This is a genomic window from Nesterenkonia sp. (assembly GCF_029265375.1).
In the GTDB taxonomy this organism is placed as follows: domain Bacteria; phylum Actinomycetota; class Actinomycetes; order Actinomycetales; family Micrococcaceae; genus Nesterenkonia.
Map to the genome: position 1 here is coordinate 1 of NZ_JAJUJJ010000013.1, position 57,671 is coordinate 57,671.

Here is a 57,671-nt window from a genome sequence, read left to right on the forward strand (position 1 = left end):
GCCGTCGCAGCTCTCCCGGCGGCCCCGGCGCGACGGGTACGCTCATGCTCATGTCCGTTGCTCTGCACGTAGTGCTCGACCAGCCGGAGATCCCCGGCAACACCGGCAATATCATCCGCCTGGCGGCCGTCGCCGGCTTCCGGCTGCACATCGCCGGCCCCACGCTCTTCGAGTTCTCGGACACCAGGCTGAAGCGGGCCGGCCTGGACTACCACGATCTGGCCGTGATGACCGAGCATGCACACCTGGAGGACGCCTACACCGCTCTGGGCCTTCCCGACGGCGATGCCGGTGGACCTGCGACCCCCACACAGCACACATCCGGCGCACCACAGGGCGATGCTGGGTCCGCGATCCCCACACAGCACGCAGCCGGCGCCCCCGACCGCAATGCCGGCGAGCCTGCGATCCCCACACAGGCACCCCGCGCCTCGTCCGGTTCCGTCGCCGAGGCGAACGGCACCCGGCGCTCCTCCAGCACGCCCCGAGTCTTCGCGTTCACCGGCGATGGGGAGATCCATCACACCGAGGTCGACTATCGCCCCGGTGATGTGCTGCTCTTCGGCCGGGAGTCCACCGGACTGGACGAGCACGTCAAGCAGGACCCGCGGGTCACCGCGCGCGTCCGGATTCCCATGCTGCCGGGACGGCGCAGCCTGAACCTGGCCAATTCGGTCTCCGTGGCGGTCTACGAGGCGTGGCGGCAGGCCGGCTTCCGCGGCGGAGTCTGATCCCGCACAGATCCCAGCCGCCGCACGGGTGTTGGTCACCTCCGCGTCCAGCCGGCCTGGCTAGACTCGCCAGCAGAGCCAGCAGGCATCCACACCAGCCCGAGTAACGGGGCGGGAAGCGAGTGAACAGTGAGCGACCAGTCAGGCCGTGACTCCGACCACCCCCTGACGCCTGCCCAGAAAGAGCCGCCGGAGCAGCTGCCCGCGGAGGGACCCGACCGCGAGCGCCCCACGCCGGAGGCGCCCGATCCTGCCGAGCAGCACGAACACGCTCTGCGCGCCGCCGAACCCCACGCGACCCAGGCACCGGGAAACGACGACGAGTTCGACCGCTCCGGAGTCCACCCGCACGACGGCGACGACGAGTTCTCCGACTCCCCGGCCCAACTCCACAACGACGACGGCGACGACGACGAGTCGCAGGCCCTGGGGACTGCCGGAGGCTCTGAGCCCGACCAGGACGCCCTCCCCCAGCTGGGAGACCCTGATGAGGCGGGAGAACCGGTCGCCGCCCAGGATTCGGACGGGGTGGAGGACCCCGAGGCCTCCGACGAGCCAGAGGATCCCAGCCTGGCTGAGCTGCTGGCCGGAACCGCCCGGGGCGAGACGGCGTCGTTCTCCGCATTCTTCGAGTCCACCGCCGATGTGGTCTACGGCATGGCGCTGCTGATGCACGCTGAGGCCGAGGGCGCGCATGCCTCCACTGTGGCGGTGTACCAGCATCTGTGGGATCAGGCCGACGTCCGAGCCCGGGACCTGCGGCTGCAGACCCAGGCTTCGGAGACGCTGACGGACGAGTACGCCGGGTTCTACGGTGCGGACCAGCTCAGTGACCAGCCGGCCTCTGACGAGGACCCGGAGACCTACCGCCCCAATGAGTATGAGCTGGTGCTGGAGTGGCTGGTGCCGCTGGCCCACCGGATCTTCGTGGAGCGCTTCCGCGAAGGGGCCGCGGCCCCGATTCCGCTCTCACCGGTGCCGCAGAGCGAAGGCGGGGGTGTTGCCGGGCTGCCCGAGGAGGTCCTCGACGATATGCTCGCGCTCTCCGATTCCCAGGCCCAGGCCCTGGCACTGACCTATCTGGCCGGCCTGACCCACCAGCAGGTGGCGCAGACGGTGGAGGCGGCCATCCCCAGCGTGAAGTCCCGGCTGCGGGACGCGATGACCAGGCTGCACAATCAGCGCACTGAACGGGCTGCCGAGACTGACCCGATCCTGCGGGCGGCTGTGACCCGGCGGGATGTGGAACGCTCCGGCGGGGTCAACCGCAACTTCAGCAATGAGATCTCCGCCGATCTGGACAAGGGTCTGCTGGTGGAGCTGGCGGAGCTCTATGCGCTGGACGCGGTCGATGACCGCGAACGGGCCCTGCTGGATGAGAAGGCGCTGACCGCCGATGCCCAGGAGGCCCAGCAGTGGGAGACCCGCGTGCTGGCAGCACGGCGGACGCTGGCGGAGGTCTTCGCCTCCGACCCGGTGGCCCCGCCGAGCAGTCTGCTGGAGGGGGTGCTGCACAGCGTCGGCGACCAAGAGGTGGGAGTCGGCCTGGTGGAGGACATCTCCAACCACACCGGGGAGGAGGTTCGCCGCACCCCTGTGCTGAAGCGGTGGATGTTCATCGCCGGGTTCCTGGCGATCCTGCTCATCGGCGGGATTGTGATCTGGCAGGTCTCCGCCCCGCAGGACGTTCAGGGGCTGGCCGCTTCCGATCCGGAGGCCGCTGTGGTGGAGGACTATGAGATGGCTCAGGGAGGTCAGCTCAACGCGGTCTTCTCCGAGGCCGAGGATGTCGGCCACATCGAGTTCTCCGACGTCCCGGAGCTTGAGGGAGACGCCACCTACCAGCTGTGGCTGATGCCCGCTGATGCGGCCGAGCCTTCCTCACTGGGCAATTTCACCGCTGAGGAGCTGGAGGCCGACGGCGTGGACATCCACACCTTTGCGGCCTACCGCTCCCTGCTGATCACTGTGGAGGATCGCCGCGGCGAGGAACGGCCGCAGGGCGAGACAGTGGCGGAGATCCCGCTGCGCTGAGCCGGCAGCTCAGAATCCGGAGATAGTCTCCGGGCTGTTGACCACCACATGGTGGAAGTCTTCGGCGAATCCGCCCTCTGCGTGGATCTGCCGCATCTGCTCGGTGACGAACCCGACCATCTTCTCCGCATCGCGGTGCTGGCTGAAGTGCCGCCCCAGGGCTTCGATCTTCCGCTGCTGATATCCGGTGACGTCCACCCGGGTCTGCGCCAGGTGGCGGGGGGCTCCCATCAGCAGCAGATGCCGGATCTTGAACGGCTCCAGGCCCTCGGCAGCCAGCTCCGGATAGGCGAAAGGGTTCTCCACCGCCGGGTAGCAGGCCCTCACCACAGCCTCCCCGCACGCCAGGTGGTCAGGGTGAGATTTCTGCAGCCGGTCCCAGGCGCGCTCCGGATGGAAGCTGAGCACCGCGTCGGGCCGGACCCGCCGCATCTGGCGAACGATGCTGCCGATCAGCTCGTAGCTGGGCTCAACGAACCCGTCGCGCTCGTCCAGCAGGGTGACCTCGGAGATGCCCACCACGGCAGCGGCCTCCTCCTGCTCACGACGGCGCAGCTCAGCGGTCTGCTCAGCAGTGCGCCCGGGATCGAAGCCGCCGGCGTCCCCGGCGGTGAGCAGGCACAGCGTCACCTCGACGCCGCGCTCGCTCAAGGCGGCGATAGTGGCCGAGGCGCCGAAGTCGATGTCATCGGGATGAGCGGCGAAGGCCAGCACAGTGGACAGCCCCAGACGGTGCTGCAGCTCATCAGGGCTGACCAGCCCGATCAGCTCGGTGGAGGGCTGCGGTGCAGTCGACATCGTAGTGCCCTACATCGACGCCAGGGTCACGTCAATCTCCTGACGCTCCCCGTCGCGCACCACGGTCATGGTGACGGTCTCCCCGGCCGCGTACTCCCGCACCACAGCGGTGAGGTCGATGCTGTCCTCAATCTGGCGGCCTTCGACCTCCTCGATGACGTCACCGGCCTGCAGCCCGGCTTCCTCCGCGGGGGATCCGGGGGCCACACTGGCGACCAGTCCGCCGGCGGAGAAGGGCCCCATACCCTCGACCGGCTGCGGATTCGAGGAGTTGAACTGCTCCAGGATCTGCGCGTTGACCTGCGGATCCTGGCTGGCCTGGGTGACCTGGACGCCGAGCAGGCCGTGGGAGGCTTCGCCGTTCTCGATGAGTTCGGAGGCCACCCGCTGGGCGTAGTCGATCGGGATGGAGAAGCCCACCCCGATGCTGCCGGCGGTGCCTTCGCCCATCATCCCGCCTCCGGTGGAGGCGATAGCCACATTGACGCCGATGACCCGCCCCTGGGAGTCCACCAGGGCGCCTCCGGAATTGCCCTGGTTGATGGCGGCGTCGGTCTGGATGACGTTGAGGTAGATGCTGCCCTGCGTAGGGGTTTCCTCCTGATCGGGGAAGAAGAACTCGAACCCTTCCTCGTCCTCGGGCTGCTCCTGCTCGCCCTCTGTGTCTTCGAACATGTCCGTGTCCGGCTCGATGTCCTCGGGCTCCACTGCCGCTGAGGCCACCTGGATAGTGCGGTCCAGGGTGGAGACGATGCCGGTGGTCACGGTTCCGGCAAGACTCAGCGGAGCGCCGATGGCGATGGTCTGGTCCCCTACATTCAGGTCGCCGGAGGACCCGAGCTCGGCGGGGGTCAGGTTCTCCGTCTCCGCCAGCTGGATCACCGCCAGGTCACTGAGCGGATCCGTGCCGACGATCTCTGCGGTGGTGACCCGCCCGTCGCTGAGCTGCACCTGAATCTCCGGTTCGGCCTCCGCCCCGCCGAGGGTGACCACGTGCGTGTTAGTAAGCACATGGCCCTGCTCGTCCAGGATGATCCCGGAGCCGGAGCCGGCGCCGCCCTGACCTGCGACCGAGAGCGTCACCACCGACGGCGCGGCCTTGTCCGCAGCGGCGGTGATGGCGGTGGCATCCTCCGGAGTGTTGATCTCCACCCCGGGTCCGGTCTGGCCAAGCTCGGGGCTGGAGTCATCCAGCAGTGCGTGGCCGCCCAGGGCCGCACCGCCGCCGAGCAGTCCGGCCAGGAGCACGCCGACGGCGAAAGCGCCGCAGCCAACTCCTCTGCGGTCCTTCTTCGGCTGCTCTGCCGGCTGGGTCCACGGGTTCGGCTGCGCCGGCTGGCCCGCGGGCTGCCCGGCTCCCCACCCGGGGGTTGCGGGCCCCGGCTGCGGCTGGGCGCCCTGCCCGGTCTGGGAGTTCGCCTGCTGGGACGGGGCGGGGTGGCTGTGCGGAGGCTGAGCGCCGGGGGCCTGCCCCTCGCCGCCGGGGTGGTGGCCTGCGGCGGACTGGCCGGGCTGGGTGTAGTTGGGCGGGGTGTAGCCGGGCTGGGTGTAGGGCGGCTGCTCGTGCTGAGGCATGGGCCTGGTGTGATCCGGGTTCACTGGGAGCCGGTGGGTGGGGCTCTCTCCGCCGGGCGGCTGCTCCTGCGGCGCTTCCTGCGGGGAGGAGCCGTGCGGGGGTGCCTGCTCCGGGCTTTCCGGGCGGTCCTGGTTCTCCGGCCGGTCAGTCTCTTCTGGATCGTGTGCCATGCGCTGTTGGTGCTCCTACTCTGCAGTCAGATGGTCCTGACAGTCCGGTCGTAGACCCTGCCATAGGCGCCTTATAGACTCCTTGACATGGTGCCAGAGACTCTTCTCACGCTCCCGACGGCGACCGGCGCGATGATCGTGGGGCCGCTGATCATCGGCGCAGCGATCCTCGCTCTGATCGGTGTGGGAGCAGTCTATCTCTCCTCCGGGAGCAAACAGTCACGCCGGCTCATCGCCGGTTCGCAGGGCCAGCAGCGGCCGCAGGAGCAGCCGGACCCGCTGGACTCGGCGTCCACCCAGGAGCTGCAGCTGCAGGCCGGGGAGATGCTGGTGGCCGCTGACAACGCCGTGCAGTCCAGCGAGCAGGAGCTGCTGTTCGCCTCGGCCTCCTACGGAGAGGCGAAGGTGGAGCCTTTCCAGAAGGATCTGGCCGAGGCGAAGGAGCATCTGCGCGAGTCCTTCCGGCTGCAGCAGCAGGTGGACGCCACCGAACCCGGTGGTGAGGCTGAGGCCCGTGAGCTGTACAAGCGGATCATCCGCTCCTGCCAGAAGGTCAGCGACACTCTCCAGGCGCATAAGGAGGAGTTTGACGGGCTGCGCGACCTGGAGCGGAACCCGGCACCGGCCCTGGAGCAGCTGCAGCAGCAGGTGTCGCGGCTGCAGCCGCGCCGCTCAGAGGCGGCAGAGGCGCTGGAGCAGCTGCGCAGCAAGTACGACGACGCCGCACTGGATCAGTACCGCGACAATCTGGACCAGACGGATCAGGCCTTGCAGGCTTCCGAGCAGGCGATTCAGCAGGCGGATGAGGCGATCCGCGGCGGGGACACCGCCGCAGCGGTGCTGGCCATCCACTCCGGCGAGCAGGCCGCCGCCGACGCCCGGCAGCTCATCGACTCCATGGAGCAGACCGAGCAGCGGATGGAAACCGCCCGGCGGAATCTGGACATCGGCATCGCCCAGACCGAGCAGGACATCGCCCAGGCCCGCGCCACCCTCGAAGCCGGGCAGGCCCCGGAGCTTGCCGGACCGGTAGCCGCAGCCGAGACTGCAGTGCGCCGGGCCAAGCAGGAGCTGGACTCGGGCAGACGGATCGACCCGCTGGAGCTGCTGCAGTCTCTGGAGCTTGCCCACCGCGAGCTGGACGAGCCGCTCAACGCTGTGCGCGACCGTCAGGCGCAGGACCGCCGGGCGCGGGAGATGCTGCAGCATGAGCTGCTCACCGCCCGCACCCAGGTCCAGTCCTCGGTGGACTATCTGCGCTCGCGCCGCTACCGGGTCTCCTCCACCGCCCGGACTCGAATGGCGGAGGCAGAGCGCTGCCTGACCGAGGCTGAGGCGACCGGCGAGAGCCAGCCCTCCCGTGCCGTGGAATTGGCGCAGCAGGCTAAGACACTGGCCGTCCAGGCCGCGCAGATCGCCCAGCGGGAGGCCGCCACGCAGAACATGCAGACCATGGGCGGCGGTGCCGCCGGCCGCGGCACCCTAGGCGGCGGATACGGGACCGGCGGGGGCTTCGGCGGCTTCGGCGGCTTGGGCTACGGCGGGCACGGTCACCGTCGCGGCGGCTTCGGCTATCGGCGCGGCTACGGACGCCGCAGCGGCATGGGTGCTGCCCTGAGCATCGGCCTGCGGATGGCTTCCCGGGCTGCTCGCTCCTCGGGCCGCCGTCGTCGATGGTGAGCCCCGGTCAGAGGAAATTCTTCCCCAGGGGCTGATGAAGCCCCGCCGGTGAGGGTTAGTATCGGTAGCGTGATCCACACAGCAGGCCAGATGCCCCTTAAGGAAAGGTGATCACAGTGACGAAGCAGTCCATTTTCGGCCGGATGTCTCAACTGGTCCGCGCCAACGTCAACGCGATGCTGGACCGGGCCGAAGATCCGGAGAAGATGCTGGACCAGATGGTGCGAGACTTCACCAACAACATCCGTGAGGCCGAGGAGGCGGTGGCCCAGACCATCGGCAATCTGCGGATGATGGAGGACGACTACAAGGAAGACCTGGATACTGCGCGCTCCTGGGGGCAGAAGGCGCTGGCGGCCTCCCGCAAGGCCGATGAGTTCCGGGCCGAGGGCAATCAGGAGAACGCCGCCAAATTCGACAACCTGGCCAAAGTGGCGATTCAGCGCCAGATCGACGCCGAGAACTCCGCCAAGGGTGCCGAGCCGACCATCCAGTCCCAGCGTGAGATTGTGGAGCGGCTGCGCACCGGCCTGGAGCAGATGAAGACGAAGCGTCAGCAGCTGATCTCCAAGCGCGATGAGCTGGTGGCCCGCTCCAAGGCGGCCCACGCCCAGTCTCAGGTCCACGACGCCGTCAAGGCCATCGACATTATGGATCCCACCTCCGAGGTGGGCCGCTTCGAGGAGAAGATCCGCCGCGAGGAGGCCCGGGTGCGGGGCCAGAACGAGCTGGCGGCCTCCAGCCTGGATGCTCAGTTCGAGCAGCTCGAAGACCTCGGCGAGCAGGCAGAGATCGAGGCGCGCCTGGCCGCCCTGAAGGGCGGGGCCGCCTCCCCGGCGGAGATCGGCAGCGGCAGCGCCTCCGGCACCGGCGTGACCGAAGAGGATTTCGCCGCATTGGACGCCGAGCGCGACAAGGCCTGACCGCGCGCGTATTCCCAGGGCGAACCCGGCGCCCCCGATGGCGTCAAACCGGGTGAACTCTGGTGTAATGGGGAGTGAATGCACCGATTCACTCCCCATCTGCACGTCTGTAGGAGATTCTCGTGACCGCTGAGACCAGCAACGGCAACGGCGCCCAGACCGGCGCCACCACTGTGAACACCGGCCTGGCCCACATGCTCAAGGGCGGGGTCATCATGGACGTGGTCACCCCTGAGCAGGCGAAGATCGCCGAGGAGGCCGGTGCGGTGGCAGTCATGGCCCTGGAGCGGGTGCCGGCCGACATCCGCGCCACCGGAGGGGTGGCCCGCATGTCGGACCCGGACCTGATCAGCGGCATCATCGACGCCGTCTCCATCCCGGTGATGGCCAAGGCCCGCATCGGTCATTTTGTGGAGGCCCAGGTCCTGGAGCACCTGAAGGTGGACTACATCGACGAGTCCGAGGTGCTCTCCCCCGCTGACTACACCCACCACATCGACAAGTCCAAGTTCAAGGTGCCCTTCGTCTGCGGCGCCACCAACCTGGGCGAGGCGCTGCGCCGGATCACCGAGGGCGCCTCGATGATCCGCTCCAAGGGCGAGGCCGGCACCGGGGACGTCTCCGAGGCGATGAAGCACCTGCGGACCATCAACGCCGAGATCGCGAAGCTGACCTCCATGAGCGAGGACGAGCTGTATGTGGCCGCGAAGGAGCTGCAGGCTCCGTTCCAGCTGGTCAAGCAGGTCGCCTCCGACGGGCGGCTGCCGGTGGTGCTGTTCGTCGCCGGCGGGGTGGCCACCCCGGCCGACGCCGCCATGATGATGCAGATGGGCGCCGACGGCGTCTTCGTCGGCTCTGGCATCTTCAAGTCCGGCAACCCGGAGGCGCGGGCGGCGGCAATTGTGAAGGCCACCACCTACTACGACGACCCAGCCGTGATCGCCGACGTTTCCAAGGGACTGGGCGAGGCGATGGTCGGGCTGAACGTCTCCGACCTGCCGGCTCCGCACCGCCTGGCCGAGCGCGGGTGGTGAGCGGCACTCCCCAGATCGGTGTGCTCGCCCTGCAGGGCGCCGTCGCCGAACATGCCCGGGCTCTGCAGGCCGCCGGCGCTGAGGTGCGCACAGTGCGCCGCCCAGAGGAGCTGGAGGGATTGCAGGGCCTGGTGGTGCCAGGTGGTGAGTCCACTGCGATCGCGCGGCTGGCAGCACCAGTGGGCCTGATGCCGGCCATCGCGCAGCGGCATGGCGAGGGCATGGCGCTCTTCGGCACCTGTGCCGGTCTGATCCTGATGGCCAGCCGGGTCTCCGACGCCGAGGCACTGGAGGGATTCGACCGCATCGGCGGCCTGGACGTGGTGGTGCGCCGCAACGCCTACGGCAGCCAGCTGGATTCCTTCACCGACCAGCTGGATGTGCAGGGGCTCAACGATCCGCTGCCGGCCGTGTTCATCCGGGCGCCCATTGTGGAGCAGATCCTCCACCCCGAGGTCGAGGTCCTCGCCGAAGCTCAGGGGAGCCCGGTGGCGGTGCGGCAGGGCAGGATGCTGGCCGCGAGCTTTCATCCGGAGCTCACCGGAGACCACCGGCTGCACCAGCTGTTCACTGAGATGGCTGGCCAGTAGCGGCGTCGGCGACCGGAGGTCGGCTCAGCCGAATGCTTCCTCCACATCGCAGTTCTCCTCCACCCAGTCGCCCCAGCGCTGGCCCTGCTCCTCCATTTCGGCGAATTGCTGCTCCAGGTCTGCGACCTGGGACTCCAGCTCGGCGGCCTCATCCTCGTCCATCTCCATCAGGGATTCCACGTCCATCAGGGCCGCCATGTCTACATCCTGCAGCCCGGTGAGGGCCTCCTGGACTGCCGCGTGCTCCTCGGCGATTTCCTCCGGCACATCCGATGCGGAGTCCTCCAGCATGCTGACCACACCGTCCATGGCCTCACCGAACATCGCTGCGGGGTCGCTGTCATCCAGAGCCGCGAGCTGCTCGGAGTGACTCTCCAGAGTGTCGCAGTATGCCTGGGCGTCATTGCCGCCGCAGGCAGTCAGGCCCAGCAGTGCAGCGGCGGAGGCGGCAGCCGCAAAGGACTTGGGGGCGGGAAGCTTCGGGGTGGACATGGGGATCCTCTCGTCCTGTCATCGGATTCCGCCCCGACATCATTTCCGCGGCAGGGCTTGCTGCTGACTCTATGAACACCGGCTGAATGTTTCAAGTGCACGGATGCGCCTGAGGGAGGCCTTTGGCATGATGTCTGTGGTCGGGCAGAGGATGCCCATCATGTTCAGGACAGATCCAGGAGACCCATGAACCAGGGACCGCAGGACGACGCCGCCCGCGCCGCCGACCCGAGCACTCCCCAGACCGAGCTGCACCGGCTGGCCGGCAGCCGCCCGGAGCTGCGCGCCCAGATCGCCAGGAACCCGAATGCCTACCCGGAGCTGCTTCAGTGGCTCGGCTCGCTCGGCGACCCCGAGGTGGACGCCGCTCTGCGCGAGCGCCGAGCCGGCCCGCCAGCCCCTCCCCCAGCCGAGGAGCAGGCTACCCGGCCGCTTCCGGCGGCGGGTCCGGCTCCGTCTGCGGGAACTCCGCAGCAGCCGACTGAGGTCTTCGGCGCGGTCCAGCACCCCCAGGCCGGCCGCCATGAGGAGGAGGCCTCTGACGTCGACGAGCGGGTCTACGGCTCCGCCGCCGCGGCAGGAGCCGGGGCCTATCCGTACTGGGAGCAGCAGCCCGCTGAGCCCGCCCCTTACGGATACGCCCCGGCCGGTTACGATCAGGCGTACCCGGCTGCGGCCTACGCCGAGGAGCACCCCCGGCGCCGCGGTGGTGCCGGTGTTCTGGTGTTTCTGCTGGCCCTGATCACTGCCGGCGCTCTGGCTGCCAGCTTCTTCCTGCTCTTCGGCAACCCATTCACCCCGGATGAGGAGACCACCCAGGCCCAGCAGCCTGCGCCCCAGGAGCAGCCGGCCGAGGAGGAGCAGCCCACTGAGGATGCTCAGCCCACCGGGGAGCCCAGCCCGGAGGAGTCCCCCTCGCCCACCGACGAGCCGGATGAGGAGGAATCGCCCTCCCCCACGGAGGATGAGTCGCCCTCTCCCACCGAGGATGAGGACGAGGAGGAAGAGGACGAGAATCTGGCCCGGCCTGCCCCCGGCAATGCACTGAGTCTGGGAAGCTTCTCGGCACCCAGCGGCAATATTCACTGCCAGTTGGGCGAGGACGCCGCCCTCTGCAGCATCGACGAGCACCACTTCTCCACGCCCACGGAGTGCGAGAACGGTGCCACTGTGCGCATCCCCCGGGAGGGCACGGCACAATTCGCGTGCTCGGAGTCGGTCGGCTCATCGGGCGATGTGCTCAACTACGGGCAGGTTTCGGCCAATGATGACTTCGCCTGTGTGGCCACCCGGGCAAACTTCGAATGCTGGTCCCAGCAGAGCGGAAACGGTTTCCGGGTGGCCCGGGAGTACTTCGACCCCTACCGCAACTGACCGCTTCCTGCTGACTGTCGGTGGTCGGACGTATAGGCGGCCACCACATCAGGGAGCGTCTGGCCGTCGACGAACTCGCGCAGCTGGGCAGTGATCTCATCCAGAGCCGCGCCCAGCTCGACGGCGGCTGCGCGCACTCCAGGATCCGGTTGCTCGGCGGCCGCACGGTGCAGATCCAGGGCGACGTGCAGCTGTTCGGCCAGGGAGAGCGGCCGGGCATCCTCATGGAAGAAGTAGGTCTCCACATAGTGCTTCAGATCAATGCCGATCGTGCCCAGTTCAGCGGCTAGGCCCGCCACCGCCTGACTCATCGACCATGCGGGCAGCTCTGCCGCCCGGTCCGCGTAGCCGGCGGCGCGCAGGCCGTGCAGCCGAAGCGCGGCAGCCCTGCGGCGTGACAGCGGCGGGTGGATCTGCATGAACCAGGTCAGCGCCGCGGTCAGCAGGGCGAAGCCGGTCAGGCCCTGCAGCGGAGAGAGCACGCGCAGCACCGGATCCACGGCGACGACGTCCCCGAAGCCCAATGTGGCCAGGGTGACCAAGGAGATATAGGCCGCTTCCGCCCAGGCCTGGTAGCGGTTCGGATCCACTCCAGGGTCGTGGCTGAAGCCTTCGGGAACATGCGGCAGCCAGATCATCGCCCAGCCGGCGCCCTGCAGCAGGATCCACATCAGGATCGTCGCCACCATAGCGATGGGCCCCACCGAACCGCCGAATCTGTGGCCTGTGCGTCATGAGAGCCTCCACAGCAGTCCGTGTGCGGGCGGGTGGAGCAGCTGGTGGAACATATCGCGCAGCCCCCACAGGATCAGCAGCGCGCCTACCACGGTGACGAAGACTCCCACAGGCGTTCTCCCTCCTCAGCGGCGTCGCCTTCACCCTACCGGCGGAGGCAAGCACTCTGTGCAGGGCATCCGGGAGCTGCATACGGCGAAGGCCCCGGTCAGATGACCAGGGCCTTCGCCTTCTCGTTGCGGGGGCGAGATTTGAACTCGCGACCTCCGGGTTATGAGCCCGGCGAGCTACCGAACTGCTCCACCCCGCGTTGGGACTTAACTAGCTTACACCTCCGTGAAGCACAGGCAAAATCGCGGGAAACGGGGCCGGTCAGAACGCTGACCGGCCCCGCCTCACCGGCTCAATCCTGCTGCTGCTCGTGGACTTCGATCAGCTGCTCGAGCACCTCGTCCAGTTCCAGCTCCGCCTCATAGTAGGCGGCTCGATCACCGGACTCCCAGGCCTCGTTCTTCTCATTGAGCAGATCACCGGCGCGGTCCAGCAGCTCCTGGGCGTCGGCGTCCTCGGAGATCGGGTCCGGGCTGGGCACGCTGGCCTCGGAATCATCCTCCTCCTCGGCCGGTTCGTCCTCCTCCGGAGCGCCGGCTTCCTCCTCATCCACCGGCGCGACGTCCACCTCATCCTCAACGGCCTCGGCGTCCACACCGGCTCCCTCGGCGGCCTCCACTCCGGCGTCGCCGTGGAAGATCATGTCCAGGGCCTCCTGCAGGGTGTCGCCGTAGCCGACCTCCTCGCCGAAGGCCACCAGCACCATCCGCAGGGCCGGATAGGCCGCATCGGTGCCGGCGGACTGCACGTAGACCGGCTGGACGTTGAGGATTCCGTCGCCGGCCGGGATGGAGAGCATATTGCCGCGGCGGACGTTCGAACCGCCGATCTCCAGCACGTTCAGCTGCTGCGCCACAGTGGAGTGGGCGTCGAAGTTCGCCTGGGTCTGGCCCGGCCCGGGGATCGCGGTGTCGCGGGGCAGCTCCAGCAGCCGCAGGGCACCGTATCCTTCGTTCTTCACTCCGTCCTCACCGGTGCCGGCGTCGCCGGAGGCGGCCAGGAAGCCGTAGAGCACGTTGCGCTGCTGCCCGTCAGCCTCGGTGGCGGGGATGAATGTGGAGGTCAGTTGGAAGCTGGCCTCCTCCTGGCCGGGCATCCGCATCGTCATGTAGTACGGCGGCTGGGCGACGTCGTCGCCGCTGGTGGGATCCGAGGGGATGGACCAGGCGTCATTGCCCTCATAGAAGGTGCCCGGGTGGTCCACGTGGTACTCGGTGAGCAGGGTCCGCTGCACCCGGAACATGTCCTCGGGGTAGCGCACGTGGTCCAGCAGCTCCGCGCTCATCTCCTTATAGGAGTGCAGGGCGGTGGGGAAGATGTTCTGCCAGGACTGCAGAATCGGGTCCTCCTCGTCCCATGCGTAGAGTGTCACCGAGCCGTCGTAGGCGTCCACTGTGGCTTTCACCGAGTTGCGGATGTAGTTGACCTGCCCGGCCAGCACCGGTCCGCCCTGGGTCAGGGCGTCGGTGGTGGCCGACTCCAGCTGCTGCTGGGTGGAGTAGGGGAAGGCGTTGGAGGTGGTGTAGCCCTCCACGATCCACTTGATCCGGCCGTCGACGATGGCAGGGTAGATGTTCTGGTCGACCTCCAGGTAGGGCGCGACCTTCTGCACGCGCTCCCGCGGGTGCCGGTCGTAGAGGATCTGCGACTCCTCGTTCATGTCCCCGGAGAGCAGGATCTCCGGGGCCTGGAACTGCAGGGCGTAGATCAGCCGGTTGAACAGGTTGCCCACTGAGGGGCCGCCGTCGCCGGAGAAGGTGTACTGGCTGTCGCGGCCGTCGTCGGCGCCGGCTTCGCCCTCCTCGTCCTCGGTGACCTGGGAGGCGGGGCGGTCCAGCTCCATGGGCGGTTCGCCCTCCGGAGCTCCGACGATGGAGTACAGCGGTGAGTTCTCGCCGAAGTAGATGCGCGGCTCGTAGTCCTCATCGGAGGCCAGCTCACCGGTGGTGGGGATGCCCTGCAGGGTGAACTGCGGGCGCCCTTCCGGGGTGACGGTGTTCGCGTTGGCGGCCACCAGTCCGTAGCCGTGGGTGTAGATCAGGTGCTGATTGACCCAGGAGCCCTCGGTGGGGGCGTTGACCTCACGGGCGGCGATGACGGTGTCATGGGTCTCCCCGTCGATGTCATACCGGTCGAAGCTCAGCGTGTCCGGGAACCGGTAGTAGGGCCGGAACTGCTGAAACTGCCGGTAGGCGGCGGAGACCAGATTCGGGTCCAGCAGGCGGATGTTCTCAATATTTGTCTCGTCCCCGGCCAGGGCGCCCTCCTCCGCCACCGGGACGGCGGGGTAATGCTCCTTCTGCACGTCCTGCAGACCGTAGGCGAAGCGGGTAAGGTCCATATTCCGCTCGATGTAAGGGGTCTCCAGAGTCTGCTCCGAGGGGCGGACCTGGTACTCCTGAACCAGGAAGGGGTAGATGCCGCCGCCGATGATGGCGGTCAGAATCAGCATGGCTGTGCCGATGATGGCCAGCCGCCAGCGGGCGGTGATCGCGGTGACGATGAACACCACAGCCACCAGCACCGCAGCCACTGCAAGGATGGTCTGGGCCGGGATCACCGCATTGACGTCGGTGTACATGGCCCCGGCCCAGTTGCCGCCCTGGTCCTGCAGCGTGGCATAGCGGTTGAGCCACCAGTTCACGCCCTGCAGCGCCAGGAAGATGGCGCCGGCGACGGCGATGTGCCAGCGGGCGGCGCGCTCCACCACGAACTTGCCGGAGGATTCGATGCGGATGGAGCCGAACAGGTAATGGCACAGGATGCCGGCGATACCGGCCACCAGCACGGCAGAGATCAGGAAGCCGTTGACGAAGCCCAGGAAGGGGAGGGTGAAGACGAAGAAGGCGAAGTCGAGTCCGAATTCCGGGTCGGTCTGCCCGAAGGGCTCCTGGTTGAAGAACAGCAGCACGCCCTCCCAGTTGGCCTGGGCGGCGGTCCCGGCGAACAGGCCCATCAGCACCGGCAGACCGAACATCAGAAGCCGGCGCATCGAGGTCAGGGTGGACTGGTACCGGGAGACGGAATCGCCCAGCTGGCCCTCTATGCCCACCGGCCGGGTGCGGAAGGCCAGGAACAGGCTCAGCCAGACCAGCACTCCCATCATCACGAAGGCAGCGGCGAAGATGCCCGCACGCGCCAGCCGCTCGGTCCAGAACACCTCTGAGAATCCGAGGTGGGAGTACCACATGACGTCGGCGTAGAAGCCGGCGAAGGCCACAAAGGCGCCCAGCAGCGCGGCGATGATGATGATGGTGATGATCAGCGCCGAGGGCCGGCGTGATCCTCCCCCGCGGCCTGCCGGACCGCCCGGGGAGCCGCCACCGGGTCCCCCTGACCTGGAGCTTTCACCGTTGCCCGGTCCGGAGCCGAAGATGCCCCCGGAGAAGGGGTTCGAATTGCCGAATCCCTGAGAGAAACTCACCCTGTGTCCTCGTCTCTAGTACTGCTGTTGTGTGCGTGTGATCCTGCTGACCTCGGCGTCAGCGACCGCAAGGTTCGCGTGCTGCCAGGAAGTCCTGGTCGCCGTCGCGGACTGCCTCCACGATCTGGACAGCTTCGCTGACGTCTTCGACCCCGTAGACCTCCAGTCCGCTCGGAAGCCTGCCCTCCAGCTCATCACAGTTGTCCCGCGGAGCCAAGAAATGCTCAGTCCCGGCTTCGGCGGCTCCGACCACCTTCTGGGCGATGCCGCCGATGGGCCCGACGGTGCCGTCAGGATCCACCGTGCCGGTGCCGGCCCACTGCTCGCCGCCGGTGAGCGAATCCTCAGTCATGGTGTCGATCAGCCCCAGTGCGAACATCAGTCCAGCAGACGGCCCGCCGACGTCCTCAAGGCTGATCTCAGCCTCGATGGGGAACTCGAACTGAGTGCCCAGCATGATGCCGACGTAGTACTCTCCGTCTGCATCCTGATAGGTGGGCACCTCTACGTTGACGTTCTCCCCGTCGCGGATCACCGTCAATTCTATCGGTTGGCCTGCGGCCTCGTTGACCGCACTGCGCAGGCCCTCCAGCCCGGTGACCTCCTCGCCGGCGGCCTTGAGGACCTGGTCTCCAGGGCTGAGCAGCTGGTGGGTGCCGGCTTCCACCGCCTCAGGGGTGAAGTCCACTACGGAGAGTTCGACCTCGACGTCGACCCCGAGGTGCTCCAGGGCGGCGGCCAGCGCCAGCTCCTGGGAGGAGGTCATCGCCTGGGTGTTGAGCTGGCGCACCTCTTCGGCGGTGGTGCCCGAGGGGTAGACGAGTTCGTGGGGGGTCAGGTCGACGGTGGGTGAGAGCCAGCCGCGCACCGCTTGGGCGCCGCGCACGGTCTGGGTGGGAGCACCGGTGACGTAGACGGTGGTCAGTGACAGCTCGCCCTCGGTCGGATACGTCTCAGCACCGTCGACGCTGATCACCGGCTGGTCCTCAATCTCGCCGGTGGTGTTGAACAGCGGCCCGGGCGATTCCAGCAGATAGGGGCTGGGCATCAGCAGGGCGCCGACTCCCAGAAGCAGGGCGGCGGTCCCGGAGGCGTATTGGACCCCGCGCCGGAGCCTCACCCGCCGGCTCCCGGAGTCTCTCCGGTGCTGCCGTAGCCGCCGTCGAGCAGCTTCTTCAGCTCCTCGTCGATCTTCGCCGATTCTGCTTCGCGAGCCGACCGCCGCGCATGGAAGCCGGCGGGATCGTCAAGGTCCTGCTCGTCAGGCTGCACATCCGGGTGGGTCCAGACCTCGTCGCGCCCGGCGATGCCGTCGGTCTCCCGCAGGTGGGCCCACAGTGCCGCCGCGTCGCGCAGCCGCCGGGGCCGCAGCTCCAGTCCGACCAGCGCGGCGAAAGCCGCCTCCGCCGGTCCGCCTGTGGCGCGGCGACGGTTCATGGTCTCGCGCAGCTTCTCCAACGAGGGCAGGTGGGCTCCGGCCTGGGACACCACATCATCGACCCAGCCCTCCACCAGGGCCAGCGTGGTCTCGATGCGGCGCAGGGCGGCCTCCTGCATAGGAGTCCGGTCAGTCTGGAACAGCCCGTCGCCGAACAGGTTCTCCAGCTCTTCGGGGTTGCTCGGATCGATCTGGCTGGCCGCCTCCTCGATCCGCTCCATATTGATGTGAATGCCGGCGGCGTACTGGGCGACGGCGTTGAACAGGTCATCCTCCAGCCACGGGGCGCGGACGAACAGTCGCATGCGGGCGGCCTCCCGCAGCGCCAGGTAGAGCATGATCTCCTCATCCTCGACCTGCAGGCCTTCGCCGAAGGCCGCGATATTGGCCGGCACCAGCGCCATGGTCTCCCCCGCCATAGGCAACCCGATGTCCGAGCCGGAGTGCACCTCACCGGCCAGCTCCCCGATGGCCTGGCCCACCTGGGCGCCGAAGACTACCCCGCCCATGCGCTCCATCATGCTGGAGACCTGCCCGGCAGCGCCGGGAGGGATCATGCCCTTGAGCTCTTCAGGGATGCCGGCTCCGCCGTCCTCCTCCAGCTGCTGGCGGACCACCTGCCCCATGGCGCGGCCGACGGACTCGGCCACCGGCTCGGTCAGCCGCTTCCAGCATTCGAAGGTCCGCTCAACCCACTGGCGGCGGCTCAGCCCCTGGCCGATCTGGCCCAGCGCCTCGAAGCTGGTGGCCTCATCGATCCACATCTCCGCCAGTCGCAGCGCGTCGTCGATGGTCTTGGACTCGGCCGGAGTCACTGCGGCGTCGTCGTTGCCGATGGTGCTCAGCGCGGCGTTCTTGGTCAGCTCCCAGTCCACCGGTGAGTCGGAGTCCTGGTTCTGCATGGCGGAGAACATCGCCTGCACCTGGCCGAGGATCTGCTGCATCATCTGCGGGTCCGCGCCGAGACCGCCGGGCAGCTGCGAGGGGTCGAAGCCGGGAGGGAATCCCGGAAAGCCGGATTCGGAGCCGGCCGAGCGCGGGTTTCCGGTGAAGCCGATGGAGGGACCAGAGTCCTCGCCGTCGTCGTTCTTCTCCGAGTCCTCACCGCTGTGCGACTGGTCACCGAAGGCGTCGCCGAAGAGTTTGCGGAAGAACTCCTCCTCCGGGCCCTGGCCCTCAGAGCCGTGCTCGCGGTCTTCGCTGTTGCTCATCGCCGTACGCTCCCTGCTTCGGGTCTGCCTGGTGGTCGTAGAGGTGGATAGGTCTGCAAGGGTATCGCTGGCAGCTGAGTTTGTCCGTCCCGCAGTGGGTACGTTCGCCGCGGGATGACATGCCGGTGTCTCAGCCGGCCAGCGGCTCCACCGCCGTCAGGCAGGCGCACTCTGGGTGCGGGGAGATGCTGAGGCTGCTCTGGTGTCCGGTGGCCCGGTCGGTGATCAGCTGGGCGGTCTGCACCGCCGCCGGACGCTGCCCCTCGACGAGGACCTGGATCTGGTGGACGGCGAGATGAGAGGCGGCCTGCAGCAGCGGGTCGGGCTGCTGCCGGTGGGAGGGGTCGCTGCCCTGGGCGGTCTCAGCAGGGCGCTCTGGCTCCGGGAGGGGCTCAGCGTCAGCCGGGCGCTCGGCCTCCGGGGCGGGCGCCGCTGCGGCCGCGCCGGAGGTCTCCGGCGGAGCCGGCAGCAGACCGTGGTGGAGCAGGCAGTCCGGGCAGAGCCCTCCCTGATGGCTGAGCAGCGGACCCAGGCGCCACGCCTGGGCGTCGCCGACCACCGGCAGCACCGCTGCGGAGGCTCGGCATGCGGCGCGCAGCTGGCTGTGCAGCTGCTGCGGCCGCGGCCTGCTGCGCAGCACCAGGTGCACGTCCACTCCGGAGGCCGTGGCCCCGGCGGGCACTTCGATGACCACTGTGCTGCCGTCTCCGGGATCCAGCAGCCGGGAGGCGGCGTGGGAGCGGTGCATGCCGCGGGCGGTGCGGGGGAAATCGGTGTCGGAGGCGGTGACCGGGCGGTCATCGCAGAGCATGAGGGTGCCGATCCCCCACTGGATGAGCTGTTTGGCTGCCTGAAGGCCTGCGGGGTCCAGACCGTCGATGAGCACTGTGGCCAGCCGGCGTCGGGCGCTGCACAGCGCCTGGGTCTGCGGGTCGGGCCGCGTGGAGGTGGTCATGAGTCTCACCGGTCCTTCCTCCTGCCTGGGGTGCGTTCTTTCATTCTTGCTCAGCCCAGCAGGCCTCCCGCAGGTTATCCACAGGCGGCTTCCCCCGGGGCGCGCTGTCCCCAGGGCGGGTGCGGCGCCTTCCGGCGTCGGCGGCTCTCAGTAGAGTGGAGGCGTGACTCAGCGTGAACAGCGGATGGCGGTGGACGGCCAGGAAGTGATTGTGGTGCGCTCTTCCCGCCGCACCCGCACGGTGACGGCCGATATGGTCGGCGGGCAGCTGAGGCTGCGAGTGCCGATGCGGCTCTCCCGCAGGGAGATCGCAGGGCATGCCCGTGCCTTCCAGAAGCGGCTCCACAGCCGGCGCTCCCGCGCCGGGGGCAGCGATGAGGCGCTGCTGCGGCGGGCCCGGGAGCTGGCCGCAGAGTATTTTGAGTCTTCGGTGGAGCCGACGTCGGTGAGCTGGTCCTCCCAGCAGCTGAAGCGGTGGGGCTCCACCACGCCGACCACCGGAACTATCCGGCTCTCGGCACGGCTGCGCACTATGCCGGGGTGGGTGGTGGATTCTGTCCTGGTCCACGAGCTGGCGCATCTGATCGAACCCGGCCATGGGCCGGCGTTCCGCCGCCTGGTGGCCCGGTATCCGCGCACTGCAGAGGCTGAGGCCTTCCTGGAGGGGGTCAGCTGGGCGGAGCAGAATCTCCCCGCGGAAGGCTGAGGTCTGGGCTCGTCAGTTCTGGGATGCGTGCTGGTGACTCAGGTGGCTGAGGATGGCGGACTTGAGGGCCTCGCCGTGCTGGGCCAGTTTGCGCTCACCGATACCGGGGATCTGAAGCAGCGCCTCATCAGTGGTGGGCTTATGCTCGGCGATCAGCTCCAGGGTGGCGTCGCCGAAGATCATGAACGCTTTGACGTTGAGCTCCTTGGCGTAGTCCCGCCGCCAGGCGCGCAGCTGCTCGAAGAGCTGCTCGTCGTAGCGGGCGGGACACTCCTCGCAGCGCCGCCGTTTGATCTGGGTGCCGACGGTCAGCACTTTCCCGCAGGTCGCGCAGGTGGCGGCCTTCTTCCTCCGGGCGCTGGCGTTGGGGCTGAGCCCGCCGGACCCCGGAGCGATCTTGCGCACCGCAGGCTCCATGCCGAGGCTGCGCCGCAGCGGCTCGAGGAACCGCGAGGGCTTGCGCCGACCGCGCCCGCCGGGGTGCCGAGCCGCGGCGGAGCTGAGTGAGAGGTGCTTGCGCGCCCGGGTGATGCCCACATAGAGCAGACGCCGCTCCTCGTCGATCTCCGCCTGAGTCTGGGCGAAGGTGATGGGCATCAGACCTTCGTTGAGACCGGCGAGGAAGACCGCATCCCACTCCAAGCCTTTGGCCGAGTGGAGGGATGCCAAGGTGACACCCTCCACGGTGGGCGCGTGCTGGGCGGCGGACCGCTCCTCCAGCTCCGCGATGAACTCCCGCAGGGTGAACTCCTCGCGCTCGGCGTCCAGGTGATCGGCCAGCGCCACCAGGGCGGCCAGCGACTCCCACCGTTCGCGGACCGCACCGGCGGACGAGGGCGCCTCCCGGGTCCAGCCGTGCGAGCTCAGGACCGCCCGGACCTGCTCAGGGGTGCTGCGCGGCTGGTCGGTCTCGGCAACCAGCGAGGATGTGCGCAGGGCCGCCAGCGCCTCGCGCACCTCAGGCCGGGAGAAGAACCGCTCTGATCCGCGCAGCTGATAGGACAGGCCCGCCGAGGCCAGAGCCTGCTCGAATGCCGCGGACTGCCCGTTGGTGCGGTAGAGCACTGCGATCTCACTCAGCGGGGTGCCCTGGTCCCGCAGGGCGGTGATCTGCTCTGCGATCCAGGCCGCTTCGGCGTCGTCATCGGCATGCTCGGTGATCTGCGGCTGGGGGCCGGAGTCCCGCTGGGAGATCAGCTGCAGCGGTTCGGCCCAGGCAGCAGGCTGCTGGCCGCTGAACCGGGCGCGGCGCTCGATCCGCTCCTGCTCCCGGCTGCGGTCGGCCAGCAGCGCATTGGCCAGACTCACCACCTCAGGGGTGGAGCGGTAGTCGCGCACCAGCTTGACCACCTGAGCCTGCGGGTGACGGCGGCGGAAGCCGAGCAGGTAGTCGGGAGTCGCCCCGGTGAACGAGTAGATGGTCTGGGCGGCGTCGCCGACCACGCAGATCTCCTCACGCCCGCCCAGCCAGAGATCCAGCAGACGGTGCTGCAGAGGGGAGACATCCTGGTACTCATCCACCACGAAGTGCCGGTACTGCTGGCGGACCTGGGCGGCGATGGCCTCCTCATTCTCCAGCATCCCCGCGGTGAACAGCAGCACGTCCTCGAAGTCCATCAGCTGCCGGTCTGCCTTGATGTCCTCATAGGCCTGGTAGAGCTTGGCGAAGCTGGCGTGATCCGCTCCGGCGGGCTCGGGCCGGGTCTCAGCCTTGGCCAGGTAGCCCTCCGGTGTGAGGGTGGAGACTTTGGCCCATTCCACCTCGGAGGCGAAGTCGCGCAGCGCCGCGCGGTCGGTAGTCATGCGCAGCCGTTTGGCGGCCTCCGCCAGCAGCCGGACCTTATGGTCCAGAATCTGGGGCAGCGGCCCCCCGACGGCCACCGGCCAGAAGTACTGCAGCTGCCGCAGTGCGGCGGCGTGGAAAGTGCGGGCCTGGACGCCGGGGGCGCCCAGGCTGGTCAGCCGTGAACGCATCTCTGCGGCAGCCCGGGCGGTGAAGGTCACCGCCAGCACGCGGTGGGGGTCGTAGATTCCGGAGCGCACTCCGTATGCGATCCGGTGGGTGATGGCCCGGGTCTTTCCGGTGCCGGCGCCGGCCAGGATGCACAGCGGGCCGGTGAGAGTGGCTGCGGCCTCGCGCTGTTCGTCGTCGAGTCCGTTGAGGACCTCCTCGGCGTCGGTCATGGTCTCTACGGTATCGCCCGCACCAGCACCTCCCGGACCGAATTCCACAGTCCTGCGCGTTGCATGCGTGCAGGACCGGCTGGCGTGGCTAGGCTGAGGTGCGTGCGATGGACTTCGATGGAACTGGCCGCTCTGGCCACGCGGGCCGTGCCGGGGCTCTCCCCCACGGGCGTGGCGGATGCGCCCGATGATGCGCGGGACTTCATGGCCGCCGTCGTCGTCGATGCCTCGGGCAACCGGTGGCGAGTTCGCGGTCCCCAGCACTCCCAGGCCGCGATGCGCCTGGAGACGGAGGTGCAGGTCCTGCGGGGCTTCTCCACGGCGATCCGCGCGGAGCTTCCCTTCCGCGTGCCGTCGGTGGCAGGGGCCACGCGGGTGGACGATATGCGCGTCTTCGTCTACAACCATTTGCCCGGCGCCTCTGTGGAGCTGCCGGCGCTGACCGGCGCCTCGGCCGAATTGGTGGATGACATCGGCCGTACCATCGCCGCAGTGCACGGGCTCAGCGAAACGGTGGTCGATCACGCGGACCTGCCCCGCTACTCGGCGGAGCGGCTGCGCCAGCGGCGGCTCAACGAGCTGGATGCCGCAGCGGCTACCGGCCTGGTGCCGGCCCTGCTGCTGCGCCGCTGGGAGCACGCCATGGAGGACAAGGAGCTCTGGGGCTTCGCACCCACCGTGGTGCACGGGGATATGCATGAGGACAATCTGCTCATCGAAGGTGAGCGGGTGGTGGCTGTCACCGGGTGGACCGACCTGCATATCGGGGATCCGGCCGATGACTTAGCCTGGCTGATCGCCTCCCCCGATCAGGGCTTCACCGATGCCGTGCTGGAGGCCTACCGCCGGCACCGCGGCCAGGCCGAGTCCGCCCCGCAGCCCGACGATCATATTCTGAGCCGTGCCGCGCTGGCTGCGGAGTTCGCGCTGGCGCAGTGGCTGGTGCGCGGCAAGTCCGCGGACAACCAGCAGATGGCCGAGGAGGCGCTGACCCTGCTGAAGCAGCTGGCCTCCGATATTGAGACCTACGGCGGACGGCCGATCGCGCTGACTCCTATGGAGGGCGAGCCGGCCCGGGAGCCGGCCGATGTCCAGGACTCCAAGCCGGTGATGCGCGCCGGGGCCGCTGCCACCGTGGCGGGGGCAGGCGCCTGGACCGATGAGGACGATGACGAGCCGGCAGTGATCACCGACGCTGACGCGGCCGACGACGACGCCACCGGACGGGTCACCCCGCTGCGGCCGCGCAGCAGCGAGCCGGGGCCGGACGAGGATCCTCCCACCGATCAGATCCCCGCCTATGTGGAGGACCACTTCGAGGAGGATGACTCCCCCACGGACGTCTTCGCCCCGGTGAGCGACTCCCAGACGGGAACAGGTCTGCCGATCCGGCCCGATGCCGCGTCTGAGCAGCGGGCGAAGCGGAAGAATTTCTTCCCCGCCTCGGCGGCCTCTGCCGCGTCTGCTCGGTCTGCCCAGTCAGCGCGTTCAGCACAGTCGGCGCAGTCGGCCGGGTCAGCTTCCAGCTCCTCCGCTGCGTCGGCAGAGTCCGCCGGTTCGGGCACCTCGGCTGCCTCTGCCGGTTCGGCGGATTCGGGCGGTTCTGCTGCCTCCGCCGGATCTGCCGGGTCGGCCTCATCAGCGGACTCGGCCCCGAGCGCTGACGAGGCGGCGACGCAGGCCGCCTCCAGCGTCTACGAACGCCATCCGGGGCTCCGCCCGCCCAGCTCCTGAGCTCGTCGCTGCGGGCCCCGGTGCCCGCTCAGTTCCCGGGGGAGCTCAGTGCTTCCCGGCGGCTCCGCTGCTCGGCGGGGTCCGGCACTGGAACCGAGGCCAGCAGGCGCTGGGTGTAGGGATCCTGCGGGGCGGAGAGCACATCATCGACAGGGCCATGCTCCACCAGCTGGCCGGAGCGCAGCACCGCCACCTGGTCTGAGACCAAATCCACCACCGCGAGGTCGTGGGTGATGAAGATCGCGGCGAAGCCGAACTCCCGCTGCAGGGACTGGAACAGCTCCAGGACTGCCGCCTGCACGGAGACGTCCAGCGCGCTGGTGGGCTCATCGGCGATCACCAGCTTCGGCCGCAGGGCCAGCGCCCGGGCCAGTGAGGCGCGCTGCCGCTGCCCTCCGGAGAGCTCATGCGGGAAGCGGTCGGCGAAGGCCGCCGGCAGCTGTACGGCGTCCAGCAGCTCAGCGACCCGGGGCCGGGCCGCATTGGCGCTGCCGGCCTCCCCGGAGACCACCAGCGGCTCCGCCAGGCACTGTCCGATGGTCAGCAGCGGATTGAAGCTGGATGCCGGGTCCTGGAAGACGAAGCCAAGATCTCTGCGCAGCTTCTTCAGCTGCCGCTCCTTCGCTCCGACGACGCTGCGGCCCAGTACTCTCAGCGCTCCGCCGGCCACCGGGGTCAGGCCTGCTACGGCTCGGCCGATAGTGGACTTGCCGGACCCTGATTCGCCCACCAGGCCCAGCACCCTGCCGGCGGGCACGGTCAGGCTGACCCCCTGAACGGCGGTGAAGTCGGGTCTGCCCAGTCCTCCGGGATAGGTGATCCGCAGATCTTCGGCTTCCACTGCCGGCCCCGGCTCGGTGGCCTGATCGTCGCCGTGGCCTTCGGCACCGGCTTCAGCGATCTGAGTGGTGCTGCGGCGTCGTTCTTTTCCTTCGCCCAGGCGCAGCACGGCACCGAGCAGCCGGCGGGTGTAGTCATGCTCCGGTTCGGCGAAGATCTTCTCCACCGGCGCCTGCTCGACCAGATCGCCCCGATACATCACCGCCACAGTGTCGGCGAGGTCTGCGACCACGCCCATGTTGTGGGTGATCAGCACGATCGCCGCGCCGAGCTTGTCACGGCAGCGGCGCAGCAGGTCCAGGATCTCCGCCTGGACCGTGACGTCGAGCGCGGTGGTGGGCTCATCGGCGATGATCACCGAAGGTCGCAGCACCAGAGCCATCGCGATCACCACGCGCTGCTTCTGGCCGCCGGAGAACTGGTGCGGATAGTGGCCCACCCGCTTCTCCGGCTCGGGGATGCCGACTTGGCGAAGGATCTCCACGGCTTCGGCTCGGGCCTCTTTGCGGGAGATCCTGCGGTGGGCACGCAGCCCCTCGGCGATCTGCCAGCCCACCGGGTAGACCGGGTTCAGTGCGGTGGAGGGCTCCTGGAACACCATGGCCGCGTTCCTGCCGCGCAGGGCGCGCAGCTGCGCTTTGCTCAGGGCGGTGACCTCGTGTCCGTCCACCACCACCGCCCCGTCGGTGCGGGCATTGTCCGGCAGCAGACCCAACAGGCTGCGCGCGGTGACCGTCTTGCCAGAACCGGATTCGCCCACGATGGCGGTGATCTCGCCGGGCTGCACAGTCAGGCTGATGCCGTTGACCGCGGAGACCTCGCCGCCGTCGGTGTCGAAGCGAATGTTCAGCTGCCGCAGCTCAACGGCATTGGTCTCGGTGCTCTGGGTCTGGTGGGCAGAAGACTGGGGGGTCATCAGTTCGGTCCTATCTCGCTGGGGCCGGTGCCCTTGGGCGCTCCAGCGGCCGCTCCGCCGCCGGAGGCCGGAGCGGAGGCGGTGGCCTGCGGGGCTTCGGAATCTGTGCGACGGCGGGTCCGCAGCCTGGGGTCTGCCAGGTCCTGCAGGCTCTCTCCCACCAGGGTCACGCCCAGCACCATCAGCACGATCGCGGCCCCGGGGAACAGGGAGGTCCACCAGATGCCGGTGGAGACGTCGCTGACGGAGCGGTTGAGGTCGTAGCCCCACTCAGCTGCGGCCGACGGTTCGATGCCGAAGCCGAGGAAGCCCAGGGCGGCCAGGGTGAGGATGGCCTCTGCGGCATTGAGAGTCACCAGCAGCGGCAGGCTCCGGGTGGCGTTGCGCAGCACGTGCCGAGCCATAATGCGCACGGTGGGTGTGCCGATCACGCGGGCGGCCTCCACATAGGCCTCGGTCTTGATCCGCAGGGTCTCAGCCCGGATCACCCGGAAGTATTGGGGCACGAAGACCACGGTGATGGCCACTGAGGTCGCCAGGATTCCGCCCCAGAGGCTGGAGCTTCCCCCGGAGATGACAATGGCGGTGACGATGGCCAGCAGCAGCGTGGGGAAGGCGTAGATGGCGTCGGCGATCACCACCAGCACTCGGTCGATCCAGCCTCCGTAGTAGCCGGAGAGCAGACCCAGAGCCACCCCGATGAACAGGGAGAATGCCACCGCCACCACAATGACCAGAAGGGCGGTCTGGGTGCCGTAGATGGTGCGGGTGAACACGTCATAGCCGCCGGCGGTGGTGCCCAGCCAGTGCTCGGCGGAGGGGGCCTGCCGAGCACCGAAGAGATCCGTCTCCCCACGCAGCTGGGACGGCCCGTAGGGGGTGATCAGCGGGGCGAGCAATGCTGCGGCCACCATCAGGCCGACGATCACCAGTCCGGTGATCAGCATGCCGCGCTGGACTCCTACGGACTGGCGCAGCTGGCGGATCACCGGCAGCCGGCGCCAGGAGTATCGGGCGGACGCGGTGCCGGGCACCTCAGACGGGGTGTGTGAGGGCTTCTCCGAGGGCGTCGTCGTGCTCATTGCTAATACCTCACGCGGGGGTCGATCAGGGCCACGATGATGTCCACCAGGAAGTTGGTCACTGCCACGATGACCGCCAGCAGCGCAACGATGCCCTGGACGGCGATGAAATCGCGGGCTGAAAGGTAGTGGGTCAGCTGGAAGCCCAGCCCGCGCCATTCGAAGGTGGTCTCGGTGAGCACCGCCCCGCCCAGCAGCATCGCGGTCTGCATACCGATCACGGTGACGATCGGGATCAGTGCTGGCCGGTAGGCGTGCTTGCGCACCAGCCGGTATTCGCTCACGCCCCGTGACCGGGCGGTGTCGATGTAGTCCATGGCCAGGGTGCCGATCATATTGGTGCGCACCAGGCGCAGGAACACCCCTGCGGTGAGCAGGCCCAGCGCGGTGGCGGGCAGCACCGCGTGCTGGAGCACATCGGCCACGTCACTCAGATCACCGACGCGGATCGCGTCGATGAGATAGATCCCGGTGGGGTCCTCCATCCGGGAGAGTTCGATCCGGGTGCGTGAAGAGGCCCGGCCTGAGGTGGGCAGGATGCCCAGCCAGACGGAGAAGACCAGCTTCAGCAGCAGGCCCAGGAAGAACACCGGTGTGGCGTAGGCCAGGATGGCGAAGAGCCGCAGGCCTGCGTCGGGCCATCTGTCCCGTTTGGCTGCGGCGATCATGCCCAGGGGGATGCCGATCAGGAAGGCCACGATCAGCCCGTAGAAGACCAGCTCCACAGTGGCGCTGCCGTAGGTGACCAGCACTTCGGTGACCGGCCGGTTGTCTGACAGCGTGGTGCCGAAGTCCCCGCGCAGGATCTGGCCGAGGTATTCGAAGTACTGGACCACAAGGGGCCGGTTGTACCCGGCGGCTTCGCGCATCTGGTCCAGCTGGGCCGCGGAGAGCCGGCCGCCCTGGGCCGCGGTGATCGGGTCCCCGATGATCCGCATGAAGACGAACACCATGGTGACCAGGATGAACACCGTGGGGATGATCAGCAGGAAGCGGACAATGATGTAGCGCACCAGCGGACTGGCGATCAGTTGACCGCCAGTCCGCTTGGTCGGCGCTGCAGGAGGTGCTGCGCTCACTCGTCCGGGTCACTCCGCGGTGATGGAGCCGAACCGGAGCTTGAAGGAGGCATCCAGCACCACACCGTCGATGTAGTCGGCGGTCACCGCGATCTGCGATCCCTGCTGCATGGGCAGGGTGGGCAGATGCTCGCCCACCATGTACTGCAGCTCCTCGATCTTGGCCTCCCGCTCCTCGGGATCCTCCTCGGTGACCTGCTCGATGAGGGCCTCATCGACCTCCTCATCGGAGAAGTGGTTGGCCAAGAAGTTCTCCGAGTGGAAGAACGGGGAGAGGTAGTTGTCCGCATCCGGGTAGTCGGGGAACCAGCCCAGCTGGTGCACCGGGTAGATGTCCTGGGTGCGCTCCTCGGTGAACTGGGTCCATTCGGTGGACTGGATGGTCACGTCGAACAGGCCGGTGTCGTTGAGCTGGTCGCGGATCATGGCGTACTCATCGGCTGAGGCCTCACCGTAGCGGTCGGTGCCGTATTCGATGTGCAGCTCCACAGGGGTCTCCACTCCGGCCTCCTCCAGCCGGTCTGCGGCGCGGTCGGGGTCGGGACCGCCGTTGCCGTCGCCGTAGAGCTCCATCAGCGCCTGGTTGGCTCCGGGGAGTCCCTCCGGCACGAAGGAGTACAGCGGGGTGTAGGTGTCCAGGAACGCCTGTTCGGAGATCTCCTCGCGATCCAGGATGTCGGCCACGGCCTGGCGGATGGCCAGCGCCGCCTCTGGGTCAGCCTCCTCGGTTTCGGAGCCGTACGGCATGATGGCGAGGTTGAAGACCAGGTAGCGGATCTCGCCGCCGGGTCCTTCGACGATGTTCAGACCCTCCGCGTCACGCAGGTCGTCGATATCGGTGGCCAGCAGGGTGCGGTAGGCGATGTCCACATCGCCCTGCTCCACGGCCATCCGCAGGTTGGAGGACTCGGAGAAGTACTCAATGGTGATGGAGTCGTTCTCCGGCGCGCCCAGCAGGCCGTCGTAGGCCTCATTGGGTGAGAGCGTCACGATGTCGTTGAAGCTGTAGTCGTCGATCACGTAAGGGCCGGCGAAGGCCTGCTCGGCCACGATGTCGTCGTCGGGCAGCAGCTCGTCGGCGGGGAAGACCTCCTCGTCCACGATGGGGGCGACTGGGCTGGAGAGCACCTGGGGGAAGGTCTGATCAGGTTCGGCCAGGTGGAAGACCACAGTCTGCTCGTCCGGGGTCTCCACGGACTCCAGGTTGCCCAGCAGGTAGGCTGGCCCGTTCTCGTGCATGATCTCGGTCTGCCGGTCGAAGCTGAACTTCACGTCCGAAGAGGTCAGCTCGTTGCCGTTGGCGAACGTCAGACCCTCCTTGAGGGTGACGGTGAACTCGGTCTCTCCGGTGAACTCAGCGGTCTCGGCGATGTCCGGCTCCACCTCGGACTCCCCGGGCCGGCTGTTCAGCAGGAACGGGTAGACCTGGTTCATGATCAGAAAGCTGGCGTTGTCATAGGACCCGGCAGGGTCGATGGCCACTTTGACGTCGGTGGTGCCGATCAGAATGTCACCGCCGCCGCCACCTTCTGCCCCGCCGTTGCCGCCGTCATCTCCGTTGCCGCCGCCGCAGGCGGAGAGCAGCAGTGCTGCGGCCAGTGCTGTGCCGGCTAGGGCGCGACTGCGCCGGTGAGTGGTGGTGTGCCTCATCAATGGGGCCTTTCTCATCAGGTGTGAGTGCCGTCATATGACGGCGTGTGTCCCATTGTTACCACAGTTTCACGGGGCAATTATCTGCGGCGTGCGCTCGCAGGCGTCATATTGTGTCTGCATGGATTCCTCGGCAGCTGCGGGCGTCTCGGAATTCGGACGTGCGGGAATGAGCGGCCGACGGCGGCGGTTTGGGCAGGGGTGAGCAGCACGACGACGCCCGGGAACGACCCGTCTGCCACTGGCCCGGTCCCGGTGGTGGAGCCTGGAGGGCCGAGGATGACGCGCACCCAGCTCGCCCTGGCGATTCTTGCGCTGTCCATCGGCGGGTTCGCCATCGGTGTCACCGAGTTCGCGATCATGGGCCTGCAGCGGGAGGCCGTGGCGGATCTGGAGGTCTCCATCGCTCAGGGCGGCCACCTGGTGGCCGCCTATGCCATCGGGGTGGTGGTCGGGGCTCCGGTGCTCTCGCTGCTGGGCGCCAAGCGGGAGCGGAAGTCCTATGCTGTGGCGCTGCTGGTGCTGTTCATCGCGGCCCATATCTTCAGCTTCTTCGCTCCCAGCTATGAGGCGATGCTGGTCGGCCGGTTCGCCTCCGGGCTGCCGCACGGAGCATACTTCGCCACCGCCGCACTGATGGCGGCCCAGATGGCCGGCCCGGCTAAGCGGGCGCGGGCCATCTCGGTGGTGCTGGGCGGAATCTCGGTTGCCAATGTGGCTGGGGTTCCTGCGGTGACCTGGGTGGGCCAGATGTTCGGCTGGCGGTGGATGTATATGGTGGTGGCTCTGCTGGCGCTGATCACCATCGCCGCGGTGGCCGCCTGGGCTCCGCGGCAGAGGACCCCGGCCGGCGCCTCGATGCGCGCCGAACTGGCCGGACTGGCCAATCAGAGGCTGTGGGTCGGCATTGTGCTGGCGGTGATCGGTTTCTCCGGGATGTTCGCTCTCTACGCGTATATCGCCCACGTCAGCGCGGAGGTCACCGGCTTTCCGGATGCGGTGCTGCCCTGGGTGGTGCTGCTGTTCGGATTCGGCGGGGTGATCGGCAATTTTGTGGGCGGCTATTTCACCGACAAGTCGGTGCTGGGCACGGTGCTGGTGGCGATGACGCTGGTGGCCGTGCTGCTGACCTGCTTCGCCGCCACGGCGCATATGCCGGTGCCCATGCTGATCTTCCTGTTCCTGGTGGGCCTTGCCGCCAGCGCTTTGGGCCCTTCGATGCAGACTCACCTGATCGATACGGCTCCGAAGGCTCCGCAGCTGGCGGCCAGCTTCCACCATTCGGCGTTCAACGCTGCCAATGCGTTGGGCGCGGTGGTCGGCGGAGCAGTGATCGACGCCGGGTTCGGGCTGCGGGCCCCCAGTTTCGCGGGGGCGGCCGCAGCTGGTGTCGGCGCGCTGCTGTGCCTGTATTCGATATGGCTGACCCGTCGGGCGGGTCAGAAGGTCTGACTACGACGACGCCGGCCCAGCGTGGGCTGCCGGCTTCTCACCTCGGATGCGGGCGGCCAGTGCCGCTGCGTCGTCGAGCTGCTCGGGCGAGTGGGTGACCCCTTGGTCCAGGTAGAGGAAGTGGCAGGTGATGCTGTCTTCGCAGACGCCGTAGAGGCGGCTGAAGGCAACGCGGTAGACGGCCAGCTGCAGCTCCTTGTCCCGCATGTCCTCACCGGTGGGCACGGCGCCGGTCTTCCAGTCGACCAGTTCGAAGGTGCAGCGGCTCATCAGCTCGTCGCGGGCGGCCTTCGGCCGGCTCATCCATCGGTGGTAGGTCTCGTTGCTCAGCGGCTCTCCGTCTGCGTCCTTGGCGAAGACTGCGTCGATGCGTCCGCGCAGGGTGACCCCGGCCAGGGTGGTCTCCAGCGGAATCTCAACGGCGAAGGCCGGCCACTGGGCCCACCGGCTGGACCGGTAGGTCTCCCGCACGGTTTCGAGGTCCAGGTCGCCGGCCTCATCCTCGGCGATCCGGGCGGCGAAGAGCTCGTCGATCTCCGGCAGCGAGCCTTGGACCTCCAGGACCTGCTCGATGATGTTGTGGATGGCTGTGCCGCGGCGGGCCGCCGAGGAGGGCCGCTGCGGGATGGGCCGGCGTGCCTGCTGCAGCACCTGCTCACGACTCTGCGCCAGGGCCACCACGGAGGAGGCGGCCAGCTGTCCGGGCAGCTCGGGCTCGCTGTGCAGGGTGCTGCGCGCTGCCGCCCTGCGGGTGACCAGCCGGGCCTCTTCGAGCCGCTGGTTGCTCTCCGCGGCGGTGAGATCCACTCCGTGGTCAAGGTGCTGGGCCACCAGCGCGGCGGCCGCCTCCAGAGCAGGCCGGCGGGAGGCGCGCACAGGCTCGGGCGCGGGGGGCGGCTCCGGGTCGGTGAAGGTGTCGATGGAGGTATGGTCCTCCAGGTCGGCCTTCTGCAGAACCTTGTAGGTGATCTCACGAGCGGCCAGCGGATCGTAGGGCCAGGCGGAGATCAGCGTGTAGTCGCTGCGCGGGTTCTGCTCATCGTCGTCGTACTCGTGCCAGGCCAGCTCCTCGAAGCCCTCGGGGTGGGGGCTGGACTGGGCGAGCTGGCGGATCTCCTTGAGGAAGACCGAAGCGTCTTGCCCGCCGCTGGCCCCGTAGAAGCAGGCCCCGGTGACCAGCAGCCGAGTCTTGGCTCGGGTGAACGCCACATAGGCCAGTCGGCGCTCCTCCTCCTCGGCGAATTCTATGCAGTCCTCCTTATAGATCGTGCCCTCATAGTCCTTCGGGGAGGTCGTCGCGCCGGCGGAGCGGGCCCAGATCTGCGCCCGTCGCTTGGGCGAATCGTCGTCGTACTGGGGGGTCCACTGGGGCAGGGATGCGCAGTCGCCGCGCAGCGGCCAGGGCAGGTCGCCGTCGTTCTTCGTCCACCGGGAGACCATGCGGGAGGATTTGGGGAACTTGCCGGTCCGCAGCCCGGCGACGGCGACTACGTCCCATTCCAGCCCTTTGGAGGCGTGGACGGTCAGCAGCTGGACTGCTCCGGGGGTGGGGTCGGCAGGGGCCTGCTCAAGGCCGCGCTCCTGGTCCTCGGCGGCTTTCAGCCAGTCGAGGAACGCGGTGATGTCCTGGCTGGATGAGCTGGTGGCGAAGGCGTGGGCGTATTCGATCAGGGCGTCGATCTGCCGGGTGGGCTGGGTGCTGGCCTCCCAGGGTCGGGCGGCGATCTCAGTGCCCAGTCCGGTCTCCTGGGTGATCCGGTGGATCAGTGAGCCCAGGTCCAGGTGCAGCAGTGTGCGCAGGGTGCGGAGGTGGTCGCGGGCCTGCCCGAGCCGACGGGCGCCCTCGGGGCTGAATCCGTACCGGTCCTCCTCCGCGGCCTCCGGGTCGACGTGAAAGTTCTCCAGGGCTTCGACGAGGGAGGCCATCTCGTCGAGCTCCGGTTCGAGGGATTCCACCTCGTCCTCGTCGGTGTCTCTGCCGGTGCCTGCCGTGCGGCTGCCTGCGAGTCCGGCTGCGCTGCGGCCGAGCTGGTAGAGGTCTTTGGGGCCGATCCGGTACCGGGCGCCGGCCAGGATGCGCAGCAGCTCATCGGAGCGTTTGGGGTCGGCGAGCACGCGAAGGTAGGAGATGACTTCGACGACCTCCGGGGTGTGCAGCAGTCCGGAGGTGCTGGCCAGCTCATAGGGAACGGAGGCGTGGCGCAGCCCCTCTGCGATGGCGGCGAGCTGGCCGTGGGTGGTGGCCAGTACAGCGCACTTCGGGGGCTCTGCGTACTGGCCCGAGCTGAGCTGGTGCTTCATCTCGGCCACGATGGCCTCGGTCTCCTCGGCCTCGGTGGTGAAGAATCCGTAGGCTACGGAGCCGTCGGCGATCTTCTCCGGTGGGACGATCCGCTGCTGCTCAGGCACCGGGTCCGCGGCGGGATCCTCCACCGGGCGGCCTGTTTCAGTGAGCAGCCCGCCGTCTGTGGTCATCCGGTCTGCGGTGATGAGGGTGTGCAGCTTGCTCCGCAGGTGGGCAGTGGGGGCGTGCCAGTATTTGCCGGTGTCCCGGGTGAAGGGGTCCACCAGGGTGTTGGCGACGTCCAGGATGCGCCGGCCGTTGCGCCAGGCGATGGTCAGCTGCTTCAGCCCCGGGGTCCCGTGGCCTCGGCTCCGGGCCGCCTGCTCCGGGGTGAGGGCGAATTTCTGGGGGAATTGGAAGAGCTGGCCGGCGGAGGCTCCCCGGAATCCGTAGATGGACTGGTTGGGGTCGCCGACGGCGGTGACGGCGTGGCCGGTGCCCGTCCCGTAGAGGTGGGCGAAGAGCTCCAGCTGGGCGTGGGAGGTGTCTTGGAATTCGTCGAGCAGCACGATCTTGTACTTCTGCCGCTCGCGGATGCGAACCTGTTCGACCTCGGAGGCCAGCTGGGCCGCGTAGCGCAGCAGGTCGCCGTAGTCCATGAGCCCCTGCTCGGTCTTGACGTCCTGGTACGCCTGGGTGAGCTTGGCGGTCTCGCGGCGCAGCCGCAGCATTCGCAGCAGGCCTGTGGCTTCCTTATTGGGCAGCGGCCCGAAGGATTCGGCCTGGTCGATCTGCCCGTCCAGCCAGGCGATGACGCTCTGCGGGGTCTGCAGATGCTCGGCCATGTCCTGGGAGAGCTTGAGCACCTGCTCGGCCAGGGTGGAGGTGTTGGCCTCGGCCTCGATGAGCGCCTCGCCGTCGGGATAGCTCTCGATCAGGGGGATGATCAGCTGCCAGGCGGCTGCCCCTCCGACCAGTTCGGCCTCCGGCTCGATGCCGATGTGCATCCCGTACTCGCTGACCAGGGAGTGCGCATAGGAGTGGTAGGTGGAGATGGTCGGCTCCAGCAGGCTGGTCAGGTAGTTCTGCAGCTGCGCGGCGGTTTCGGTGACGACGGCGTCGTCCTCGGTGCTGTCAGTGGGCAGGGCGGCGGCGAGTTCGGGGGGAATGATGTCCTCGGCGCGGATCAGCTGCTTCTGGACCAGGAGGGTGAGTTTTCCGGTGACGCGTTCGGCGAGTTCGCCTGCGGCCTTGCGGGTGAAGGTGACCCCGAGGATCTCGTGGGGTTTGACCAGCCCGTTGGCGACCAGATAGACGACCCGGTCGGCCATCGTCTTGGTCTTGCCTGAGCCGGCGCCGGCGGTGACCAGCATCGGCTCCAGCGGCGCTTCGATCACGGCGCGCTGCTGGGGGGTGGGTGCGAACTTCTCCTCCAGCAGGGCGGAGAGCTCATCGGCGGTGTAGCGGGGCGCTGTGTGGTGGGGCACTGCGTGGTGGGAGCTCATGGTTGGGTCACCTGCTTGGTGTCGTCGCACAGGGGGCACAGCGGGCCGACCCGGCATGGGGTGAATCGTCCGGCCTGGCCGGACGCCTCATGGCGGGCCTCGAAGGTCGGGCTGGTCATCACTTCTGCTGCGAGGCGCAGCTGCTGGTAGACCCAGGCCTGATCGTCGTCGACGGGGACCGGCTCCTGGCTGCGCAGAGCAGCGCTCTTGTTCTTGCGGATGTTCAGCAGCGCGGCGGTCTCCACCTCGCCGAGCTGGCGCAGCTGCGCGTCGTGCGCTGCCAGGACTTGGTATATGCCCAGCTGCGGGTGGCGCTGCGTCTCATCCTGAGAGGGAATGTGCTTGCCGGTCTTCAGGTCGATGATCCGCAGGGCGCCCTCGTGGCGTTCGATCCGGTCCATGCTGCCGCTGATGCGCAGCTGGTAGTCGCGCCCCTGGTGGGCCACGGTGAGCTCCGCGGCGCCCTGGGCCTCCGTGGCGACCACCTCCCGGTGGGATTCCTTCTGGTGGTATTTGACCAGTTTGGTGAGCATCTCTTTGGCCAGCAGCTTCTGCGCCTCAGCCTCCCAGCCCTCCAGTCGCAGGGTGTGCCATCTGTCCTCGAGCACCTGGTGCAGGGCCGCGACCTCGAGCTCGGTGGGGTGCTCCTCGGCGATCTGGTGAATCATGGTGCCGAGCATGCGGTGGAACTCCGCCGGCTCGGTGCCGCCGGCTCGGCTGGTGAACCACTGCAGCGGCTGGGTGATGGCGGCCTCCACTGCCGAGGGGGAGATCCGCAGCGGGGCCTCCGGGGAGGTGAGGGGCTCCTCGGTGGTCAGCAGGGGCAGCCCCCACCACGTGTTCGGGTGCGCTGCTCGCACTCCGTGCTCGGCCAGGTGCGCCAAGGCTTGGGCGGCCTGGTGGGCCGCCGCGGTGGGCGAGTCGGGGTCTGCGCTCAGCTCGGTCTCCAGGGTGCGGCGAAGTTCGGCGACCAGTGCTGCTTCGGTGAGCAGCCGCACCCTGCGCTCGGCGGGCGCCGGGCGGTCCTCGGCCGGGGTGATGAGTTCCAGCAGCGGACTGGGCCGCTCCTCGGCGGAGTCCACGGCCACGGCGAAGAGCCGGCTGGTGGCGCGGGAGACGGCGGCGGCGAAGAGCCGGTATTCGTCCTGCAGCGTCTGTACACGCTGGACCATGAGGCTCTGGCTTCCCGGGTAGGCGGCGCCCTCTGCCCATTGGGCCAGTTCCCGGCTGCGCAGCAGCGCCCCGCGGGGCCTCAGGTTGGGCCAGATGCCCTGCTGGAGGTCGACGAGTATGACGGTGTTGAACTGGCGGCCGGCGGCGGTGGTCGGGGTGAGGATCTCCACCGCGTCGTGCTCGGAATGGGTCTCCGCCAGGGTGTCCATCGGCAGCTCCAGCCGCTGCATATGCTCAGCGAAGGCTGCCGCGTCGGCTCCGGGATTCTGGGTCTCGAACCGGTCGGCGGCGTGGAACAGGGCCAGCGCGGCGTCGAGGTCGGCATCCGCCTGTTCGGCCTCCCATCCGGTGCCGAAGCTGGCCTGCCGCCAGCGCTCGGCCAGATCCGCGGCGGCCCAGATCTCCCACAGCAGCTCGCCGGGCAGCACCCGGCCCTCCTGAACCCCGGTGCGGGCCGCGTGCAGCATCATCGCTATCCGCTTCAGCCCGTAGGCGGTGGTCTCCTCCTGCTCTTGGGTGGCAGGCTTCGCCCAGACGGCGAGCAGCGGGTCCTGCGGGTCAGCCGCGGCGGCGAGGATCAGCTCATCGGAGCTGCGAGGCTCGCGGCCCTCAGCTGCAGCCTGCTGCCGCTCCGTGCGGCGCAGCTGCTGGCGCAGGGTCCGCAGGGCGAAGGCGTCGGCACCCCCGTACCGCGAGCTGAGCAGACTGAGCAGCGCCGGCAGTTCGATCTCACCGGCTGCGGGATCGGTGGCCCATTCGATGATGCTCAGCAGCGGCACCACAGCCGGTTCCTGGTTGAGCACCACGTCCCGCATGGACTGGCGGACCGGGATGCCGTGGGCGGTGAGCATCCGGGCGGTGCGCCGGGCCGAGGCTCCGCTGCGGGCGATGACTGCGATCTGGCTGAACGGCACCTGGTGCTGGTCGTGCCGGTGCAGGATTTCGGCAAGTACGGCGCGCTCTGCGGCGTGCTCGCTGACGGCGGTGACCGCCTCAGCTTCTGGTGGGCCAGCCTGATCGGCCTTCTGGTCCTGGTCGCTGGGTGTGTGCAGGTCAGCTGCGAGCGCCTCACGCAGCCCTGCCCGGAGAGCGGGGATGAACTGGACGGTGCGGGCGTAGACGCCGGCTACCCCAGGGCTCATCCGGTGGTGAGGGTTGAGCATCGCCACTGTGGTCAGCGGCTCATCCTCCCCCAGCTCGGCCTGCAGCTGACGCTGCGCCTGCACAGTCTGCGGGGTCATGAGGCGGTCCCAGTCCTTCAGCTTCTCCGGGGCCGCTCCGCGGAACCCCTGGGTCACCGCGTCCGGGTTGGCCAGGGCCAGTACGGGCTTGCCGGAGCCGATCAGGCTCAGCAGCGTCAGGACGCTGGGGCTGACCTCCTGCGCGTCGTCGATGATGATCCGCCGCAGTCGGCTGCGCTCGCTGTCCAGCAGCTCGGGGTGGGACTTCAGGAGCCGGACGGCCTCGCTGATCAGCCCGGCGGGGTCGAAGGCGTCCTCGAACTCCGGGGAGGAGAAGCGCTCCAGATATCTGGAGTAGATCTCGGCGGCGGGCCTCCACTCCTCCACGCCCTGCTGGTCAGCGGCAGTGAGCAGGTCCTCCGGGCTCAGACCGTGCTCCCGGGCACGGTCGAACAGTTCGCGGACCTCGCGGCGGAACGCCTCTGTGCCGGCGGCGCCGCGCACTGAGTCAGGCCACTGCTGGGTGGCGCCCTCGGCGGACAGCTCAGTGAGGATCTGGCTGATGATGCGGTCCTGCTCCGCGCCGGTGAGCAGCCGGGGCGTGCGGGCGCGGAAGCTGAGCGCGCCGAGCTGCCGGGCCCGGCCCAGGACCCAGAAGGCGTAGGCGGCGAAGGATTTTGAGGGCTGCTCGCTGAAGGCCCCCTCGGGATTGACTCTTCCCCAGGCAGCCTCGATGGCGTCGCGCAGCCCGGCGGCGGAGTCCCTGGTGGGTGAGACCACCAGCAGCCGGGAGGAGTCCTCCCCCGCGGCCAGAAACTCTACGGCCGAGTCCACGGCCGCAGCGGTCTTCCCGGCCCCGGGTGCTCCCAGCAGCAGCGTGGGCCGGTCAGGGGCAAGCGCAGTGGTCACCTTGTCCACGGTACAGGTCTCCCCTCTCTGCCGGGCGGCTCTACGGAGTGCCGCTGACGGTGCTCCGGGTCTTCGTCGGCTGCCGGTGTCTCGGCTGCTGCTGGGTCTGATGCATCGATCAGCTGCGGCGGCTTTCGGTGCGGCCGTGATTCCACGGTAGCGCCGGGCTGCGACATCGATTCGTGGCAGGCGGATCGCAGCGGTCTCCGGGCCGGGCGGTAGTCTTGCTGCATGCAGAACGAGGCGCTGTTCGACCTGCCGACCGCGGCCGATTCCTGGCATCTTGGCCGCCGGGTGGGCTTCGACCTGGAGACCACCTCACGGTTTCCGGCGGAGGCCCGGATCGTCTCCGCCGCCCTGGTGGCCTTTGATCCCGCCGATGCGGCCGGACCCCGGGTGCAGGAGTGGCTGGTGGATCCGGGTGTGGAGATCCCGGTGGAGACCACCGCCATTCACGGGATCTCTACTGAGCAGGCTCGTGCGGAGGGCCAGCCGGCCGCCGAGGCGGTGGGGCAGATTGTGGTGCAGCTGACCAAGGAGTTCGAGTCCGGCGCCGCGGTGGTGGTGATGAACGCTCCCTATGACCTGGCGGTGCTGCGCGCCGAGGCCGCTCGCTACGGAGTCGGGTTCCCGGATCCCAAACCGGTGATCGACCCCCTGGTGCTGGACAAGCAGCTGGATAAGTACCGCCGCGGCAAGCGCCGGCTGGGTGATCTGTGCAATGTCTACGGGGTGATGCTCAGCGAGGCGCATTCTGCGGCCCCGGACGCCCTGGCTGCGGTGGAGGTGGCCGACTGCTTGGCGGAAAAGTATCCCCAGCTGCAGGTTCCGGCCGAGCAGCTGCACGATCTTCAGGTGGGGTGGAAGGCTGAGCAGGCGGCTGACTTTCAGGCGTTCCTGCGCCGGACCAAGCCGGATGCGGTCATCGACGGCGCCTGGCCGCTGTAGGCTCCGCGCCGCCGGTGGGAGATAATCGGACTATGACCGCACCGCAGAATGACCCGCACGAGTCGGGCGAGCCCGACGGGCAGGGCCCCGAGTCCGGGTCTGACCGGCGATGCGATCGCGACCACGCCGCTGACGTTCCGCGCACCGCCCGCGGAGCGCTGCCCCCGGCGGTGATCATCATTGCGATCATCATCTTCGCCCTGGGCTTCTTCCTCTTCCGCCAGTGGCGGCGCCAGTATGTGGACTACGGTGTCGGCTCGGTCGGGGAGCTTCCTGCAGTGCTGGGCGTGCTGGGCCTCGGCTGAGACCCGCGCCGGGTAGTGCGGCCTGAGGTCAATCCGGTCTCAGGCGCTCCGGATGCCTGATGGCCTCTCTCATCGGGTCCGGTGTGAGCTCAGCTGGCGCGGATGCTAGGTGCTGGTGTAGAGGTTGACCATGGCTGAATCTGTCGAGTTTCCCAGCTCCTCCGGGCCGCTGCTGGCGGGCCTGATCGACCAGCCCCTCGGCGAGGTCCGTGGGTGGGGAGTCTTCGTCCACGGCTTTACGCTCGGTAAGGACAGCCCCGCCGCCTCGCGGATCTGCAAGCAGCTCGCCAGTGAGGGCATCGGCATGCTCCGCTTCGACGCCCTAGGTCTGCGTGACTCTGAAGGGGACTGGGGCGACGGGTCCTTCACCCGCAAGGTGGAGGACACCGTGCAGGCATGCCAGTTCATGGCTGAGCGAGGCACCCCGGCGGACCTCCTGGTGGGGCATTCCTGGGGTGGTGCTGCGGTGATCGCAGCGGCAGGCCGGGCTCCCGGTGTCCGCGCTGTGGTCAGCATCGGCGCGCCGGCCGATCCGAGCCACGTCGAGCATCACTACGATGCGGTCGCCGATCGCGCGGTGACCGATGGTGAAGCCCAGTGGCTCGTCGGCGGCCGGGCGCTGACTCTGAAGCGGGACTTCGTCGAGGATGTGCGCCGTGCCGACATCGACGACAAGATCCGTGCCTTATCGGTGCCGTTCATGGTGATGCACTCCCCCACCGACAACACCGTCAGCATCGAGAACGCCAGCACGCTCTTCTGGGCCACCAAGCACCCCCGCAGCTTTGTGGCCCTCGAAGGCTCCGACCACCTGCTCACCGCCGATAGGCAGGCAGCCCGAGCAGGCAAGATCATCAGCGCGTGGGCTGACCAGTACTTGGACTGATCTGCTGGGGTCTCAGACGCATGGCCGGGCTACGCCTCGGCAGCCGCGCGGGCCGCGGCCGGCAGGGCCGCCACAATGCGTTCCACTGCGGCGTCGTCGTGCGCGGCTGAGAGGAACCATGCCTCGAAGACGCTCGGGGGAAGATAGACCCCGGCCTGCAGCATCGCGTGGAAGAACGGCCCGTACCGGTAGGACTCCTGGCCCTGGGCCTGGGTGTAGTTGTGCACCCCGGTGGTGGAGGTGCCGAAGGCCACCGAGAACAGGGAGCCGACCTTCTGGATCGTGTGGTCGACCCCGGCGTCGTCCAATGCGGCGGCCAGCGCATCGGCCACCACCTGCGCATTCTGGTCGATCCGTGAGTACACCTCGGCAGTGGCGAGCTCCAGAGTGGCAACACCCGCGGCCATAGCCACCGGGTTCCCCGACAGCGTGCCGGCGTGGTACACCGGGCCGGTGGGTGCCAGATGCTCCATCACCTCTGCGCGGCCGGCCACCGCAGCGGTGGGCAGTCCTCCGCCGATGACCTTCCCGAAGGTGAACAGGTCCGGAGTCCAGCCCTCCTGGCGGCCTTCTGCGCCCCAATAGCCCGCCTCGGTGATGCGGAAGCCGGTCATCACCTCATCGAAGATCATCAGCGCCCCGTAGTCTGCGGTGAGCTTCCGGATGTGCTGGTTGAAGCCCGGCTCAGGGGGCACCACGCCCATATTGGCAGGGGTCGCCTCGGTGATCACGGCCGCGATCCGATCCCTGTGCTCGGCGAACACTGCGTCCAGCGCCGCGTAGTCGTTGTACTCGATCACGATCGTCTCCGACGCCTGGGCTTCGGTGACGCCGGCGGAGCCGGGCAGCCCCAGGGTGGCCACCCCGGAGCCGGCGGCGGCCAGCAGACCGTCGGAGTGACCGTGGTAGCAGCCGGCGAACTTCACCACCAGATTGCGGCCGGTGGCCCCGCGTGCCAGCCGGATGGCCGTCATCGTGGCTTCGGTTCCGGTGGAGACCATCCGGATCATCTCTGCCCCGGGCACCCGGGACCGGACCAGCTCAGCCAGCCGCGTCTCCGCTGGGTGTGAGGTGCCGAAGCCCAGTCCGGCGTCCACGGCGCGGTGCACCGCCTGGATCACCTCCGGGTGGCTGTGTCCCAGCAGCGCGGGTCCCCAGGAGCCCACCAGATCCACGTACTCTCTGCCCTCGGCATCGGTCAGATACGGTCCGGATCCCTTCACCATTGAGACCGGTGTCCCGCCCACCGAGCCGAAGGCCCGCACCGGGGAGTTCACGCCCCCGGGCATCAGGGCGCGGGCGGTGTCGAACAGTTCCTGGTTGGTGGTCACGGTGTGGTCCTTCGTCGGGGTACAGGGTCAGAGTCAGGCGTCCGGCAGGGTGCGGGCTCGGGTGAGACCTCAGCTGACCGGTGGGAAGCCGGAGTCGTCAGCCCGGTCCGCAGTGCGCGGGTACTCCGGCTGCTCCACGGAGGAGCGGTGCTGCACCGGCGGCTCGGGCGCTAGGTCCTCCCGGAGCCAGCGCGCCGCCTCGGCCGCATAGTAGGTGAGCACGGAGGTGGCCCCTGCGCGCCGGATGGCGGTGAGGGTCTCCAGCACCACCGCCCGCCGGTCCACCCATCCCTGGGCAGCGGCGGCTTCGATCATCGCGTACTCCCCGGAGACCTGATAGGCAGCCACCGGCACGTCAGCGATCTCGGCGACGTCGGAGAGGATGTCCAGGTAGGCGGTGGCCGGTTTGACCATCACCATGTCTGCGCCTTCGGCCAGGTCCAGCTCCACCTCTTTGACGGCCTCGGCCCGGTTGGGCGCGTCCATCTGGTACTGGCGGCGGTCGCCGGTGAGCTGGGAGTCCACGGCCTCCCGGAAGGGCCCGTAGAAGGCGGAGGCGTATTTGGCGGCGTAGGCGAGGATCGGCACCTGGTGGTGGCCCGCCTCGTCCAGGGCCTGCCGGATCACTGCGACTTGGCCGTCCATCATTCCGGAGGGGGCGACGACGTCGGCTCCGGAGGCTGCCTGGACCACCGCCATCTGCGCGTAGAGCTCCAGGGTGCGGTCGTTGTCGACCTCTCCGGCGTCGTCGAGCACGCCGCAGTGGCCGTGGTCGGTGAATTCGTCCAGGCAGAGGTCGCTCATCACCGGCAGCGACTGGCCCACAGTGTCCTTCACGGCGCGGATGCTGCGGTTGAGGATGCCCTCGGGGTCCAGCCCGGCCGAGCCGGTCGCGTCGCGCTGGGCGGGAATTCCGAAGAGCATCAGCCCGCCCAGGCCGAGGGCGGCGGCCTCCTCGGCGGCCTGCAGCAGGGTCTGCTCGGTGTGCTGCACCACTGACGGCATCGAGCTGATCGGGGCTGGCTCGGTGAGTCCTTCGCGGACGAAGACCGGCAGGATCAGGTCTGCGGGGTGGAGCCGGGTTTCGGCCACCAGCCGGCGCAGCGCGGGGGTGCGGCGCAGCCGGCGCGGCCGCTGGGCTGGGAAATGCGCCACGTCAACTCCTGGTCGGGTCGGAATCTCGGCCCCAGTCTACTGTTCCGCCGGCCGGCTGAGTCCGGCTCGGCTGTCAGTGAACGCCCAGCAGTTGGATGCCGCAGACACCGGCAGACAGCCGGCGCGCGGAGTCTCGGCGGCGCTGCGGCCCGGCGCGCTCCTGCGCATCACCGTCGGGCCCGCGTCACAGTCGGCTTCGCATCACAGACGGCTCAGCGCCTGCTGCACCCCAGCGGCGGTGGGCTGGCTGAGCACGGCGTCGGCGGGGCGGCCGAGTTGGGCGAGTGCGGCGGCTGTGGGTTTCCCGATGGCCAGCAGCACCAGCTCGGCAGGCAGCGGAAGCCGCAGCAGCGCATCGGCGGCGGAGGAGCTGGTGACCAGTACGACGTCGGCTTCGCGGAGATCCGCCGCGGTGAAGGACTTATGCGCCCCGGGACTCGAGGGCTCCCCTCCCGTCGGGTGCATCAGCCGCCTGTGGTGCCCCTCCGGCAGCCTGTCCAGCGCAGCGGTCTGGTAGGCGATGACGTGGTGCAGGTCCCAGCCGCGGCTGCGCAGGCCCTCGGCCAGTTCGGGCCGGGCTTGGGCCGACTGCGGCAGCAGCATGTGGTGCCCCGCCTGCGGCGCCGGCAGTTCGGCAAGTATTCCGGCGGCACTGTGGTCGGCGGGCATCCATGGCGACGGCGCAGGCGCCAGGTCTTTCAGGGCAGCGGCCGTTCCGGGTCCCACCACGCCCACATGTGTGGCGGCCGGGATTTCGCCGTTCCATCCTGCGGCCCGCAGGGCCCGGACCGTAGTGGCGCTGGTCAGCAGCAGCCAGTCATAGCACCCGGCCGCCAGCTCCTTCACCGCCCGCTCCAGGGGGGAGATGTCCTCGGGCAGCAGCTGGGCGGTGACCGGCAGATGCGCCACCTGAAATCCGCTGTCCCGCAGCGCGTGCTCCAGCGCACTGCCCTGGCCCGGATGGCGGGTCAGCACTATGCGCAGCGGCGGTTCCGGGGATGTCACCTTCCCAAGGGTACTCAGGCCGCAGCGGCAACCCGGCACTTCACCAGGATGCCTGTGATTCAGATCACTGCAGAATGGTGCCCCGCACCGCAGAACCCACAAAGGAGTGATGCCCGTGCAGGGCGTTCTTGCCTCATCCTGGTCCGACCGAGCATTTGAGGCCAGACGACTGACGAGCCTGATCCCGGTGGCCGCCACGGAGGCAGCAGCACTGCTGCTGGCGGCCGAGAAGGGGACTCACGACTCGCAGGACGACGACGGGCGGGAACACGAGAGCCGCCGGTGAGCTTCAGGTGCCCGCAGCCACCACGGGGCACATCACACCTCGGAAGGGGACGTGCGGCAGCCTCAGCTGTCGACGACGTGGGCCAGCAGGCCCTGATCCTCGGCCAGCAGGGTCTCGGCCACCTCCACCCCGAGCGCGGCAGCACGGTCGATGGCGGCTTCGCGGTCCGAACCCATCTCCAGGTGCACTTCTGTCCCGGCCCGCTGGGCATCCGAGCCGTCAGGGGCGCAGACCACAGTGTCCAGCAGCAGGCGCACGCCGCCGTCGGGCTCCTCTGCGCATCTGGCCAGCCCTCCGATGGGGGCCGCGCAGCCGGCATTGAGCCGGGCCAGCAGGGCGCGTTCTGCCGTGGTCTCCAGTCGGGTCTCCAGGTCATCGACCTGCGCCAGGCCGATGCCCATCGGCTGTGAGGCGGCAGCGTCCTCGCTGCGGACCTCGATGGCCACCGCGCCCTGTCCGGGAGCCGGGAGCATAACCTCAGGGTCCAGCAGTTCGCTGATGTGCTCTTCGAGCCCGAGTCTGGCCAGTCCGGCGCCGGCCAGCACCACCGCGTCCAGGTCACCCCGGGCGGCATCCGGCGCCTGACTGGAGGTCTCCGCGGCATCTTCACGGCCCCTGACCCGTGCCAGCCGGGTGCCCACATTGCCGCGGATGTCCACGATCTCCAGGTCTGGCCGGGCCGCCAGCAGCTGGGCGCCCCGCCGCGGCGAGCCGGTGCCCACCTTGGCGCCTTCGGGCAGCTCCTCGAGGGTGAGGTCATCGGTTGCGCAGAGCGCGTCGCGGACCTCGGCGCGGACCGGGATGGCGGCGATGCTCAGGCCCTCGAGGTCCTTGGCCGGCAGGTCCTTCAGCGAGTGGACGGCCATATCGCAGCGCTGATCGAACAGTGCCTGACGCAGCGCAGTGGCGAAGACGCCGGTGCCGCCGAGCTGACTGAGCGGCCCGGTGAGCACATCGCCTTCGGATTTGATGGTCACCAGCTCGAACTCCAGCCCGGCGGCTTCGGCCACTGCCTCGGCGGCAGCGGTGGTCTGGGTCAGCGCGAGCCTGCTGCCGCGGGTGCCTACTCGGATTCTCTCCATGGTGCTCACCCTCTCGGTCGGTTCGGCTGCGGGTCCGCAGTCGGGTCTGCGTACCGATCTCAGGCGTCCTGGTGCAGCGGAGTGCCCCAGCCGCCATCGCCGGTGAGGTCGGACCAGTCGCCCGGCACCGTCTGCTCACCTGAGGCCAGCGGCTGGTCCCCGGCGCCGGTGAGGTACTCACCCATAATGTCCACCAGCCCGGAGACGAACTGCGGATGCGTCCCGGTGGTGGGCGCCCGGTGGAAGGCCAGGCTGTGCTCTTCGGCGGTCTCCTTCGCCTCGGTGTCCAGGTCCCAGATGACCTCCATATGGTCGGAGACGAAGCCGAAGGGCATCACCACCACGCCCGCATAGCCGGCGGCAGCGTCCTCGGCCATCTGGTCGTTGATATCCGGCTCCAGCCAGGGGGTCGAGGGGCTGCCGGAGCGCGATTGGAAGACCACCTGGTAGTCCAGGCCGTCAGCCTCTGGGACTGCGCCCATCAGGTAGTCGGCCAGCGCCTGGTGCTGGGCGGTGTAGACATCGGTGCCGCAGAGCTCCCGGATCCGGGCAGGGCCCTGCCGTTCGGCCACTGCGGTGGGGATGGAGTGGGTGACGAACAGGATCTTGATGCGCCCCTCCGGGTTGCCGGCCTCGGCCAGCTGGGCGCGCACCTGGCGGATTCCGTGGGCCAGGAACTCTTCGTTCGGGCGGGTGAAGGCTTTGTCGTAGAAGAACTGCCGGATCTTGACCAGCTCGAGCTCACCGCGCAGTCCTGTCTCGTCCAGGGTGCGTTCGAAGTCTTCCAGGTACTGGTCATTGCTGGAGTACCCGGCGTAGGCGGAGGTGACCAGCACCAGGATGCGCCGGTGGCCGTCGGCGTGCATCTGGGTGAAGGCGTCGGCGAAGTAGGGGTCCCAGTTGCGGTTTCCCCAGTAGACCGGCAGGTCGATCTCGCGTCCGGCAAGCTCAGACTCCAGGGCGGCTTTGAGCTGCCGGTTCTGCTCGTTGATGGGGCTGACCCCGCCGTTGGCGCGGTAGTGGGTGGCGACCTCTTCCAGCCGCTCGTCCGGGATGCCTTTGCCGCGGGTGACGTTGCGCAGGAATGGGATCACGTCATCCTGGCCCTCGGGGCCTCCGAAGCTGGCCAGCAGCAGGGCGTCGAAGCGGCCGCGCTCTGCGTCCGTGGGCTGCTGGGCGTTGTACTCCTCCGGCATGGGGGCCGGCACAGTGGACTGTGTGGTCATATCAGGCAAGGACCTCAAGAATGTCGGCGGTTCGGGGCAGGCGGCGTCCGGTGTAGAACGGGGTTTCGTCCCGGACGTGATAGCGGGTCTCAGATTCGCGCAGGGCGCGCATCATGTCCACCAGGTCGGTCAGCTGCGGCGATTCCAGCGCCAGCAGCCATTCCCAGTCGTTGAGCGCGAAGGCGGAGGTGGTGTTGGCCAGCACGGAGGGGAACTGCTGGCCGAGCATGCCGTGTTCGCGCAGCATCTTTCCCCGCTTGGCCGGGTCCATCAGGTACCAGTCGTAGCTGCGATTGAAGGGGTAGACCACCAGCCAGTCTTCGGCCTCCACACCGCGGGTGAAGGCCGGCACGTGCGAGCGGGCAAACTCGGCGGTGCGGTGGACACCCATGGCGGAGAAGGCGATCTCGGTGGTGTTCAGCAGTGCGGTGCGGTGCAAGGTGCGCAGCCCGGCCTGGAGCTTCTCCGCCCGGTGGCCGGTGAGCCAGAGCATGATGTCTGCATCGGCCCGCATGCCGGAGACGTCATAGACCCCGCGCAGTTCGACGGCGTCGTCGTCGACCCCCAGTCCCCCGCCGCGCAGCGCGGTCACCGCGGTGTCGAACTCCTCGGCGGTGGTCTCGGCGTCGTTGAAGAAGTCGGTGACGGTGCGGGCGATCCGGTTGCCGCCGGCCAGCGGCAGACCTCCGGCGGGGTTGAACCGCTTGATGGAGGATCCGGCCCGGGAGAAGACGGTGAACAGGGTGTACCAGTCTTTGCCGGAGGCGTTGACCTCTTCGGGGGTGCGCTGCGGGTTGCGTCCGTAGCGCGGCCCGTCCGGCTTCCCGGCGGGCTGCTCCGGCCGGCTCTCGTGCTCGCTCACGGGGCTGCTCCTTGGTGGTGAGTGCTGGTGGTGTCTGCGCCGGTGGTGACCTGCGCTGCCCGCAGCCTGCCGGAGGGCTCCGGCGGGTCCGGGGCGTCACCGCTACTCTATCGCGAGCCCGCCAGCCTCTTCTACGCCGTGTAGAAAACTGGGTGGGTCTGAAGGCAGCACGGCACGACGACCACGCCGGCTCAGGTGCCTTTGTCATCCGGGGCCGGCGTGGGCTGACGGCGACGGCGGCTCAGCTGTTGTTCAGCAGCGCGGCCGCCGCCTGCCGGGCATCGGGAATGATCTGGGCGAAGCCGGTGCCGGCGAACCACGCGCCCGCGGCCGTGACCCGCATGCCGGCGGAGCTCTCCGCCTGCTGCAGGCGGCTGCGCAGGCTGCGCGCGGCGTCCATGCGCTGCCGGGCCGCGCCGGGCAGGCCGCGCTGCCAGCGGACCACGGCGGCGTCGAGTATCTCGCCGGGGGCGATCGGCACACCCATCAGGGCACCGATGTCCTGGCCGGCTGCCTCGAGCAGCTGCTCGTCGGTGGAGTGGGCACCCAGCCCGTGGGCCTGCCCGATGCGGCCGTAGGAGAGCCGCACCAGGTGATGGCTGTCCCCCAGCTCTGCGGTGAGCCGGTGGCGCACCCACTCCCATTTCGCTGAGATGTGGGTCAGCGCTTTGGCTCCTATGCCTTCCACTGTGGGGGCCACCAGCATGCCGGTGCCGCGCGGATGCTCATCCAGGGCTGGTGATCTGATCAGCAGCGTCACCAGGGCCACTCCCCCGCCGGGCTGCCGCTCCTCGGCGCTCTCGGCTGCTGTGCTCTCGGCGGCGGCATCGTTCTGCACCTGCCGGGACGTGCCGGGGCTGTCGGCTTCGGCTAGCAGCGGTGCTGCCAGCGCCTGCGCAGTGGGGGCATCCACGGCCAGCACTAGGTGGTCGGCCTCAAGCTGGTGGAGGTCGGTGACTGGGCTGCGCAGGTGAATATTCAAGCCCATCTGGTCCAGGTGGCGCCGCAGGGCGGTGATGAGCGTGTGCATGCCCCCGTGCAGCGAGGCTACGGCGGAGCCGGCCGGCGCCTGGGCTCGCAGCGAGGCCACCGCCCGGGCCAGTGAGCCGTGCTCCACCACGGCCGGCAGCAGCCGCGGGTGGGCTGTGGAGGCGGGCAGCTGGTCCGGGTCTGCGGAGTGCACTCCGGAGGTGATCGGTGCCACCAGCTTCTGCAGCACCTGCTCGCCCATGCGGCTGCGCACCAGCTCGCCCAGGCTGGGCGAGTCCTCAGCGGTGAGGCTCGGCGGTGCGGTGAGGTCCTCTGCGGCGCGGCGGGCAGCCTGCGGCCCCAGGATGCGCACCACATCCTCGGCCAGCGGGTCGGCGGGGATCCCCAGCAGGCCGGTCGCCGGCAGCGGAGCGGCCTGCTGGGGCAGCTGCAGCCACGCACCGGCCGGATTAGGGTGGACGATCGCGTCCGCCAGACCCAGTTCGGCGAGGAACTCGGGCACCGCTGGGCTGCGTGTGGCGAAGGCTTCGGCGCCGGCGTCGAGTGTCACCGGCCCGAGGTGCAGGGGCGCGACTGCTCCGCCGAGCCGGTCAGCGGCCTCATAGAGGTCCACCTGCGCTCCGGCGCGGGCCAGCTCCCAGGCTGCGGTCAGTCCTGCAATGCCGCCTCCCACGACGGCGGCGCGGATCAGCCGGCCTGCCGCCGGGCCGGCGCGGTGCCGGTTACAGGGCGGGGCGCTGTCCCCGGCACTGTTCCGGGCGCTGTCCCGAGCCTGGGTCACGCGCCCTCCGCAGCGGACGGCCCGGCTCCTGCCTGCCCGGTTCCCGCCCCACCGGCTCCTGGCTGCCCGGCTGCTGCCTCCGCCGCGGGCGCGGGGTCGATGGAGTGGATCAGCTCAACCACGCGGGTGAGCACCTGCGGGTCGGTCTCCGGGGGGACGCCGTGGCCGAGGTTGAGCACATGTCCGGCCGCCTGTGCGCCGTCGTCGATCACCTTCCGCACATGGCGTTCCAGCACCGGCCAGTCGGCGGTCAGGTAGGCCGGGTCGATATTGCCCTGCAGGGGGGTCTGCGGTCCCAGCCGGCGGGTGGCCTCCTGCAGGCTGAGCCGGTAGTCGATGCCGACCACATCTGCCCCGGCGGTGCGCATCAGGTCCAGGATCTCGCTGGTGCCGGTGCCGAAGTGCACCAGGGGGGCTCCGAGGCCGGCCACATGGTCCAGGGCGGCAGCCGAGTGCGGGAGCACATGGGCCTGGTAGTCCTCCCGCCCCAGGGAGCCGGCCCAGGAGTCGAACAGCTGGGCTGCGGAGGCGCCGGCCTGCAGCTGGGCGCGCATGAACGCCCCGGAGGCGCGTGCCGCCCAGCCGGCCAGCGCGTTCCAGGTCTCGGGGTCCGCGTGCATCATGGTCCGCGGCCCCAGGTGGTCCCGGGAGGGCCGACCTTCGACCATATAGGCCGCCAGGGTGAAGGGGGCTCCGGCGAAGCCGATCAGCGGAGTGGAGCCCAGCTGCTCCACAGTGCGCTGGACCGCCTCGGTGATCGGGGCGAACGCCACCTCGTCGATCTCCGGCAGCGCGGCGACGTCTGCGGCGGTGCGCACCGGCGAGCGGAGCACCGGGCCCACACCGGGCTGGATCTCCACCTCCACGCCGGCCAGGCGCAGCGGGATGACGATGTCGGAGAAGAAGATGGCGGCGTCCACGTCATGCCGGCGCACCGGCTGGCAGGTGATCTCTGCTGCCATCTCCGGGTTGAGGCAGGCATCGAGCATAGTGGTGCCCTCGCGCAGCCTGCGGTACTCCGGCAGGGAGCGCCCGGCCTGCCGCATGAACCAGACCGGGCGACGCCTTGGGGCGGCGGGTTCGCCCGAGGCGCTGCGTCCGCCCCGGTACTGGTTCAGCAGGGGCGCCTCGGCGGTCAAGCCGCTGACCAGAGGATGGTTCTGGGGCAGAGAGGGAGCCGTCGTCGTCATGGTCCCCTATTCTGCCAGTGATGAGCAGGCTGCCGCGGGCGGGTCCAGTCCTCCGCGCATCCACAGGTACGTCATAACTCGGACCGCAGCACAAGACGCCGTTCGACAACCTGTAGAATTGAGCCGCTGTGGTTCTCTTCTCGCTAGTCGCATCTCACTCCGACCTCGATCTGGAGACGGTCGGAACCCTCTCCTCAGGAGCGGCCGACGTCGCCGCTTCTGTCGATCTGCCTGCCGTGACGCTGGCGACCTGCAACCGCCTGGAGATCTACGCGGAGACCGCCTCCGACTCGCCCGAGGAGCTTGAGCGCGGCCGGCAGAAGCTGCTGGATGCGGTGGCCGAATCCAGCGAGCTGGACCGCGAAACTGTTGCCCGCTCCTTCCGCACTCTGGTGGAGGACGAAGCCGTCACCCATCTGTTCGAGGTCGGGGCCGGGCTGGACTCCGCAGTGATCGGCGAGCGCGAGATCGCCGGACAGGTGCGCCGCTCCCTGGCCGAGGCGCAGGCCGCCGGCACCACGTCCGGCAACCTCACCAAACTCTTCGAATCCGCTACGCGCACCGCCAAGGAAGTCGGCGCCAAGACTGCCCTGGGGTCCCGGGGCCGGTCGATCGTCTCTGTGGCGCTGGACATCGCCGGGGACATGCGCGGCGACGGCGCTGCGTTCTTCCGCGGCGCGAAGGTGGTGCTCATCGGCACCGGCGCCTATGCCGGGACCTCTCTGGCCCAGCTCAGTGAGCGCGGGGTTCCGGAGATCGCGGTGTTCTCCGGGTCCGGCCGGGCCGAGCAGTTCCTGGCTGAGCGGCAGCAGAGCGCAGCGGCGCACGGCAGCCGGGTGCGCGCACTGCGCATGGAGGAGCTCACCGAAGCCTTCAGCGAAGCCGACCTGATCATCGGATGCTCCGGCGGCAGCCGGCAGATCACCGCTGCGGAGATCGAGTCACTGGGCGGCCTCGCCGAGCGCAGCCAGCCGCTGACCATCATCGACTTAGCCCTCTCCCACGACTTCTCCCCCGAGGTCGCCGAACTCCCCGGGGTGGAGCTGATCACCCTGGAATCGGTGAAGGTCGCCGCCCCTGAGGAGACCTCCGCCTCCGTGGAGCAGGCCCGCGCAGTGGTGGGCGAGTCGGTCAAGCAGTACCTGGCCCAGCGGCGCGAACGCACCGCCGATGAGGCGATCGTGGCGCTGCGGCGTCATACCCAGCAGCTGCTGGATGCGGAGATGGAGAAGGTCCGCCGGCAGCACGGCTGCACTGCGGCGGCCGAAGAGGTGGAGTTCGCGGTGCGCCGGATCGTGCGGAAGCTGCTGCACACTCCCACGGTGCGAGCCCGCGAACTGGCCGCCGAAGGCCGCAGTGATGAGTACATCCGCGCCCTGGAGGTGCTCTACGGCATCGAGCTCTCCGACCGGGAAGAGTCCCGGCGGGAGGGGCCGCCGCGCCGCCGCCGTGCCGAGGAGTTCTCGGCCGCCGAGCTGGCTCAGATGGCCGCCTATCTGCAGCAGGTTCCCGACGGCGGCTTCTGCCGCCACCACCGTCCGGGAGAATTCAGCGTGGAGCGGCTGCCTCAGGTCAGCCAGCTGCGTCGGGCCAGCTGAGTCCTCCGCTCTCGGCTGAAGCCTCCGTGCCGAGCGCTTGACTTTCACGTCCGGGCCTCCGGCCCCCGGGCTGACACTGCCAGCGGCCTCACGCGGTGCACGCACCGGTGCGCCGCGGCCCCCGCGCAATCTCCAAGGGAGTGTCCAGCCGGCTTCTAGGTTGCGCTGACGTGGTGTTCCTGGCGTTGGGGGCGTTGGTCGAGCAGATCAATAGTCGACCCTTCGTAAGGAAGGTGATGATCATGCAGCTCGCCGCACTTCGTCCCATCTACCAGGCCCAGGGACCGGTGGCTACCGTGTACCTGCAGTCCCAGACGGCTGGCGCCAATGCCGAGCAGCAGGTCCGGCTGCGCTGGGATGCGCTGCGCACCCAGCTCACCGACGCCGGCGCCGACGAGCAGACCGTCTCCGCGCTGGATGACGCGGTGCTGGGAGCCGAGAACGTCGGCACCATCCGGACGGAGGGCCGCGTGCTGGTGGCGGGCCCCTCAGGCCTGCTGCTGGAGGAGGACTTTGATGCCACCGGCGCCGGGGGCGACCGGGCTGTGCTGGGAGAGACCGCGCAGCTGGGTGACTATCTGCGCCAGCGGCTTCGCTCGGTGCGGGCCCTGGTGGCGCTGGTGGACCAGGAGCGCGCCGCACTGCGCCGGCTGGTGCTCTCCTCCCAAGAGGTGCCCAGCACGGGCCCGGAATCCTCAGTGGAGGGCAGCGCGGTGGAGTCGGTGCACAAGCCCCGCGGCGGGGCGCTGAAGCATCGGAAGATCCAGGGCACCGCAGATGAGGCTGCCAAGCAGAATATCCGCGACGTCGTGGAGCACATCCGCAGGGCTGACGCGCGCTGGAACCCCGATGTGCTGGTGATCGCCGGAGAGGTGCAGGGCCGCAGTCTGCTCTATGAGCAGCTGCCCTCGGACCTGCAGCAGATCGCCCACCAGGTGGAGGCCGGCGGCGGAATCGCCGGCGATTCTGCCGATGAGGGCGCAGAGGAGTCGCTGGCCGAGGAGCTCAGCGGACTGGTGCGCCAGCTGACGGTGGACCGGGTGGCTGAGCTGACCGAACAGTTTGGTGACGCACGCGGCAACGGTCTGGCCCTCGAGGGCGCCGAGAACGTACGCCGGGCGCTGCAGCTTGGGGCGGTGGACACCCTGCTGCTGCGCTACGGCCAGTCCGCCGAGGACGATTCCCGCAGCGGCGGCGACCCCGATGACCCGCAGGACCCTGCCCACCACGTGGTGGAGGATCAGCTGCTGCGCGATGCCGCCGAAGTGGACGCCTCCGTGGCTCTGGTCGGAGCCGCGGTGAAGGAGAATGTGGCCGCCCTGCTGCGCTATGACGCGCCGGTGGACCAGATGGACTCCGCTCCCTGACAGGGCTGCTAGAGCTGCAGCGTCTGCTCCGCTGCGGTCAGGGCCGCTGATCGGTAACCCTGCCCGAAGAGCAGCCAATGGACCGCCAAGTAGAACAGCTGGTGCACGCAGATGCGGTCCTGCCATCCCGGCCGCAGCGGCGCGGTGCGCTGATAGCCGGCCAGCAGCCGGTCATGATGCGGAAACCCGAAGAGCTGAAGCATCGCCAGGTCGCTTTCCCGGTGTCCGGCGTGAGCGGCGGGATCGATCAGCACTGCCCCGTCGCGACTGAAGAGCACATTGCCGCTCCAGAGGTCTCCGTGGATCAGTGACGGCGGCTCGTCGTCGTCGAAGGCTCCAGCGGCGATCTTCTCCTGGGCGGCTGCCAGCACCGCCATATCGTCCTCTGGTGCGTGGACCCTCAGCTGGTCCAGCACCGGCTGCAGCCGCTGCCGGGCATAGAAGCTTCCCCAGCTGCTGGAGGTTCCCGAGCCCATCTCCAGCAGCGCATCCGCCGGGCCGAACAGCGGCGGCTGGCCTGGGGGATGGTCCGGCGGCAGTGCGCCGAAAGGCGTCTGATCCGGCAGGCTGCGGTGCATGCGTGCCAACGCCTCGCCGAAGTCTTCCACCGCCTGCGGATCAGCGGCGGCGGTGCGGATCCTCTCCAGCACCAGGGTGCCCGGCTCGGCGCTGATCATCTGTGCCGCGGCAGGCCCTCCGTGGTCATGGGCCTGGGCCAGCCACCTCAGACCGGCGGCTTCGACCAGCACTGCCTGCGGATGTGCGGGGTCGGTGCGCTTGGTCCAGGTCATCGCCAACGGCTCGGGAAAGCTGCTCAGGACCAGCTGGGGCGCGGATTCAGCCGGGCGGGATCGAATCCGAGGCTGCCGATGACGCACCAGTCCGGTTCGGCCTCTCCGTCGGCAGCGGACGGCCGGTAGACCTCCACCCCGGCCTCCTCGGCGATGAGTGCTGCCGCGGCCCAGTCATGCTCCTGGATGCCGTATTCGGCATAGGCGTCCATAGTGCCGTCGGCCACCATGCACATATCCAGGGCCGCGGCCCCGAGCCGCCGCAGGTTTCCGAAGTGCTCATTGAGCGTGGCGATGGAGTCCACCTGCTGAGCCCGGCGCTGCGGGTCATAGCCGAATCCGGTGGCCAGCAGTCCGCTGCCCAGCTGCCCGGAGGGTCCGCGCAGCGGCACTGTGGCGCTCTGCCCCCGCGCCATATAGGCGCCCAGGCCGCGGGCTGCCCACCAGCTGCGCTGCAGGGCCGGTGCGTTGACCACGCCGACGATCCATTCGCCGTCGGGGGCTTGGACTCCCACCGAGGTGCCGTAGTAGATGATGCCGCGCAGGAAGTTGGTGGTCCCGTCCAGCGGGTCGATGGACCACCGGTAGCCGGTGGGCTCAGCGACTGTAGTGGTGCCGTACTCCTCCCCGGTGATCTCATCCTGGGGCCGGTGCTTGCTGATCACCCCGCGCACCGCCTCTTCGGCGCGGCGGTCGAACTCGGAGACGAAATCAGACTCGGAGGATTTGGTCTCAATGCCGTGGCCGGCGCTGTCCAGCGGAAGGCCGGCGGCCGAGACATCATCCCGGCCGGCCAGCACGGCTGCACCCGCGGCGGCGGCCTGCTGCGCGATGCCCAGCAGATCCTTCAGCGTCCCGGTGTCAATACTCACTCAGTCAACCCCTCTGCTCCCCTGCTCAGCAGGATCTCGAACTGCTCCTCGTCCAGCACCGGAACTCCCAGTGACTCCGCCTTGGCCAGTTTGGATCCCGCATTGGCCCCGGCGACCACATAGTCGGTCTTCTTCGACACCGATCCGGAGGCCCGGCCGCCGCGGGCGATGATCGCCTCCTTGGACTCGTCGCGGCTGAAACCCTCCAGCGAGCCGGTGACCACCACGGTGAGTCCCTCCAGTGTGCGGGGAACGGATTCGTCCACCTCATCGGCCATGCGCACTCCGGCCTCGGCCCAGCGGTCCACCACCTTCTGGTGCCAGTCGATGGAGAACCACTCACGGATGGAGGCGGCGATGACCGGCCCGACCCCGTCGATACCGGCCAGCTCCTCCTCATCTGCGGCACGGATCTTGTCCATGGAGCCGTAGGCGCTGGCCAGCGCCCGGGATGCGGTGGGGCCCACATGCCGGATGGACAGTGCCACCAGTACGCGCCACAGCGGCTGGGACTTGGCCTTCTCCATCTCCCGGAACAGTGTGGTGCACCGGTCGTTGGGCTCGCCGTTCTGCTTGGCGAAGTACCGCTCCACCGTCCATTTCCCGGTGCGGGTCCAGGTCCGGGTCTCGGCCTCGTAGCGGCGCTCCTCCCGCCAGACGTAGATGCCCTTCAGGTCCTCCGGCCGCAGGTGGAAGAGGTCGGCTTCGCTGCGGAGCACAGGGGTCTGCTCCCGGGGGCGGCCCTCGTCGTCGAAGGTCACCTCCGCCCCGGAGGCCTCCACGGATTCGCGGCTGATCAGCTCCGGGTCCTCCGGGCGCCGGTAGTCGGGGTTGGTCAGGGCTCTGCCGCCCTCATCCCCGAGTCCCTCAATATCCAGCGCACCGCGGGATCCGATGTGGATGACCCGTTCGCTCAGCTGGGCGGGGCAGGACTCGGCGTTGGGGCAGCGCATATCCACATCCCCCTCCTTGCTCGGCGCCAGTCGGGTGCCGCAGGCTGGGCAGTGGGTGGGGAAGACGTATTCGCGCAGCTCAGCTTCGCGTCCTTCGCGGGCTGGAAGCACCGGGCCCAGCACCTCCGGGATCACGTCCCCTGCCTTGCGGATGAAGACGTCGTCGCCGATCAGCACGCCTTTGGCGCGGACCACATCCTGGTTGTGCAGCGTGGCCTTGGAGACCACTGAGCCGGCCACCTTCTTCGGCTCCAGCATGGCGAAGGGGGTCACCCGTCCGGTGCGTCCGACCTGTTCGCGGATGTCCAGCAGCCGGGTGGTGACCTCCTCGGGCGGGTACTTGAATGCCGCCGCCCAGCGCGGCACTCGGGAGGTGTGCCCCAGGGTGCGCTGCTGGGCGAAGTCATCGACCTTGATGACCACGCCGTCGATCTCATGGACCAGATCGTGCCGTTTGTCCTGGTGCTCCTGAAGGTACTGCTCGATCTGCTCGTAGGTCTCCAGAATGCGGGTGTAGGGGCTGACCGGCAGGCCCCAGGCCGCCAGCTGGTCATAGGTCTCGTGCTGGCTGGTCAGCTCCAGCCCGGATCGTGCGCCGACGCCGTGGACGTACATGGACAGCGGCCGCTGCGCCGTCTTGGCCGGGTCCTTCTGACGCAGCGATCCGGCGGCCGCATTCCGCGGATTGGCCAGGGGTGGTTTGCCCTCGGCGATGAGCGTCTCGTTGAAGGCCTCGAACTCCTTCGAGGGCATGAAGATCTCCCCGCGGACTTCCAGCTCTTCGGGGTGGCCGGTTCCGGTCAGCTGCTGGGGGATGTCTCCGATGGTGCGCACATTGTGGGTGACGTCCTCACCGGTGACGCCGTCTCCGCGGGTGGCGGCTCGCACCAGCTCTCCGTGCCGGTAGAGCAGGTTGATCGCCAGGCCGTCGATCTTGACCTCCACCAGCCAGCGCACCGGCTCACCCGGACGCTGCTCGGCCAGCGAGGCGACCGCCCGGTCGTACCAGGTGCGCAGCTCCTCCAGGGAGAACAGGTCCTCCAGGGAGTACATCCGCTGGATGTGCTGCACCGGCGCGAAGGCCGCCGAGGGGGCTCCGCCCACCTGCTGGGTGGGTGAGTCAGCGGTCACCAGCTCCGGGTGCTCGGCCTCAATGCGGCGCAACCGGTGGATGAGCTCGTCGTACTCGGCATCGGAGATGACCGGCGCATCCTTCTGGTGATAGGCGATCTGGTGGCCACGCACCTCATCGGCCAGCTGGGAGTACTCGGCGCGCAGATCAGCGTCCGGCGCCTGCGCCGCTTGCTCAGGAACCTCAGTCACCACTCCAGTCTAAAGCGGAGGGAGAAACCCGGCGGGCCCCGCGCCATCGCAGCGACGACGACGGCTGAGAAAAATTCATGGGAAAAATTCAGGTTCTATGGGGTGTTCCGTCAAGGTTGGTCCTTACATTAGATAGTGCCTCTTCAAGGTGCGAGTGATTCACAGCCCCCGGGCCAGCGATTCAAGCGTCCCCCCCTCACGCAGCTGGTCCGGGGGCTTTCTCGTGCCCGCGGCCTAGACTGGGAGGCATGACAGAGGGTCCGACGTCTCCGGTGCGAGCCGATGCCTGGCTGTGGTCGGTGCGGATGTTCAAGACTCGCTCGGCAGCCACTGAGGCATGCCGGGCGGGGAAGATCAAGATCGACGGCGAACCGGTCAAGCCCGCCACGAAGGTCAGCCCGGGCACGCGCATCCAGATCAGCCGGCCCGGATATGTGGTGATCCTGGAGGTGGTGCACACCCACGCCAAACGGGTGGGCGCCCCAGTGGCGCAGAAGGCCTACCGGGATCACTCCCCCGAACAGATCAGGCCCCGGGATGTGGGGCTGCCCCGCCGCGAGCGCGGAACCGGCCGCCCCACCAAACGCGAACGCCGCCAGCTGGAGCTGCTGCGCGGCTACACCAAAGACCGGGGCGCCCACGGCTGAGCCGCCGGCCAGCGGCCGGCGCCGGGGCGCCTCCAGCTCGGCAGATCCAGCGCATTTCGGCTCGCTGTCGGCTGCCGGTCACCGGGCGTTCACCCTGCAGTC

The 57,671-nt window shown here is 68.9% G+C and carries 42 protein-coding genes, 1 tRNA gene and 2 pseudogenes; 18 read left to right on the top strand and 27 right to left on the bottom strand.

The window, feature by feature from the left end; all coding sequences use genetic code 11:
* Positions 1–50: 50 nt before the first annotated feature.
* The 3 genes and pseudogenes from Q1K09_RS06915 to Q1K09_RS06925 form a co-directional block, all read left to right on the top strand.
* Positions 51–269, top strand: a pseudogene (locus tag Q1K09_RS06915) (TrmH family RNA methyltransferase); the annotation flags it as partial.
* Positions 270–485: 216 nt separating this feature from the next.
* Positions 486–731, top strand: a pseudogene (locus Q1K09_RS06920) (TrmH family RNA methyltransferase); the annotation flags it as partial.
* Positions 732–860: 129 nt separating this feature from the next.
* Positions 861–2,765 carry an anti-sigma factor gene (locus Q1K09_RS06925; protein ID WP_300344208.1) on the top strand — a complete coding sequence of 635 codons (1,905 nt, stop codon included), beginning with the start codon at positions 861–863 and terminating at the stop codon, positions 2,763–2,765.
* Positions 2,766–2,774: 9 nt separating this feature from the next.
* Here Q1K09_RS06925 and Q1K09_RS06930 read toward each other — a convergent pair whose 3' ends face one another.
* Positions 2,775–3,563, bottom strand: a complete 789-nt coding sequence (locus Q1K09_RS06930) for a PIG-L deacetylase family protein (protein WP_300344210.1) — start codon at positions 3,561–3,563, stop codon at positions 2,775–2,777.
* 9 nt (positions 3,564–3,572) lie between these two features.
* Positions 3,573–5,309, bottom strand: coding sequence for a trypsin-like peptidase domain-containing protein (locus tag Q1K09_RS06935; protein ID WP_300344211.1), 1,737 nt, complete (start codon positions 5,307–5,309; stop codon positions 3,573–3,575).
* Between the two features lie 87 nt (positions 5,310–5,396).
* Here Q1K09_RS06935 and Q1K09_RS06940 point away from each other — a divergent pair, with 87 nt between their 5' ends.
* From Q1K09_RS06940 to pdxT, 4 genes are all read left to right on the top strand, one after another.
* Positions 5,397–6,989, top strand: coding sequence for a TPM domain-containing protein (locus tag Q1K09_RS06940; protein WP_300344212.1), 1,593 nt, complete (start codon positions 5,397–5,399; stop codon positions 6,987–6,989).
* A gap of 116 nt (positions 6,990–7,105) precedes the next feature.
* Positions 7,106–7,912: a PspA/IM30 family protein gene (locus Q1K09_RS06945; RefSeq protein ID WP_300344213.1), complete on the top strand. Its 807-nt coding sequence runs from the start codon at positions 7,106–7,108 to the stop codon at positions 7,910–7,912.
* Positions 7,913–8,034: 122 nt separating this feature from the next.
* Positions 8,035–8,946: a pyridoxal 5'-phosphate synthase lyase subunit PdxS gene (pdxS, locus tag Q1K09_RS06950; RefSeq protein WP_300344214.1), complete on the top strand. Its 912-nt coding sequence runs from the start codon at positions 8,035–8,037 to the stop codon at positions 8,944–8,946.
* On the top strand, positions 8,943–9,536 hold the full coding sequence (gene pdxT, locus Q1K09_RS06955) for a pyridoxal 5'-phosphate synthase glutaminase subunit PdxT (RefSeq protein ID WP_300344215.1): 594 nt from the start codon (positions 8,943–8,945) through the stop codon (positions 9,534–9,536). The genes pdxS and pdxT overlap by 4 nt, the downstream gene beginning before the upstream one ends.
* Positions 9,537–9,560: 24 nt before the next feature.
* On the opposite strand, the gene Q1K09_RS06960 is transcribed toward pdxT, so the two are convergent.
* On the bottom strand, positions 9,561–10,028 hold the full coding sequence (locus Q1K09_RS06960; protein ID WP_300344217.1) for a hypothetical protein: 468 nt from the start codon (positions 10,026–10,028) through the stop codon (positions 9,561–9,563).
* A 186-nt stretch (positions 10,029–10,214) separates the two neighbouring features.
* On the opposite strand from Q1K09_RS06960, the gene Q1K09_RS06965 reads away from it, so the two are divergent.
* Entirely contained in the window at positions 10,215–11,402 is a 1,188-nt protein-coding gene (locus Q1K09_RS06965) for a hypothetical protein (RefSeq protein WP_300344218.1), read from the top strand.
* Here Q1K09_RS06965 and Q1K09_RS06970 read toward each other — a convergent pair.
* From Q1K09_RS06970 to Q1K09_RS06995, 6 genes are all read right to left on the bottom strand, one after another.
* Complete coding sequence (locus tag Q1K09_RS06970) at positions 11,390–12,106, bottom strand: potassium channel family protein (RefSeq protein WP_300344219.1); 717 nt, start codon at positions 12,104–12,106, stop codon at positions 11,390–11,392. The two genes, Q1K09_RS06965 and Q1K09_RS06970, sit on opposite strands and share 13 nt — an antisense overlap.
* Positions 12,107–12,373: 267 nt before the next feature.
* A tRNA-Met gene (locus Q1K09_RS06975) sits at positions 12,374–12,447 on the bottom strand.
* Positions 12,448–12,540: 93 nt separating this feature from the next.
* Entirely contained in the window at positions 12,541–15,672 is a 3,132-nt protein-coding gene (locus tag Q1K09_RS06980) for a UPF0182 family protein (protein WP_300344220.1), read from the bottom strand.
* A gap of 58 nt (positions 15,673–15,730) precedes the next feature.
* On the bottom strand, positions 15,731–16,792 hold the full coding sequence (locus Q1K09_RS06985) for a S16 family serine protease (protein ID WP_300344222.1): 1,062 nt from the start codon (positions 16,790–16,792) through the stop codon (positions 15,731–15,733).
* Positions 16,789–18,321: a zinc-dependent metalloprotease gene (locus Q1K09_RS06990; protein WP_300344223.1), complete on the bottom strand. Its 1,533-nt coding sequence runs from the start codon at positions 18,319–18,321 to the stop codon at positions 16,789–16,791. The genes Q1K09_RS06985 and Q1K09_RS06990 overlap by 4 nt, the downstream gene beginning before the upstream one ends.
* 130 nt (positions 18,322–18,451) lie before the next feature.
* Positions 18,452–19,276 carry a hypothetical protein gene (locus tag Q1K09_RS06995; protein ID WP_300344225.1) on the bottom strand — a complete coding sequence of 275 codons (825 nt, stop codon included), beginning with the start codon at positions 19,274–19,276 and terminating at the stop codon, positions 18,452–18,454.
* Between the two features lie 163 nt (positions 19,277–19,439).
* On the opposite strand from Q1K09_RS06995, the gene Q1K09_RS07000 reads away from it, so the two are divergent.
* Positions 19,440–19,982 carry a M48 family metallopeptidase gene (locus Q1K09_RS07000; protein ID WP_300344226.1) on the top strand — a complete coding sequence of 181 codons (543 nt, stop codon included), beginning with the start codon at positions 19,440–19,442 and terminating at the stop codon, positions 19,980–19,982.
* 12 nt (positions 19,983–19,994) lie between these two features.
* On the opposite strand, the gene Q1K09_RS07005 is transcribed toward Q1K09_RS07000, so the two are convergent.
* Positions 19,995–22,166 (bottom strand): ATP-dependent DNA helicase UvrD2, encoded by a 2,172-nt coding sequence (locus Q1K09_RS07005; RefSeq protein ID WP_300344227.1) that lies wholly within the window; start codon positions 22,164–22,166, stop codon positions 19,995–19,997.
* 117 nt (positions 22,167–22,283) lie between these two features.
* On the opposite strand from Q1K09_RS07005, the gene Q1K09_RS07010 reads away from it, so the two are divergent.
* Positions 22,284–23,900: a phosphotransferase gene (locus tag Q1K09_RS07010; RefSeq protein ID WP_300344228.1), complete on the top strand. Its 1,617-nt coding sequence runs from the start codon at positions 22,284–22,286 to the stop codon at positions 23,898–23,900.
* Positions 23,901–23,928: 28 nt separating this feature from the next.
* Here the strand turns inward: Q1K09_RS07010 and Q1K09_RS07015 are convergent, their stop codons facing one another.
* From Q1K09_RS07015 to Q1K09_RS07030, 4 genes are read right to left on the bottom strand one after another with little or no spacing between them, the layout of a single operon-like run.
* A complete protein-coding gene (locus Q1K09_RS07015) occupies positions 23,929–25,656 on the bottom strand; it encodes an ABC transporter ATP-binding protein (protein WP_300344229.1) in 1,728 nt (575 codons plus the stop codon).
* The gene (locus tag Q1K09_RS07020) at positions 25,656–26,738 is read right to left on the bottom strand and encodes an ABC transporter permease (RefSeq protein ID WP_300344230.1); all 1,083 of its coding nucleotides are present in this window, start codon (positions 26,736–26,738) and stop codon (positions 25,656–25,658) included. The genes Q1K09_RS07015 and Q1K09_RS07020 overlap by 1 nt, the downstream gene beginning before the upstream one ends.
* A 2-nt stretch (positions 26,739–26,740) precedes the next feature.
* On the bottom strand, positions 26,741–27,769 hold the full coding sequence (locus Q1K09_RS07025) for an ABC transporter permease (RefSeq protein ID WP_300344277.1): 1,029 nt from the start codon (positions 27,767–27,769) through the stop codon (positions 26,741–26,743).
* 57 nt (positions 27,770–27,826) lie between these two features.
* A complete protein-coding gene (locus tag Q1K09_RS07030) occupies positions 27,827–29,467 on the bottom strand; it encodes an ABC transporter substrate-binding protein (protein ID WP_300344231.1) in 1,641 nt (546 codons plus the stop codon).
* 279 nt (positions 29,468–29,746) lie between these two features.
* On the opposite strand from Q1K09_RS07030, the gene Q1K09_RS07035 reads away from it, so the two are divergent.
* Entirely contained in the window at positions 29,747–30,919 is a 1,173-nt protein-coding gene (locus tag Q1K09_RS07035) for an MFS transporter (RefSeq protein ID WP_300344232.1), read from the top strand.
* Here the strand turns inward: Q1K09_RS07035 and Q1K09_RS07040 are convergent, their stop codons facing one another.
* Together Q1K09_RS07040 and Q1K09_RS07045 are read right to left on the bottom strand one after the other, a co-directional pair.
* Positions 30,920–34,708 (bottom strand): UvrD-helicase domain-containing protein, encoded by a 3,789-nt coding sequence (locus tag Q1K09_RS07040; RefSeq protein WP_300344233.1) that lies wholly within the window; start codon positions 34,706–34,708, stop codon positions 30,920–30,922.
* Positions 34,705–37,971: an ATP-dependent DNA helicase gene (locus tag Q1K09_RS07045; protein ID WP_300344234.1), complete on the bottom strand. Its 3,267-nt coding sequence runs from the start codon at positions 37,969–37,971 to the stop codon at positions 34,705–34,707. The genes Q1K09_RS07040 and Q1K09_RS07045 overlap by 4 nt, the downstream gene beginning before the upstream one ends.
* 231 nt (positions 37,972–38,202) lie before the next feature.
* On the opposite strand from Q1K09_RS07045, the gene Q1K09_RS07050 reads away from it, so the two are divergent.
* From Q1K09_RS07050 to Q1K09_RS07060, 3 genes are all read left to right on the top strand, one after another.
* Positions 38,203–38,919, top strand: coding sequence for a 3'-5' exonuclease (locus Q1K09_RS07050; RefSeq protein WP_300344235.1), 717 nt, complete (start codon positions 38,203–38,205; stop codon positions 38,917–38,919).
* Between the two features lie 32 nt (positions 38,920–38,951).
* Positions 38,952–39,224, top strand: coding sequence for a hypothetical protein (locus tag Q1K09_RS07055; protein ID WP_300344236.1), 273 nt, complete (start codon positions 38,952–38,954; stop codon positions 39,222–39,224).
* Positions 39,225–39,354: 130 nt separating this feature from the next.
* Entirely contained in the window at positions 39,355–40,110 is a 756-nt protein-coding gene (locus Q1K09_RS07060) for an alpha/beta hydrolase (protein WP_300344237.1), read from the top strand.
* 29 nt (positions 40,111–40,139) lie between these two features.
* Here the strand turns inward: Q1K09_RS07060 and hemL are convergent, their stop codons facing one another.
* The 3 genes from hemL to Q1K09_RS07075 all read right to left on the bottom strand — a co-directional run bounded on the left by hemL (position 40,140) and on the right by Q1K09_RS07075 (position 43,601).
* A complete protein-coding gene (hemL, locus tag Q1K09_RS07065; protein ID WP_300344238.1) occupies positions 40,140–41,441 on the bottom strand; it encodes a glutamate-1-semialdehyde 2,1-aminomutase in 1,302 nt (433 codons plus the stop codon).
* A 69-nt stretch (positions 41,442–41,510) separates the two neighbouring features.
* Positions 41,511–42,596: a porphobilinogen synthase gene (gene hemB / locus Q1K09_RS07070; protein ID WP_300344239.1), complete on the bottom strand. Its 1,086-nt coding sequence runs from the start codon at positions 42,594–42,596 to the stop codon at positions 41,511–41,513.
* 201 nt (positions 42,597–42,797) lie between these two features.
* A complete protein-coding gene (locus tag Q1K09_RS07075; protein ID WP_300344241.1) occupies positions 42,798–43,601 on the bottom strand; it encodes a uroporphyrinogen-III synthase in 804 nt (267 codons plus the stop codon).
* A 109-nt stretch (positions 43,602–43,710) separates the two neighbouring features.
* Here Q1K09_RS07075 and Q1K09_RS07080 point away from each other — a divergent pair, with 109 nt between their 5' ends.
* On the top strand, positions 43,711–43,887 hold the full coding sequence (locus Q1K09_RS07080; RefSeq protein WP_300344242.1) for a hypothetical protein: 177 nt from the start codon (positions 43,711–43,713) through the stop codon (positions 43,885–43,887).
* 62 nt (positions 43,888–43,949) lie between these two features.
* Here the strand turns inward: Q1K09_RS07080 and hemC are convergent, their stop codons facing one another.
* The 5 genes from hemC to hemE all read right to left on the bottom strand — a co-directional run bounded on the left by hemC (position 43,950) and on the right by hemE (position 50,018).
* The gene (hemC, locus tag Q1K09_RS07085) at positions 43,950–44,969 is read right to left on the bottom strand and encodes a hydroxymethylbilane synthase (protein ID WP_300344243.1); all 1,020 of its coding nucleotides are present in this window, start codon (positions 44,967–44,969) and stop codon (positions 43,950–43,952) included.
* Positions 44,970–45,028: 59 nt separating this feature from the next.
* The gene (locus Q1K09_RS07090) at positions 45,029–46,195 is read right to left on the bottom strand and encodes a ferrochelatase (RefSeq protein WP_300344245.1); all 1,167 of its coding nucleotides are present in this window, start codon (positions 46,193–46,195) and stop codon (positions 45,029–45,031) included.
* Between the two features lies 1 nt (position 46,196).
* Positions 46,197–47,057: a hydrogen peroxide-dependent heme synthase gene (gene hemQ, locus Q1K09_RS07095; RefSeq protein WP_300344246.1), complete on the bottom strand. Its 861-nt coding sequence runs from the start codon at positions 47,055–47,057 to the stop codon at positions 46,197–46,199.
* A gap of 241 nt (positions 47,058–47,298) precedes the next feature.
* On the bottom strand, positions 47,299–48,828 hold the full coding sequence (gene hemG / locus Q1K09_RS07100) for a protoporphyrinogen oxidase (RefSeq protein WP_300344247.1): 1,530 nt from the start codon (positions 48,826–48,828) through the stop codon (positions 47,299–47,301).
* Positions 48,825–50,018 carry a uroporphyrinogen decarboxylase gene (gene hemE, locus Q1K09_RS07105; RefSeq protein WP_300344248.1) on the bottom strand — a complete coding sequence of 398 codons (1,194 nt, stop codon included), beginning with the start codon at positions 50,016–50,018 and terminating at the stop codon, positions 48,825–48,827. Before hemE ends, hemG begins: the two co-directional genes overlap by 4 nt.
* A 128-nt stretch (positions 50,019–50,146) precedes the next feature.
* Between hemE and Q1K09_RS07110 the strand changes: the two genes are divergently transcribed.
* Positions 50,147–51,616 carry a glutamyl-tRNA reductase gene (locus Q1K09_RS07110; protein WP_300344249.1) on the top strand — a complete coding sequence of 490 codons (1,470 nt, stop codon included), beginning with the start codon at positions 50,147–50,149 and terminating at the stop codon, positions 51,614–51,616.
* Positions 51,617–51,852: 236 nt separating this feature from the next.
* The gene (locus tag Q1K09_RS07115; RefSeq protein WP_300344250.1) at positions 51,853–52,983 is read left to right on the top strand and encodes a hypothetical protein; all 1,131 of its coding nucleotides are present in this window, start codon (positions 51,853–51,855) and stop codon (positions 52,981–52,983) included.
* 8 nt (positions 52,984–52,991) lie between these two features.
* On the opposite strand, the gene Q1K09_RS07120 is transcribed toward Q1K09_RS07115, so the two are convergent.
* From Q1K09_RS07120 to ligA, 3 genes are read right to left on the bottom strand one after another with little or no spacing between them, the layout of a single operon-like run.
* Positions 52,992–53,774: a fructosamine kinase family protein gene (locus tag Q1K09_RS07120; protein WP_300344252.1), complete on the bottom strand. Its 783-nt coding sequence runs from the start codon at positions 53,772–53,774 to the stop codon at positions 52,992–52,994.
* A 23-nt stretch (positions 53,775–53,797) separates the two neighbouring features.
* The gene (locus tag Q1K09_RS07125; protein ID WP_300344253.1) at positions 53,798–54,646 is read right to left on the bottom strand and encodes an inositol monophosphatase family protein; all 849 of its coding nucleotides are present in this window, start codon (positions 54,644–54,646) and stop codon (positions 53,798–53,800) included.
* Complete coding sequence (gene ligA / locus Q1K09_RS07130) at positions 54,643–56,922, bottom strand: NAD-dependent DNA ligase LigA (RefSeq protein WP_300344254.1); 2,280 nt, start codon at positions 56,920–56,922, stop codon at positions 54,643–54,645. The genes Q1K09_RS07125 and ligA overlap by 4 nt, the downstream gene beginning before the upstream one ends.
* 248 nt (positions 56,923–57,170) lie before the next feature.
* Between ligA and Q1K09_RS07135 the strand changes: the two genes are divergently transcribed.
* Positions 57,171–57,569 carry an RNA-binding S4 domain-containing protein gene (locus tag Q1K09_RS07135; RefSeq protein ID WP_300344255.1) on the top strand — a complete coding sequence of 133 codons (399 nt, stop codon included), beginning with the start codon at positions 57,171–57,173 and terminating at the stop codon, positions 57,567–57,569.
* Positions 57,570–57,671 lie beyond the last annotated feature (102 nt).

What these genes read in the sequence shown, in the direction of transcription:
- Q1K09_RS06930 (WP_300344210.1), bottom strand. Translation starts at nt 3,563, where the DNA reads ATGTCGACTGCACCGCAGCCCTCCACCGAGCTGATCGGGCTGGTCAGC.
- Q1K09_RS06935 (WP_300344211.1), bottom strand. Translation starts at nt 5,309, where the DNA reads ATGGCACACGATCCAGAAGAGACTGACCGGCCGGAGAACCAGGACCGC.
- Q1K09_RS06940 (WP_300344212.1), top strand. Translation starts at nt 5,397, where the DNA reads ATGGTGCCAGAGACTCTTCTCACGCTCCCGACGGCGACCGGCGCGATG.
- Q1K09_RS06960 (WP_300344217.1), bottom strand. Translation starts at nt 10,028, where the DNA reads ATGTCCACCCCGAAGCTTCCCGCCCCCAAGTCCTTTGCGGCTGCCGCC.
- Q1K09_RS06965 (WP_300344218.1), top strand. Translation starts at nt 10,215, where the DNA reads ATGAACCAGGGACCGCAGGACGACGCCGCCCGCGCCGCCGACCCGAGC.
- Q1K09_RS06990 (WP_300344223.1), bottom strand. Translation starts at nt 18,321, where the DNA reads ATGAGCAACAGCGAAGACCGCGAGCACGGCTCTGAGGGCCAGGGCCCG.
- Q1K09_RS06995 (WP_300344225.1), bottom strand. Translation starts at nt 19,276, where the DNA reads ATGACCACCTCCACGCGGCCCGACCCGCAGACCCAGGCGCTGTGCAGC.
- Q1K09_RS07005 (WP_300344227.1), bottom strand. Translation starts at nt 22,166, where the DNA reads ATGACCGACGCCGAGGAGGTCCTCAACGGACTCGACGACGAACAGCGC.
- Q1K09_RS07010 (WP_300344228.1), top strand. Translation starts at nt 22,284, where the DNA reads ATGGAACTGGCCGCTCTGGCCACGCGGGCCGTGCCGGGGCTCTCCCCC.
- Q1K09_RS07015 (WP_300344229.1), bottom strand. Translation starts at nt 25,656, where the DNA reads ATGACCCCCCAGTCTTCTGCCCACCAGACCCAGAGCACCGAGACCAAT.
- Q1K09_RS07020 (WP_300344230.1), bottom strand. Translation starts at nt 26,738, where the DNA reads ATGAGCACGACGACGCCCTCGGAGAAGCCCTCACACACCCCGTCTGAG.
- Q1K09_RS07030 (WP_300344231.1), bottom strand. Translation starts at nt 29,467, where the DNA reads ATGAGGCACACCACCACTCACCGGCGCAGTCGCGCCCTAGCCGGCACA.
- Q1K09_RS07035 (WP_300344232.1), top strand. Translation starts at nt 29,747, where the DNA reads ATGACGCGCACCCAGCTCGCCCTGGCGATTCTTGCGCTGTCCATCGGC.
- Q1K09_RS07040 (WP_300344233.1), bottom strand. Translation starts at nt 34,708, where the DNA reads ATGAGCTCCCACCACGCAGTGCCCCACCACACAGCGCCCCGCTACACC.
- Q1K09_RS07050 (WP_300344235.1), top strand. Translation starts at nt 38,203, where the DNA reads ATGCAGAACGAGGCGCTGTTCGACCTGCCGACCGCGGCCGATTCCTGG.
- Q1K09_RS07055 (WP_300344236.1), top strand. Translation starts at nt 38,952, where the DNA reads ATGACCGCACCGCAGAATGACCCGCACGAGTCGGGCGAGCCCGACGGG.
- Q1K09_RS07060 (WP_300344237.1), top strand. Translation starts at nt 39,355, where the DNA reads ATGGCTGAATCTGTCGAGTTTCCCAGCTCCTCCGGGCCGCTGCTGGCG.
- Q1K09_RS07080 (WP_300344242.1), top strand. Translation starts at nt 43,711, where the DNA reads ATGCCCGTGCAGGGCGTTCTTGCCTCATCCTGGTCCGACCGAGCATTT.
- hemC (WP_300344243.1), bottom strand. Translation starts at nt 44,969, where the DNA reads ATGGAGAGAATCCGAGTAGGCACCCGCGGCAGCAGGCTCGCGCTGACC.
- Q1K09_RS07090 (WP_300344245.1), bottom strand. Translation starts at nt 46,195, where the DNA reads ATGACCACACAGTCCACTGTGCCGGCCCCCATGCCGGAGGAGTACAAC.
- hemE (WP_300344248.1), bottom strand. Translation starts at nt 50,018, where the DNA reads ATGACGACGACGGCTCCCTCTCTGCCCCAGAACCATCCTCTGGTCAGC.
- Q1K09_RS07115 (WP_300344250.1), top strand. Translation starts at nt 51,853, where the DNA reads ATGATCATGCAGCTCGCCGCACTTCGTCCCATCTACCAGGCCCAGGGA.
- Q1K09_RS07120 (WP_300344252.1), bottom strand. Translation starts at nt 53,774, where the DNA reads ATGACCTGGACCAAGCGCACCGACCCCGCACATCCGCAGGCAGTGCTG.
- Q1K09_RS07135 (WP_300344255.1), top strand. Translation starts at nt 57,171, where the DNA reads ATGACAGAGGGTCCGACGTCTCCGGTGCGAGCCGATGCCTGGCTGTGG.